Raw genomic sequence first — 57,671 nt, 5'->3', positions numbered from 1 at the left:
GCAAGCCCAACCAGGAGGTTCATCTGGAAGAGATCGAAGCACAAAGCGCCGCGATGAACGGCCACGTGCTGATCTGCGGCTACGGCCGCGTCGGCCAGTCGATCGGGCGCTTCCTGCGCCGCGAGGACATCCCCTTCATTGCCCTGGATGACGACCCGGTGCGGGTCCAGGAAGCCGCCGCCGGAGAAAACTGCGTGCACTACGGCGACTCACGCCGCGGCGAACTGCTCACCGCCATCGGCCTTGAGCGCGCGCGCTTGCTGGTGATTGCGGTGGACAAGACCGACATCGCCCTGAGCGTGTTGAAAGCCGCCCGCGAGCGTCATGCCCAGGTGCAGATCCTGGTACGCACCCGCGACGACAGCCAGCGCGACGAATTGCGTGCCGCTGGCGCCACTGCCGTGGTCCCGGAACTGCTGGAGTCGAGCCTGATGCTGGCCTCCCATGCCCTGGTGATGCTCGGCCTGCCACAGGATCAGGTGCAGCAACGGGTAGATGAAGTGCGCAAGACCCGCTACCGGCTGCTGCATGCCTTCTACCATGGCGCCCAGACCAGCCCGGTCGACAGCGAGGGCCTGCCCAAGGCGATGATGCACGCGGTCAACCTCGGCGCCGAAGCCTATGCCTGCGGCCGAACCCTGAGCGATCTGGGCCTGGAACAATTGGGTGTTGAACTGCAGGCTGTGCATCGCCAGGGCGAGGAGCTGAATGTAGACACCGGCACCTGTCTGCACGCGGGCGATGCTGTGCTGGTCAGCGGCCCGCTGAGCGCCGTGGAAGCCTGCGAGGCGCGCTTGCTCGCAGGGCGCTGAACCGTCAGTCCTGGCTGGTGGCGCCGATCTTGTGAATCGACAGGTCGGCGCCGTAGTACTCTTGCTCCTGGCTCAGGCGCAGGCCATGCAACAGCTTGATGCTGCCATACACGGCAAAGCCGCCGAGCAAGGCCACCAGCACCCCGGCCAGGCTGCCGATCAACTGGCTGATCAGGCTGACCCCACCCAGGCCGCCCAAGGCGCTCTGGCCGAAGATCCCGCAGGCAATCCCGCCCCACACTCCGCACAGGCCATGCAGCGGCCACACGCCCAACACGTCATCGATCTTCCAGGTGTTCTGCGCGGCAATAAAGCACCAGACAAACAAGGCTCCGGCAATCGCCCCGGTGGCCAGCGCGCCCACCGGGTGCATCAGGTCAGAACCTGCGCACACCGCCACCAGCCCGGCCAGCGGGCCGTTGTGCAGGAAGCCCGGGTCGTTGCGCCCGACCAGCAAGGCGGCCACGGTGCCGCCGACCATGGCCATCAAGGAGTTGACTGCCACCAGGCCACTGACCCCTTGCAGGGTTTGCGCGCTCATGACGTTGAAGCCGAACCAGCCGACGATCAGAATCCACGACCCCAGGGCCAGGAACGGAATGTTCGACGGCGCAAAAGCCACCAGCTTGCCGTCGCGGTAACGGCCGTTGCGCGGTCCCAGCAGCAATACTGCCGCCAGCGCCAGCCAGCCCCCCATGGCATGCACCACGACGGAGCCGGCAAAGTCATGAAAACCCGCGCCAAAACGCTCCGCCAGCCAGACCTGCATGCCAAAGTTGCCATTCCAGACGATACCTTCGAAAAACGGATAGACGAAGGCGACGATCAGCACCGTGGCGCACAATTGCGGGGCGAAGCGTGCACGCTCGGCGATGCCGCCGGAGATGATCGCTGGGATCGCCGCGGCAAAGGTCAGCAGGAAGAAGAACTTCACCAGGCTGTAGCCATGCTCCTGGCTCAACACCTGTGCCGGCTGTAGAAAACTGACACCGTAGGAAATCCAGTAGCCGATAAAGAAATAGGCCAGGGTCGACACGGCAAAATCGCTGAGAATCTTCGACAAGGCGTTGACCTGGTTCTTGTGCCGCACGGTGCCCACCTCAAGGAAGGCAAAACCTGCGTGCATGGCCAGAACCATCACCGCACCGAGCAGAATGAACAGCGTGTTGGAGCCGTGGACCAGGGTGTCCACTGCGCTTTGCAAATTTTCCATGGAGTAGGCAGGCCTGCAAAAAAGCACCAAGACAGCTCAAAAACACTCCTTCGTGCACCAGTCTGGATCGTCGTTGCGGCCACCTCCCTGGCCGATCCGGGTAGTACGGGAGTTTTTCCTTGGGTTTGTCGTGGATTGGGTTAAGGTTTACAGGTCCGGTATTCGCCCGCGCCCACAATCGGCGCAGGCACCGGCCCCGGCGCACCACGGCAAAGCAAAAGCTGTACCAGCAAATTGCACTTGAACCTTCGCCCGCGCCCACGACTCGAAATAGCCACACACACTGTTAGGGAGAGCCCCATGGCCAGCAAATCGGCAAAGACTGCTCAAGACATATTGATGGCTGACTTCCAGACCCTGGTACGCGATACCGAGAAGCTGCTGGAGCACACTGCAACCCTGGCTGGCGATCAGGCCGACGACCTGCGCGAACAGATCCATGACAGCCTGCTGCGCGCCCGGGAAACCCTGCAACTGACCCAGGATTCGGTCCGCGAACGCGGCCAGGCGGCCCTGAGCGCAACCGAAGACTACGTACAAGGCAACCCCTGGCAGTCGATCGGCATTGCCGCCGGCGTTGGCTTTCTGATCGGCCTCTTGGCCACCCGCCGCTGAGGACCGAGCATGGAAAGCGAACCACTCGCCGGTGCCGGCCCCTCCAGCAAGCGTCTCGGCGCTGCGGTGCTGGGCCTGCTGCATGGCCATGTCGAACTGTTCGGCATCGAACTGCAGGAGCAGAAAGCGCGGACCCTCAGCTTGCTGCTGTTCGCCGGGCTGGCCCTGGTATTTGCCCTGCTGTTGCTGACCGCCCTCTCCGGCCTGGTGCTGGTGATGCTCTGGGACAGTTATCGCCTGGCCGGCATCATTGGCCTGTGCGTGTTCTACGGGCTGGCGGCGCTGTTTTGCGGCCTGCGTCTGAAGGCGGCGGTGTTCGATGAATCGTCACCCTTCAGCTCGACCCTCGAAGAACTTGCCAAGGACCGGGAGCGCCTGTTGCCATGAGCCTGCCTGAACTACCGCAAACCACCAATCGCCGGGAACTGCGCAAGGCCTTGGTGCGCCTGCGCCTGGAGATGCACCGCCAGGAAATTCGCCATGAGTCCGGGCAACTGCTCAACCCCCTCACCCGTTTGCGCTCCATGGGCGACTCACTGCAAGGCGGCCTGGGCATCAAGCACGCGCCGCTGTGGGGCATTGGTGCCGTGGTGCTGCTGGGTTTCCTGACCGGCAAGGGCGCCCGCAGCGGCAGCGTCAGCCGCCTGGTGCGCCTGGGGACCAGCTTGATTCCGTTGTTGAAGCTGGCCATGCAAGGGGCTGGTAGCAAGCGTTAAGTGCAGCGCCTGAACTACGACCGCTGCGCGCTCGATCGCGGGTCAAGCCCGCTCCCACAGATCTGCGCGCTTAGCAAGAGCGAAGCGAATTGTGCTCTTGATCTGCTTTTGATCTTGATCCACCGGCCCCGTTAACCAGAAGGGCCGAGTGGAGGTGTTGCGAAGGGGCTAGTGCGCAGCACCTTCGGCGTTAGCCGAAGTTGCGAAACGTAGAGTTGCTTGCAACTCGTAGTTCGCAATGCCCCGTAGCGACACCGGAACGAGGGGACCCGAAGCGCAGCGTAGGGCCCCTGGTGGGGCAAGAATTTTTGCTTACTTTTTTTCGACTGAAAAAAGTAAGCCGCCGTAAAGGCGGAAGGGGCCCGCAACGCCCATACAGCAAACGGATAAGCTCACAAAGCCACTTGCACCCCCCGACCCAAACCACGAAGCTACCCCCCTGCCCCCCGCACCGGAGAAATGGCCTTGGATTGGCACACCCTGCTCACCCGCGAACGCCTCGGCAAACCCCTGCACAGCCCGGAAGAACTCGGCCGCAGCCCGTTCCACAAAGACCACGACCGGATCATCTTCTCCGGCGCCTTCCGCCGCCTGGGGCGCAAGACCCAGGTGCACCCGGTGTCGAGCAACGACCACATCCACACCCGCCTGACCCACTCCCTGGAAGTCAGCTGCGTCGGCCGCTCACTGGGCATGCGCGTCGGCGAAACCCTGCGCGCCAGCCTGCCGCAGTGGTGTGAACCCAGCGACCTGGGCATGGTCGTGCAGTCAGCGTGCCTGGCTCATGACATCGGCAACCCACCCTTCGGCCACTCCGGCGAGGATGCCATACGCCACTGGTTCCAACAGGCCGCCGGGCGCGGCTGGCTGGATGCGATGAGCGCCGCCGAACGCGGCGATTTTCTCAACTTCGAAGGTAACGCCCAGGGCTTTCGCGTCCTCACCCAACTGGAATACCACCAGTTCGACGGCGGCACGCGGCTGACTTACGCCACGCTGGGTACTTACCTCAAATACCCCTGGACTGCACGTCACGCCGACGCCCTGGGGTACAAGAAACACAAATTTGGCTGCTACCAGAGCGAACTGCCGTTGCTCGAACAGATCGCCCGCAAGCTCGGCCTGCCGCAACTGGAAGAGCAACGCTGGGCCCGTCACCCGTTGGTGTACCTGATGGAGGCGGCCGATGACATCTGCTACGCCCTGATCGACCTTGAAGACGGCCTGGAAATGGACCTGCTCGACTACGCCGAGGTCGAGTCGCTGCTGCTGAGCCTGGTGGGTGACGACCTGCCGGAAACCTACCGCCAGTTGGGCCCGGACGATTCGCGCCGGCGCAAACTGGCGATCCTGCGCGGCAAGGCCATTGAGCACCTGACCAATGCCGCGGCGCGCGCTTTCGTCGAACAACAGGACGCGTTGCTGGCCGGCACACTCAACGGTGACCTGGTCGAGCATATGCACGGCCCGGCCAAACGCTGTGTGCTGCAGGCCAAAGACATCGCACGCAAGAAGATTTTCCAGGACAAGCGCAAGACCCTGCATGAAATCGGCGCCTACACGACCCTGGAGATCCTGCTCAATTCGTTCTGTGGCGCCGCCCTGGAGCAACATGGCGGGCGTACACCCTCGTTCAAGAGCCGGCGGATTCTCGACCTGTTGGGCAAGAACGCGCCGAGCCCGGATGCCTCCCTACACACCTCGTTCCTGCGCATGATCGATTTCATTGCCGGGATGACCGACAGTTATGCCAGTGAAATGGCCCGTGAAATGACCGGCCGCTCGAGCCCGAGCTGATCAACCGCCTGTACTGCCCGGCAACCGGGCAGTACAGGAAATTACTGACACACTTGAAACAAATATAAACAACCCGAAACTTTCGCAACATAACCTTACCATCTATAGCATTGACACCCCTATCTAGCAGAAGCCTCTGTAATCCTATATTTCAAAGTTAGTAGGACTTTTCCTATATATCAATTAACTCACCTCAAGTTCATGTGCGACCTGTTCTTTCTGCGCTAAGGTGCCCCTACCCCTCTGGCACTTTTATGGAAAGTTCAACATGTATTCTGTCTTCATCGTCGACGATCACCCGGTCATCCGCCTGGCGGTGCGCATGCTTCTGGAGAATGAAGGCTATCGAGTGGTCGGTGAATCGGACAACGGCGTAGACGCCATGCAGATGGTCCGCGAATGCCTGCCGGACTTGATCATCCTCGACATCAGCATTCCGCGGCTGGACGGCCTGGAAGTGCTCTCGCGTTTCCATGCCATGGGCATCCCGCTGAAAATCCTGATACTGACCGCACAATCGCCAGCGCTTTTTGCCATTCGTTGCATGCATTCCGGCGCAGCAGGCTATGTGTGCAAACAGGAAGACCTCAGCGAGTTGCTTAGTGCGATAAAAGCGGTGTTATCGGGTTATAACTATTTCCCCAGCCAGGCCATCAATCCGGTACGCAAACACGATGATTCAGCCTCGGACCTGGATCTGTTCAAACAGGTCAATGATCGTGAGCTGATGGTACTGCAACTTTTTGCCCAAGGCAGAAGTAACAAGGAAATTGCCCAGGGCATGTTCCTCAGCAACAAGACGGTCAGCACCTACAAGAAACGACTGATGCAAAAGCTCAAAGCCAGTTCTCTGGTTGAACTGATTGAAATGGCGAAACGCAATGCCCTGGTTTGAGAGCGCCCATGCTCAGGCATAGCCTTACCCTCCTGCTGTGTGCTGTGCTGGCTTGCCTGAGCATTGCCACACGGGCGGACGACGTCGCGGCCACCCCGCTCACCCTGTTCAGCCGTGCCGAGCCAATCGCCATGAAACTGCCCCTGACCCCGGCTCAGCGACTGTGGATCAAAGGCAAGGGCGAGTTACTGCTGGGAACTTCGGCGCCGGATTACCCGCCCTTCGACATGACCGCCAGCGGGCGCGACTACGAAGGCTTGACCGCCGACTTCGCCGGCCTGATCGGCTCGGCCCTGGGCTTGCCGATCAGGGTGCAACGCTACGCCACCCGCCAGGAGGCGGTGAAAGCCCTGGCTCAAGGCCAGATCGACCTGCTGGGCAGCACCAACGGCTACGAGGCAGCCACGCCCGGCATCGCCCTGTCCATCCCCTATGCCGTGGATCAACCGGTACTGGTGACCCGCGAGAACGAAGTCCGCCCCCTGGACACCGGCCTGGCAGGCCTGCGCCTGAGCATGGTCTATCACTACCTGCCAATGGATGAGGTACTGGCCAATTACCCTGACGCCACCATCCAGTCCTACCCCTCCTACCAGAACGCACTGAACGCCGTGGCGTTCGATCAGGCCGACGTCTTTCTGGGCGACACCATCTCGACCCACTACCTGATCAATCAAGGCCACCTGCAGAACGTCAAGATGGCCAACTTCGGTAAACATGAGCCGGTCGGTTTCAGCTTCGCCGTGCAGCGCAGCAACCAGATGCTCCTGGAGCTGATCAACGCCACCCTCGACGCGGTGTCCAGCAGTACGCGGGAAAGCCTCTTCAAACGCTGGAGCGCCGGTAGCGATGTACTGCTGACCGACCGCAAACTGCAGCTGTCACAACGCGAAGAGCGCTGGCTGAGCGGCCATCCGGTGGTGCGGGTGGTGGTCAACGAAACCGCCGCGCCACTGACCTTCTTCGACAGCGCCGGCAACTTTCGCGGCATTGCCGCCGACCTGCTGGAACTGATCCGCCTGCGTACCGGCCTGCGTTTCGAAGTGCAGCGGGCCAGTGGAATCAGTGACATGATCGACCGCCTCAACCATGATCAGGCGGATGTCATCGCGGCGATCTCACCCAGCCCGCGTCGTGCCGGAACCCTGGCGATCAGTCGGCCTTATCTGGAAAACTCCTACGTACTGTTGACGCGCAAGGGCGCTGACCAGCCCGATTCCCTGGAGCAGATGACAGGCCGACGCCTGGCCCTCACTCGCGACAGCCCCTTGTTCGATGATTTGCGCCAGCGCTTCCCGGGCATCCAGCTGGTCGAGACGGAGAGCACCTTCTACTCCACCTCGCTGCTGGCCAGCGGGCACGTCGATGCGGCCATCACCGCCTTGATCAACGCCAATTTCAGCCTGGCTTCCCAGCGCGACCTGATGATCCGTTCCTCGGTCGGCGCCGAACCCGCCACCTTCGCCATGGCCACTGCCCGGGGCGCCCAGGAACTGGCGTCGATCCTCGACAAGGCATTGCTCAGCATCGCGCCGGAAGAGCTGGGCATCATCAACAGTCGCTGGCGTGGTTACAGCACAGAAACAGACGCCTACTGGCAAAAGTACCAGCGACTGATCCTCCAGGTGGTCCTGGGCACCAGCCTGTTGCTGCTGCTGTCACTGGCCTGGAATGCCTGGATGCGCCGCCAGATCAAGCAACGCGAGGCCGCCGAACGGGCCCTGAACGATCAGCTCGAATTCATGCGCGCCCTGCTCAACGGTACGCCGCATCCGATGTACGTGCGTGATCGCGGCGGCTTGTTGCAGAGTTGTAACGACAGTTATCTGGAAGCGGTAGAAGCGCAGCTTCACGATGTACTGGGTAAAAGCATCCAGGACAGCACCCTGGGCGACAGCTGCTATGCCAGCCAGATACAGGCCGATTACCAGAAGGTCATGCGCGAAGGGATCCCGTTGATCGTTGATCGGCCTTTGCTGCTCAAGGAACGTGAACTGACCATCTACCACTGGATCCTGCCTTACCGTGACTCACTCGGCGAGGTGCAGGGCATTATTGGCGGCTGGATCGACATCAGCGAGCGCCGCCAACTGATCCAGGACCTGCGCCTGGCCAAGCAGCGGGCCGATGACGCCAATCGCGCCAAGAGTGTCTTCCTGGCGACCATCAGCCACGAGATCCGCACACCGATGAACGCCATCATCGGCATGCTCGAACTTACCCTCACCCGCGGCGACCAGGGGCATATCGATCGTCCGGCCATTGAGGTTGCCTACAACTCGGCCAGAGAACTGCTGGCCTTGATCGGCGATATCCTCGACATGGCGCGCATCGAGACCGGGCACCTGAGCCTGGCGCCTGAACCGGTCAACCTGGCGGAACTGGTGGAATCGGTCGGCCGCGTGTTCGATGGCGTGGCCCGACAGAAGGATTTGCACCTGAGCCTCGAGATTGCCCCCCAGGCCCGCTGTGAGGTGCTGCTCGACCCTTTGCGCTTCAAGCAGATCCTGTCGAACCTGGTCAGCAACGCGATCAAGTTCACCGAGCAGGGCCAGGTCACCGTGCACCTGACCCTGGAACCGGGCCCCGCGCCCGACCAGCCCATCCTGCAGGTAACGGTTCAGGACAGTGGCATCGGTATTCGCGCAGATGACCAGCAGCGCCTGTTTCTGCCCTTTGCCCAGGCCAATCCGGACAGCAATCTGGCCCGTAGCGGCACTGGCCTTGGGCTGGCCATCAGCCATGACCTGTGCCAGTCAATGGGTGGCAACCTGACCTTGCACAGCGTGTTCGGCCAGGGCACCCGCGTGTGCATCAGCATGCCGTTGACCCTGCTGGCCGAAACCTCCAAGCCGGCCCCTGCGGCGCCGCTCCCCAATGCCGTGCTGCCGCCGTTGCGAGTGCTGGTCATCGATGACCATCCGGCCAACCTGCTGCTGATCGCCCAGCAACTGAACTTCCTGGGACTGGAACATGCCAGTGCCGAAAACGGTCTCAGCGGCCTCAGCGCCTGGCACCAGGGCCACTTCGACGTGGTGATCGTCGACTGCAACATGCCACAGATGAATGGCTACCAGTTTGCCGAAGCGGTGCGGGACCACGAGCGTCAGTATCAATGGCCAGCGTGCACCATCCTCGGCTACACCGCCAACGCCCAACCGGAAGTGCGCGAGCGCTGCCAACAGGTCGGTATGGATGACTGCCTGCTCAAACCCATCAGCCTCAACGCCTTGGGTCAGCGCCTGGCGCAAGCACCCCAGGTGCAGGCGCGCCGCCAGACAGCCGCGCCGATGCCGTTCGACCTGCAGGTTCTGGAGCCGGTGGTGGGTGACAGCGTGCACGATCTGCACCAGTTGCTCAAAGAGCTGTTGCGCAGTTTCAAACGCGACCGCGCCTTGCTCAAGGCTATCGATCCACTCAAGGACGCGCTGCAACTGAGGAACCAGGCGCACAAGATCCTCGGCCCGGCACGGATCATTCAGGCCAACGGCTTGATCAAGGCCTGCGAGCAACTGGAAGCCGATTGCCAGGCCAGCCAGGCGGCGCCTGTACTGGAGCGGCGCCAACGCCAGGTGGTCAGCGTCATGGGCGCCCTGGAAGAAGCGTTGCAGAAGTATCTACACGAACAACCAGCGCAACCGCTTGGATCCCGCGGGAATGCCTGAACAGGCGGCGGGGCTGAAACGAAAACGGCGGCCACTGGGGCCGCCGTTTCATCGGAATCAGGAAGCCGGGTTGATCGGCTTTTCCGGATACCAGGCATCCAGCAGCGGGCTGACTTCGATCTTGGTCAGCTCGTTACGGCCTTTGAGCCAGCTTTCAACAGCTGCGCGCTGCTCTGGAGTGACCGAGCCACGCTCGGCCTTGCAGACCAGACCGAAGTCGTCGCCGCCAACATAGTCCAGACCATTGGCATCCATGGCTTCTTCGAGGAAAGCATCGAGGAAGGCATCAATGGTTTCGTCGGACAGATCTTCCTTGAAACCCAGGTTCAGCTCAAAACCCAGCTCCTGGAATTCATCCACGCAGAGTTTTTTGCGCAGACGGCGGGAACGGTTAGTGGCCATGAAACAATCCTCTTGAGTATTAACGCGCGGCACTTTAGCAGTTTCGCCGGGCCCTTGCCGGAATAAAAGCCGATAAGCTGCAGTGTGATCCTGTATTCACAGGCCCATGGGCGTTCGGCTTGGGGCATAATGCGCGCTATATTTTTCCGTATCGGGGCCTTCACCTTTTTTCGCTCCGTTTTTTTCACCCCTCGCTCGCAGGGTTTTATCGCACATGATCAGATCTCTTCGCCCTCTTCTGCTTGCCGGCCTGCTGATGCCGCTGGCGCTTTCCAGCCACGCGGCTGCGGTCAACACCACGCTTTCGCCAAAAGTGCAGCAGGCATTGAAAACCAACAAACTGCAGGACTCGGCCCTGTCGCTGGTTATGCTGCCGCTCAACGGCCCGGGTACCCCGACCGTGTTCAATGCCGATGTCTCGGTCAACCCGGCCTCGACCATGAAGCTGGTCACCACCTACGCCGCCCTGGAAATGCTCGGCCCAACCCACCAGTGGAAAACCGAGTTCTACAGCGACGGCCCGCTGCGCAATGGCGTGTTGCAGGGCAACCTGTACCTCAAGGGCGGTGGCGACCCGAAACTGAACATGGAAAAGCTCTGGCTGCTGATGCGCGACCTGCGCGCCAACGGCGTGCAGACCATCAGCGGTGACCTGGTGCTCGATCGCAGCCATTTCGTCCAGCCGCAATTGCCGCAGTTCAACGACGACGGCGGTGATGAAAACAAGCCCTTTCTGGTCAAACCCGACTCGCTGCTGATCAACCTCAAGGCCTTGCGCTTCGTTGCCCGCAACGACGGTGGCAAAGTCCTGGTGTCGGTCGAGCCGCCGATCGCCAACATCCGCATCGACAACCAGGTCAAGGCAGTCAATTCCAAGCAGTGCAGCGGTGACGTGCGCTACAACCCGGTGGTACAGGCCGACGGCGTCAGCGTCGTGGTCAGCGGCCAGCTGGGCGATGGCTGCAACTCGCAGACCTACTTGTCGCTGCTCGATCACCCGTCCTACGCCGCCGGTGCCGTGCGCGCCATCTGGAACGAGCTGGGCGGCAGCATCCAGGGCCGCGACCGGGTCGACAACGTCCCGAAGAACGCCCGCCTGCTGGCCCGCGCCTTCTCCCCGGACCTGGTGGAGATCATCCGCGACATCAACAAATACAGTAACAACACCATGGCCCAGCAGCTGTTCCTGAGCCTGGGCGCGCAGTTCCGTACCGATGCCGATGGCGACGACGCCCGCGCCGCCCAGCGTGTGGTGCGCCAGTGGCTGGCGAAAAAAGGCATTACCGCGCCGCACCTGATCATGGAAAACGGCTCGGGCCTGTCCCGCGCCGAACGGGTCAGCACCCGGGAAATGGCCGCCCTGCTGCAGGCCGCCTGGAACAGCCCGTACGCCGCCGAGTTCATCAGCTCGATGCCGCTGGTGGGGATGGACGGCACCATGCGCAAGCGCCTCAAGCGCACTGCCATGACCGGTGAAGCGCACATCAAGACCGGCACCCTGAACACCGTCCGCGCCATCGCCGGTTTCAGCCGCGACAGCAACGGCAATACCTGGGCAGTAGCCGCGATCCTCAACGATCCGAAACCCTGGGGTGCCTCGGCAGTGCTCGACCAGGTCCTGCTCGACCTGTACCGCCAGCCGAAACTGGTCAACCGCACCGCCGCCGTTCAGCCCTGAGCCTGGCTCAGGGCAGTTCGCTCTCGACCCGGTCGCGGCCAGCCTGCTTGGCCGCGTAAACCCCCGAGTCGGCACGCAGCAGCAAGGCATCGGCGCCCTCCCCCGGGCGCCAGCCGGCCACACCGAAACTCGCCGTGACCACACCGACACCGTCCACCGCCACGCTGCGCAGGCCCTGCCAGAGCTCCATGGCCAGGGTGTAGGCCTGCCCGGCATTGCTGCCCGGGCACAAGACCATGAACTCCTCGCCGCCCAGACGGCAGAACACGTCGGTACGGCGCAGGCGATGATTGATGCGCTGGCACAGGCTGCGCAACACATGATCGCCCACAGCATGGCCGTAGAGGTCGTTGATCCGTTTGAAGTGGTCGATGTCCAGCATGATCACGGCCAGGTCCTGATTGTCGCGCTGGGCCCGCTCGAGCTCGGCTTTGAGCCGCTCCTGAAAGTAACGACGGTTGTGGATGCCGGTCAGCGCGTCGGTCACCGACAGTGCCCGCAGCTCCTCCTCGACGCGTTTCAGATCGGAGATATCCGTCAGGTAGCCATGCCACAAGGTACCGCCCTGATCGGCCGGCTCCGGTGTAGCTTCACCGCGTATCCAGCGCATCCCGGCCACCGGCAGCAGCACTCGGTACTCTTCACGCCAGGGCGTCAGGTGATCGGCGGAATAGCGGATCGAAGCACGCAACTGCGCCAGGTCGTCGGGGTGAATGCGCTCGAACACCGCCGTAGCGTCCTCGCGCAGGCGCTGCGGATCTATCTCGTAGATGTCGCGCAAGCCCTCGCTGGCGTAGCTGAAGCAGGAACTGCCGTCGGGATCGAGGCGAAACTGATAAATGCCGCCAGGCACCTCGGCGCTGAGTTTTTCCAGTAGCCGGTCACGGGCCGCCAGCGCCTCGTGCACGCGCTTGCGTTCAGTCACGTCGATACAAATGGCCAGGTGCCCGACCCACAGGCCGTGCTCGTCGAGCACCGCGGTAACCAGCATATTGGCCAGCAGGTGGCTGCCATCCTTGCGCAACAGGGTCCACTCGCCCGGTTCGCTCTCGCCCTCCTGGACCGTCTCGGCAAACATCGCCTGAGCCGGACTGACCTCACGGCCGTAGCGCTGGCTCAACGCCCGCGCACGCGTCTGCAGCTCCTGCGGCGATATCAGATCTTCAAGGGTCAGCTGGCCGATGACCTCAGCACTGTGATAGCCGAGCATGCGTTCGGCACCGGCGTTGAAGGTACTGATCACCCCGCGCAGACTGGTGGCAATGATCGCCACCTGGGTGGCGGCATCCAGCACGCTGCGCAGTTGGCTGTGGGTATCACGCAGGGACTGTTCGCTGACGCGCAACTCGGCGGTACGCTGCTCGACCAGGGTCAAGGCCCGCTGGCGCTGGCCGAACAGGCTGAACAGCAAGGCACTGAGCAACAGGCTGAGCAAGCCGCCGAGCAGCACCACGGCGTTGACCGCCGAGGAGCGGTTGGCGTCCATGAACGCCAGGCTGGGCTGGATATCCAGTTGATAGTCATGATCGGCCAGGCGCAACAGGTGGCTGGCGGCCAGATCAGTGTCGGCGCCTTCATTGCCGGACTGGAACAGCACTTCATGCTGGCCTTGCCCGGACAGGTCGAGAATGCGCACCATCAGGTTGTCCTGGCTCGGGCTGGGCAGACCTTCGGCCATCAACTGCTGCAAGCTGATCACCGCCAATACATAGCCGTCGGGGGACGTTGCAGCGTTGCCCGGGGCAAATACCGGTGCAACCATCAGCACCCCGCGCGCGTAGGCCGGGTCGACATTGGTCAGGTTAAGGGGCGCCGAGACGGCCATGCTGCCCGGTTGCCGGGCGCGATCGAGGGCAGCCTGACGCAGCGGCTGGGACAGCATATCCAGCCCCAACGGCTGGGCCTGGCGGCTCAGGGCCTGGGTGTAGAAAACCGGATAATAGAGCGCCCGTTGCGTAGCGACCTGCAAAGTGCCGGCGTCATCGAGTTCGTAGATTGCAAAGGGTTTGCCCAGGAGCTGCGCCGCACTTTGTTCGAATGCAGCACGCGTCTCGCCAGCCACCCGCGGCGCCCAGGCATAGGCCTGGGTGCGGTACAGCAAGGGCTGGGCATAGCCGTTGAACTCGGCGAGGGTAACGCTGGAGGAGAACACGAAAAAACGGCGCAGGCCATCAAGACGCTGCACCTGATCCTCGAAGCGTTCTTCGATACGGCTGTAACGCTCACTGGCCAGCAGTTCGAAACGTTGCCGCAACTGCTGGCGGTACAGGTCATGGGTCGCCAGCGCCAGCAGCGCTGTCAACAGGCTGCCGGCCACAAACGCCACCCCGGCCACCAGCCAGGCGGAAACCTCTTCGCTGACAAAGCCGAGCATCTTCGGACGAGCGGCGTGCATCGACATAGAAAGCACTCAAAACGCCAGCGTCCAGCGGATCGCAGGCTCTGATTGAGTTATAGCCATTAGCCATTAACGAAGCAATCATCGCCCGCGACAATCAGCCGATCAGCGCGCCTGAATTTTCCATGCCCGGTGAATCTTGCTGTTACGGGCAAAATCCGGGTCCAGGGTCTGGGCGGTGATCTCTTCCACGGCATAGCGTTCAGCCAGGTTTTCGTCGAGCTGGAACTTGCGGAAGTTGTTCGAGAAGTACAGCACACCGCCCGGCGCCAGACGCGCTACGGCCAGGTCGAGCAACTCGACATGATCGCGCTGCACGTCGAACACCCCTTCCATGCGCTTGGAGTTGGAGAAGGTCGGCGGGTCGATGAAGATCAGCTCGTACTCGTCGCGACAGGCTTGCAACCAGGCCATGACATCGCCCTGCTCCAGTCGGTTCTTGTCCGAGAAACCGTTGAGCGACAGGTTGCGCCGCGCCCAGTCCAGGTAGGTTTTCGACAGGTCGACGCTGGTGGTGCTGCGCGCGCCCCCCTTGGCCGCATGCACACTGGCGGTGGCGGTGTAGCAGAACAGGTTGAGGAAGCGCTTACCGGCCGCTTCACGCTGAATGCGCAAGCGCATCGGACGGTGATCGAGGAACAGGCCGGTGTCCAGGTAATCAGTGAGGTTGACCAACAGTTTGACGCCGCCCTCCTGCACCTCCAGGAACTGGCCCTGGGTGCTTTGGCGCTCGTATTGGCGGGTACCGGTCTGGCGCTCGCGGCGCTTGACCACCACCCGGCTCTGGTCGATGCCCAGGGCTTGCGGAATCGCTGCCAGGGCGTCGAACAGACGCGCCTGGGCTTTCTCCGGGTCGATCGAACGCGGCGCGGCGTATTCCTGCACGTGCACCCAATCCTGATACAGGTCGATGGCCAGGGCGTACTCGGGCATGTCGGCATCGTACAGGCGATAACAGCTGACGTTGTCGCGCTTGGCCCACTTGCCCAATTGCTTGAGGTTCTTTTGCAGGCGGTTGGCGAACATCTGCCCGCCTTCGCTCAAACGAGCCGGCTCGCTGGCCACGGCTGCGGGTGAACGCTGCTCGGCAGCTTCGCCGTTGCGCTCCGGCTGACGGCGCTCGCCGGTAACAAACTGGTCCGGCTGGACCTTGATCAGCAGCAGCTTGCACGGCAAGGCGCCGTTCCAGAAAGCGTATTGCTTGTGGCTACGGATACCCATGCGCTTGCCCAGGTCCGGCGCGCCAGTGAACACCGCCGCTTCCCAGTTCAGGCAGGCCTGGCGCAGACGCTCGCCAAGATTCTGGTAGAGGTACAACAGGCTGGCTTCATCGCCCAGGCGCTCGCCGTATGGCGGGTTGCAGATCACCAGGCCTTTCTGGTTCTGGTCCGGGCGCGGCTCGAAGCTGCCGACTTCGCCCTGGTAGATCTTCACCCAGTCGCTCAGGCCTGCGCGCTCAACGTTGTTGCGCCCCGGCTGGATCAAGCGCGGGTCGGCTTCATAACCACGGATCCACAACGGTGGACGGGCCAGGCCAGCTTCGGCGCGGGCCAGCGCTTCATCATGGAGTTTGCGCCACAGTGCTGGCACGTGGCCGAGCCAGGCGCTGAAACCCCAACGTTCGCGGCGCAGGTTCGGTGCGATATCGGCGGCGATCATTGCCGCTTCGACCAGGAAGGTCCCGACACCGCACATCGGGTCGGCCAGGGCACCGCCTTCGGCAGCAATACGTGGCCAGCCGGCACGGATCAATATCGCCGCCGCGAGGTTTTCCTTCAGTGGCGCGGCGCCTTGCTGCAGGCGGTAACCGCGCTGGTGCAGGCTGTGGCCGGACAGGTCCAGAGACAGGATCGCCTCACCGCGTTCCAGGCGCAGGTGCACGCGCAGGTCAGGGTTGAGCTTGTCCACCGACGGGCGTTCGCCGCTGCTGGTGCGCAGTTTGTCGACGATCGCGTCCTTGACCTTCAAGGCGCCGAAATGGGTGTTGTCGATACCCGAGCCGTGGCCGCTGAACTCAACTGCCAGCGAACCGCTGGCTTCCAGGTGATCCTGCCACTCGACTTCATTGACGCCGTCGTAGAGATCGTCGGCGTTTTTCATGTTGAAGCGCTTGAGCACCAGCAGCACGCGGTTGCCCAGGCGCGACCACAGGCACAGCCGGTAGGCGGTTTCCATGTCGGCGCTGCCGCGAATCGCCGAAGTGTGCTCGCGCACTTCTTCCAAGCCGAGGCCGCGGGCTTCTTCGGCAAGCAGGCCTTCAAGGCCTTTGGGACAGGTGAGGTAAAGTTCGAAACGGTCCGACATGGGGTATCCAGAGCCTTGAGCAATAAAGTGGAAAGGCAAGCGCATCGCCCTTCCGATGTTTAATCGAACGCCTTTCCACAGCGTTCGAGTGGCGCTCTTTTAGCGCCGGGCCGCCCGCCAATCTGACTTTTGCCATGGGCTGAAAAGTCTTTGATTGCCGGGCAGAATGAAAAATTCAGGCAAAAAACCGGGGAAAATGACCCTTCGTCGTTTTACCTTCGTTGTTACAAATTATCACATAGCGATGGCCAGATGACTTCGCTATAGAGCAAACCCTGATCATAGCGGGCTTTGCGTCAGATCCTAATCAGACGCATTTATTTACTTATCCTCTGACCCTATGAAAGGTTACGTCCTTATGACAAAACGATCATTCACACTGTGTCGTGCATTGGTTAGAACTGGTCTCAGGTTGTCACCGCAACGGGGCAACACTTCCGCTCGCGACGCCGGCAGCGAGCGCAAACCGGCAGAACGATTCTGCCCGACCTTCTAGAGGTCGACGGGACATTACAGTCAACAAGTGAGGGCAACACCCTATGAGAAGACTTAAGCGTGATCCGTTGGAACGAGCATTTTCACGTGGCTACCAATATGGGGTCACCGGCAAATCCCGCGAGCTTTGCCCTTTTACTCTACCGTCTGTACGCCAGGCATGGATCAATGGCTGGCGCGAAGGACGCGGCGACAACTGGGACGGTATGACCGGCACTGCGGGTATCCATAGACTCAACGAACTTCACGCCGTTGGCTGAACGAGGAACTGAATCCGATTACCATGCGCGCCCCATCCGGGCGGCGGGCTAAGGCCCAGGGGCCCCTTGAGGGGGCCCTTTTTTATGCCTGCGGTTTCAGCGCGGCATGGCAGCGATGGCGTCCACCGCCTCGCGGATCAGGGCCGGGCCCTTGTAGATGAACCCCGAGTAGATCTGTACCAGGCTGGCACCGGCGGCAATTTTCTGCGCCGCATGCTTGCCTTCGGTAATCCCGCCTGCGGCGATGATCGGCAACTTGCCGCCCAACTCGCCGGCCAGCACCTTGACGATATGCGTGCTCTTTTCCAGCACCGGCGCACCCGACAGGCCACCGGCCTCGTCGCCATGCAGCAGGCCCTCGACGCCTTCACGGCCGAGGGTGGTGTTGGTGGCGATCACCGCGTCCATGCCCGATTCGACCAGGGCCGAGGCGACCAGCGCGGTTTCTTCATCGCTCATGTCCGGGGCGATCTTGATTGCCAGCGGCACATGCTTGCCGCGTTCGGTCACCAATTGCGAGCGGCGCTCGGCCAGGGCATCGAGCAGTTGCTTGAGCGAGTCGCCGAACTGCAGGCTGCGCAGGCCCGGGGTGTTCGGCGAGCTGACGTTGACGGTGATGTAGCTGGCCTGGTCGTAGACCTTGTCGAGGCAGATCAGGTAGTCGTCTACCGCGCGCTCGACCGGGGTGTCGAAGTTCTTGCCGATGTTGATGCCGAGGATGCCGCGGTATTTGGCTGCACGCACACGGTTGAGCAGGTTGTCGACACCCAGGTTGTTGAAGCCCATGCGGTTGATGATCGCCTCGGCTTCCGGCAGGCGGAACAGGCGCGGCTTGGGGTTGCCTGGCTGCGGACGCGGGGTGACGGTACCGATCTCGACAAAACCGAAACCCAGCTGGGCGAAGCCGTCGATGGCCGCGCCGTTTTTGTCCAGACCCGCCGCCAGTCCGACCGGGTTGGCGAAGTTCAGGCCCATGACAGTGACCGGCAAGGAGGCCGGCGCCTTGGTCAGCAGCCCGTTGAGGCCCAGGCGGCCACCGGCGCCGATCAGGTCCAGGGACAGGTCATGGGAAGTCTCCGGGGAGAGCTTGAACAGCAACTGGCGGGCCAGGGTATACATGGGCGGCGTGAACTCGGGTGGCGGCGAAGGGTTGGCGATTATAGCCGGGTGACCACCACTTCGGCGAGTTCGCCGGGTTGCAGGGCGTGGCTTTGATAGAACGGAGTCAGGATATACGTGGCCAGCAGCGCTCCGGCGCCGTTGGCCAGCCAGTAGTTCTGGCTGTCATTCAGGCCCATCGCGCCGATGTGCTGGGCGGTGGCCACGCCGGTGGAGTTGATGGCAAAGGCGGTCATGCGTGGGATGCCAGTGTTTTCCAGACGGGTAACGATTTGCCGCCAGCCGGGAACCTGCACTTCGTAGTTGAGCCTGAACGACTGCTCGTCGACTGCCTCATCGCGCCCGTGCATCCACGCCGAAAGCTCTTCATTGAGGGCAGGCTCAACGCTTTCGATCAAGCCATTGATCAAGGCCCCCACCAGGCCCGAATCCGTCCACAGCGCCGCGGCCCCGGCGGCGAACTGCAGGGCGCCATAGGCGATGCCATCGACCAGGTTGACCGGCAGGCTCAGCCCGGTATTGCTGCCAAGCCCGTGAAACGGCTGCAACAGGTCGCGACTGAGGCAATACAGGGCTACCGCCGGCGCCGATCCGGCCAACCCGGCGAAGATCGTCGCCGGCCCAGTAGCCAGGGCGGCGCCAAGAATCAGTGCCGAAACAGCGAGAAACGCGCCTTGGGAGGCAAGGTATGCGGGGGTTGCCGTGCCGTTGTAGAGGTGGTGCCCGGCAGCGGCGAGAGTCAACAACAAGGGCAACGCCGAGCAGGCGGCACCGGTGATGACCGCTGCCGAGCCTGACACGCCTTCGGCGACTGCAGCACTGAGCGCACTGCGGGCCATGGTCAGGGCGCAGACCGATGGCAGGTTGAAAGCGGTGGATACCGCCAGGTTGCTGAGTGGTCGCGGCAGGGTGTCCAGGGTTTCACGAAGTTGCGTTTGCAGGTAATGCGCCACGGCACCGATGCGTTGTGGCACGGTTTCCAACGACTGCCCCTGCTGATGAGTGAACACACTACTTTGCGAAACAACGCCGTCTGCCACAAAGGACTGTACTGCCTGGGCATCCTCCGCAGACACGCTGATTTGCTGCTCAAAGGTTTCAAGTGTCTGGAGGATATCGATGCAGACATTTTTCTCTTCAAGACTCAAAGGCGCTTGCGGACCCAGCAAGTCAATCGGGTCGAAATCCGCTGGCATATCGATGACAACATACTCTGATGTCGTTGGCTGCTCTGGAGCCTCGACCGGCACAAAGCTGGTTTGACTGGCACTGCTGACTGAATCAACCATTGGCACTACCTCTTTGTTGTTGATAAATGCGCGTGTTTACCACTCAACCTCTTCGCGACTGTCCTCGTCCCACTGCGGATTCATCGCCTGTTGCAAAAACGCCTTCATCTGCAACTCGAGACCGAATACCCGGGTATGCACACCGCGCATCTCCTGATACAGCAGATCCTCTTCCAGCCCGTCAGCCTTGAGCTGTTGCAAGACTTGCAAGACCACCGCCAACTGCGCGGCGACAGTCCGATAAGCCGGCCCGCCGCCCTGGCCGTCCGGCCAGTCGCGGATGCACTGGTACAACGCCTGTGCGCCCTGCCCTCCCAGGGTGCGCAACTGCTGGTACAAAGCGTCGAACTGCAGCGGCGCCTGGGACATTCGCGACGCCAGGGATTGCACCGCCTCTGTTACATGCGGCGACGCTGCTGGGGCCCCCTCAACTCGCATCCTGGCTTGCCTCCTCGCTCTGTTCGGACGTTGCCAACCAGCGCTGCAGGCTATCCGCCAGGGTCACCCGTGCGGCGTGATCCAGCTGGGTGTCTAGCCGTGCCAGGCCGTCGCAGCGCATCAGCACCCGCTCGGCCAGCTGCACTTCAATCACCTCGGGATGAAACTCCAGGGCCAGTTCACCCAGGTGCAGGCGATAATGGCTTTGCTGCTGGTAGTCGACCTGCAGCTCGCCCTGCCACTGGCGGCCCATTGCCCTCACGATTCGGGCGTGCGCGCCCTTGCTGTGCAGGGGCGCCTGCAATTGCAAGGGCTGGCCGATGTCGACGGCCGCTGCCGGCCAACCATCGACAAGCGCCTCGAGCCACTCGACCTGCCCAAACACCTCGCGCAGCAGGCCGCGCGTCGTCTCGATCAGTTCACGGCGCACTTGCTCGGCCAAGCGTTGGCTTTGCAGCAAGGCGTCAGCCAGGTCCTGCGCGGCGTGCAACACGCCCTCGGCATAACCCTGCTGCCTGGCCGCCTCACGCACTGCATGAGCGTGCTTGTGTGCCTCGGCGACCTGTTGCTTGGCCGCTTGCCGGGCCTGCTGTTCAAGGGCCTGGCAGTGTCGCGCCAGGGCCCGCTCGGCTGCACGGACCTGCACCGGATCCAGGCCCGGAAGTGCGTTTTCACAGCGCAATGAATCGAGCATGCTGTACGGCCATCCGTAAAAGTCCGTGGTCCGCTTGCGCTGCCGGCAGCTCGGCTTGGCGGGCAACCACATCGGTTGAGAACTGCAGGGCCAACCGCGCCTTCTCCGCCCGTGGCGAAGCCACCAGGGCGTCGGCAGGAAACATTTGCGCCACCTGCATTCTTGCCCTTGACGGCAGGCCGTACTGGGTCAACAGGTCAACCGCAGCCGGGAAATCCATCTGCGCGACCAGTACGGTGTAACCGCTCTTGCCGGTATCGACTTTCTGCACGGCAATGTTGTTGCGCTGCAGCAAGGCCACCACTTCATTGGCCTGCTGCTGATCCAGCCCCTGCAACAGCAACGGCTGGCGGCAGCCGAGCAAGAACAGGCAAAGCAACAACCCGAGCAGCCACCTCATGACTGGCGCAACAAGGTTTCGGCAGTGCCGACGACTTTGCGTACCAGGGTGTTGAGCAGATTGATATCGACGTTGTACTGCCCGGTCTGCTCCTGCAACTGCGCCAACACCTGCGGGCTGGTGATGTCGGGACGCTGCAACAGTTGCTCGATACCGGCTACATGCAGGTCGCTAGCCTGGGCCGACTCAGCGAAGGCTTGCAGCAAGCGGTCCTGCAAGGACACCGGAGCACTGTCAGCACCTTGGTGCAGCGCGTGAATCTGGCGCGGTGCAAGGCCGGCAATGGAATCGATAGCCATTGATGCAAATACTCCTGAATGAGTGACCAGCCACCGGGACGATCAACGAGCTGCCTGGATGATCGCCATGTCGATGTCCTTGAAGCCCTTGACCGTATTGGTCTGCGCATTGCGAAATACGGTGTAGGAAGAGAATGCCGCCTGATACGCGGCCAGCAATGTCGGGTCGGAAGCATCGGCCTGCAAGTCTTCCAGCGCTTTATCCAGGGCTTCTTTCAACCCCTGCGCGCCCTGCTCGAAGGCATCTGCCTGACGCCCGAGAAAATCATCATGAAACTGGACCGGATCTGAAATGCTGCGCATGGTTCAACTGCCTGTATGGGAGGAATGAAATTGCCAGGAGGTAGACGAGGATTTGATGTACCCCTGCTCGCCCGCCTGGTATGAAAGACCCTTGAGCCGGTCGTCCTGAAGGACGATGGAAAAGTGCACAAAGCCCGAGCCCCATTGCTGCTCGAATCGGCGAATGAAGCGCCGGGTCGCTTCCAGCTGGCTGTCCTGCAAGTTGCCCTCGATGCGCAATACTGTATCAGTACGGCGTGACTCCACCTCGTTACCATCTTCGATGTTCAGCGACATCTCGATTTCATCGCCCAAGGCAAAGCGTGGTAGCACGCTGACCAGGGTGCCATAGGTGACATGCTGCAGATCGACACTGCGCTCGCCAACCAACGGCGCATAGAAGGTGCGGTTGTTATCGAAGATCGCCGGGACGTTTTCCTGGGTCAGGATTACCGGCCGTGCCACCACATTGGCCAGGTCGCCACGGGCCAGGGCCGAGACCCGGGCGATGAACGACAGACCATCGAGGGTGGTGGCCGAGCCACCGTTGAGCGAGATGGAGAACTGCGTTCCGATGTTGACCTGCCCCTGCCAATCGATACCCAGCTGCTCCAGCGCCTCTTTCTGCAGATCGATGATCCACAGCGACAGCTCGACATGGCGCTTGGGCGTATCCAGCGCCTCGACCAGGTTTTCGATGAAACGCACCTGCTCGGGCAAGCCCTTGACCAGCAAACTGTTGGTATCCGGGTAGGCGACCACACGAATGTTCGCCGCGGCCATTTGCTCCGCGGGCAGGCGCACGCCCTCCCAGGCGTCCTCGATCAACTGCTCGTTCAGCGTCGAGGTCAGCATGCCCGGCGCCTGCTCGACTGAGCCGGGCTCGCCTCGCAGATCGACCCGGGCTTTTTCGTCGCGCAGCAGGTTTTCGATGACGCTGGCAATGCCCGGGATGCTGACAGACTGATCGCGCAGCTCATAGCGGCGATCCCCCACAAAGGTATTAAGCAGGTGAATCACCCCGACCTGCTGGCGCCCCAGCAGGATCTGCGACGGCTCCTGATCAACCATGGCCGCCGAGCGCTGGACCAGCTCGACATAGATCGGCGGCCCCGAGACATAAAACGTGCGCCGGCCATCGCCACGCAGTGGGTAGCGGGCATCAAGCAGGCCGGAGCGGCGCAAGAAGGCGCGCAAGCTGTCAACGCTGGTGTTCTGCAACGAGACCACCGCGCTCTTGAGTTCGGCGCTGTCATACAGGTAGATCGCCTGGCCGTCGCTGTACCAGATCAGGCCCATCTGCCGCACCACGCGATCAAACACCTGTTGCGCCGAGGTCATGGCGAAATCACCGGAGATACGCTTGCCGGCAGCCGCCTTGCTGACGATGATCGGCTTGCCCAGCGGCTCGGAGAGGGCGACGAAGAAACTGCGCAGGCTTTCTTCCCGCGCCCGGTAGCTGTCCGCATGCGCCATGGCGCTGTGAAACAGGCACAGCAGCAGGGTGCAGCACCAGATCAGCCCACGGCTGTCGAAACGCGCCACCCCGGTCATGGACGCAGGGTCCCGATGATATCGCCCAACTGGCTGGGCGCCACCCCCAGCAGCTCACGCACCTCCCGCGAAAAGTGCGAGGACGAACAGTACCCCTGATTCTGCGCGACTTCAGTCAACGAGCGCCCTTCACGGATGCTTTCCAGCAATGCCCGCGCTACCCTCCAACCGCGCAGAGCCGGCTTGGTCGCCCCGCCCAATGCCTGATGGCACAAGCGGCGAAAGTGCGACACCGACACGCCATAACGCCGGGCCAGCATCTGCAGGCTGTCCTGGCCAGTACCTTGCTCGAGCAGATAGCGGACCAACCAGTATTCCTCGCTGTTGCGCAAGGCTGTGGCAAAGCGTTCGAAGCCGAGGCTCGCAGCCAGCGCTTGCTGGATGTACCAGGACTCAAGCAGCTGGGTATCCCGGATCACATCAAATGCCAACGGCAAGCAGGCAGCCGCGGAGCTGGTCACGGGCTGGTGCTGCGCGACCTCGCCCTGGTCAATGAACACCTGCAGCCTGGTCAGGGACTGGCAGCGGACGACTCGAAGATCTGCCGGCAGGCCATTGAACCGACTGTGAGCGGTAATCGCCAGCAACCCCTGCCAACCTGGCGCCACGCTCGATTGCGTTCCCCCCTGCTGCCAGCGCAGCGGATGACGGCCAACCGTTACGTGCCAGACCCCTTCGGCCAGGTACTCGTTCAGTTCAAGTGACAGGAGCGGCTGAGACACCATGGCCTCCTTGGGCATCGACAGGTGGAAAGCTCGCCACAGTGCGCCAGCGCAGCCCGGCAATCCTGATGGAAAGCTGATGGGCCCTGGCACAGGCCTTGCTCCAGAAGCACAACACACAGGAGAACTTCACAGATGCCGAGCGCCAATCCGCTGGCCTGGGTCCATGGCAGTGACGCACCGGAGAAACCGCTACTGGAGCTGGGCTTCATGGCGCTTACCGATTGCGCCCCGCTGGTGGTCGCCGCCACCCAGGGCTTCGCCCAAACCTACGGCCTGAGCCTGAACCTCAGGCGCCAGAGCTCCTGGGCCAGCCTGCGCGACAAACTGCTCAACGGCCAACTGGACGCCGCCCACAGCCTGTACGGCCTGATCTACGCCCTACAACTGGGCATCGACGCCAGCGGCGCCACCGACATGGCCGTGCTGATGGGCCTGAACCAGAACGGTCAGGCCATCAACCTGTCGCCGGCCCTGCTGCGCCATGGCGTGACCAGTGGTGAAGCACTGCGGCGCTTCGTGCACCAAAGCAGGACAAAACTCACCTTTGCCCAGACCTTTCCCACTGGCACTCATGCCATGTGGCTGTATTACTGGCTGGCCAGCCACGGTATCCATCCACTACACGACGTCCACAGCGTCGTGGTGCCACCCGCGCAGATGCTGGCTCACCTGCAGGCCGGACGCATCGATGGTTTCTGCGTCGGTGAGCCCTGGTCGGCGGGCGCCGTCGAACAGGCGCAGGGCTTTACCCTGGCCACCAGCCAATCGATCTGGCCCGATCATCCGGAAAAGGTCCTGGGCTGCACCCGGGCCTTCGTCGAGCAGCACCCGAACACTGCCAGGGCCTTGGTCATGGCGGTATTGGCCGCCAGTCGCTTTATCGAACAGAGCTGCGAGAATCGCCGCAACACCGCGCAACTGCTCAGCGGCAAGGCCTATCTCGACGCCCCGTTGACCCATATCGAGCCACGCCTGCTGGGCCACTATCAGGATGGGCTGGGTAACCAATGGCAGGATCCGCACGCCTTGCACGTGCACGATGACGGGCGGGCCAACCTGCCCTACCTGTCCGACGGCATGTGGTTCATGACCCAGTTCCGGCGCTGGGGCCTGCTGCGCGACGACCCCGACTACCTCGGCGTCGCCCGTGCGGTTCAGCAACGCGCGTTGTACCGCGATGCGGCCACAGCGATTGGCGTGCCCTGTGCCGATACGCAAATGCGCAGCAGCCAACTGATCGATGGCCGCCACTGGGACGGCAGCGATCCTGGCGCATATGCCCGCAGTTTCTCTTTGCATGCGCTGGCCGAAATGCCTGCTGCACTCACCCGCCCCTGAAGGAGACGCAAGCATGCTGCGAATCCTGTTGATCGACGACACCGCGAAAAAAGTCGGTCGCCTCAAGGCCGCCCTGGTCCAGGCCGGCTTCGAGGTGATCGAAGAGTCGGGCCTGACCATCGACCTGCCGGCGCGCGTCGAAACGGTGCATCCGGACGTGGTGCTGATCGATACCGAGTCACCGGGCCGTGATGTCATGGAGCAGGTGGTACTGGTCAGCCGCGACCGGCCGCGGCCGATCGTCATGTTCACTGACGAGCACGACCCCGGCGTGATGCGCCAGGCCATCCAGGCCGGGGTCAGCGCCTACATCGTCGAAGGCATCCAGGCCACGCGGCTGCAGCCAATCCTTGACGTGGCCATGGCCCGCTTTGAAAGCGACCAGGCGCTCAAGGCCCAGCTGCAGGCCCGCGACCAGCAACTGGTGGAGCGCAAGCGGATCGAACTGGCCAAGGGTCTGTTGATGAAAATGAAGGACTGCAACGAAGAACAGGCCTACACCCTGATGCGCCGCCAGGCCATGAGCAAGCAACAAAAGCTGATCCAGGTGGCCGAGCAGATCATTGCCATGAGCGATTTGCTCGGCTGAGAGATTGTGGCCCGGCTCTTGCTATCACCAGAGGACAGGTAGCCAACGGCGGTTGCCCCCTTCACGACAAAGACGTCGCACCCCCACTCGCGCAAGCGGGTCGGGTGGCGACGTCTTTTTCGTTTCCGTCCCTGTTCAACGAGGTGTTCGATGAATACGAGTTTCTGGAAGTCCGGGCATGTCCCCACCCTGTTCGCCGCCTTTCTGTATTTCGACCTGAGCTTCATGGTCTGGTACCTGCTTGGTCCGCTGGCGGTGCAGATCGCCGCCGACCTGCAACTGACCACCCAGCAGCGGGGGCTGATGGTGGCTACGCCGATCCTTGCCGGGGCGATCCTGCGCTTTGTCATGGGCCTGCTGGTGGACCGGCTGTCACCCAAGACTGCCGGGCTGATCGGCCAGGTGATTGTCATCGTCGCGCTGTTCTGTGCCTGGCGCCTGGGTATCCACAGCTACGAACAGGCCTTGTTGCTCGGGGTATTCCTCGGCGTTGCCGGGGCCTCGTTTGCCGTTTCGCTGCCGCTGGCCTCGCAGTGGTACCCGGCGCAGCACCAGGGCAAGGCCATGGGCATCGCCGGCGCCGGCAACTCCGGCACCGTGTTCGCCGCCCTGCTGGCCCCGGCCCTGGCCGCAGGTTTTGGCTGGAACAACGTGTTCGGCTTCGCCGTGATCCCGCTGCTGCTGACCCTGGTGCTGTTCAGCCTGCTGGCGCGCAATGCCCCCGAACGGCCCAAGCCCAAAGCCCTGGCCGATTACCTCAAGGCCCTGGGCGACCGTGACAGCTGGTGGTTCATGTTCTTCTACAGCGTCACCTTCGGCGGCTTCATTGGCCTGGCCAGTGCCCTGCCCGGCTACTTCAACGACCAGTACGGCCTGAGCCCGGTGACCGCCGGCTACTACACCGCCGCCTGCGTATTCGCCGGTAGCCTGATGCGCCCGTTGGGTGGCGCCCTGGCTGATCGCTTCGGCGGTATCCGCACCTTGCTGGCGATGTACAGCGTCGCCGCCATCTGCATTGCCGCCGTCGGCTTCAACCTGCCCAGCGCGGTGGCTGCCCTGGCCCTGTTCGTCAGCGCCATGCTCGGCCTGGGTGCCGGCAACGGCGCCGTGTTCCAGCTGGTGCCGCAGCGCTTTCGCCAGGAAATCGGCGTGATGACCGGATTGATCGGCATGGCCGGCGGCATCGGCGGTTTCCTGCTCGCCGCGGGCCTGGGGACGATCAAGCAACACACCGGCGACTATCAGTTGGGTCTATGGCTATTCGCCAGCCTCGGCATCCTTGCCTGGTTCGGTCTGCACGGCGTCAAGCAGCGCTGGCGCACCACCTGGGGTTCGGCGGCGGTGACCGCGGCGCGGGTCTGAGGATTACCCCATGAACCTGCAACTGAGCTTTGCCCAGGCCAGCGCCAGCGGCCCCCGGGAGGAAAACCAGGACGCCCTGCGCCTGGTGACCCCCAACCCGGAACTGGCCGCCAGCAAAGGCTACCTGTTCGCTCTCGCCGATGGTGTCAGCCAGTGCGCCGACGGTGGCCTGGCGGCGCGGGCGAGCCTGCAGGCGCTGGCCCTGGACTACTACGCCACGCCGCCCACCTGGGGCGTGGCCCAGGCCCTGGACCGCCTGCTGCTGGCGCAAAACCGCTGGTTGCGCGCTAACGGCGGCGGCCAGCCGTTGCTGACCACCCTCAGCGCCCTGGTGTTGCGCGGGCGACGCTTCACCCTGGCGCATGTCGGCGACTGCCGGATCTACCGCTGGGCGGCAGGGCAACTGCAACGCATCAGCGAAGATCACGTCTGGGACCAACCGGGCATGCAGCACGTGCTCAAGCGAGCTCTGGGCCTGGACCAGCACCTGCAGGTCGACTATCTGGAAGGCGACCTGCAGAGCGGCGAATGCTTCGTACTGCTCAGCGATGGCGTCTGGGCCAGCCTCAGCGAAGCGCAGATCAGGGCTGTGCTGCGTGAACAGATCGACCTGCAGGATGCCGCCCAGACCCTGGTGAGCTCAGCCCACCACAGCGGCAGCCAGGACAACGCCAGCGCGCTGCTGGTACGGGTCGAGCAACTGGGTGCCAGCAACCTTGGCGATTCCCTGGCGCAACTGCAACAGTGGCCGTTGCCGGTCGCCCTGCGCAGCGGGCAGTTGATTGACGGCTGGCGGGTCGAACAACAGTTGGGCCACAGCCGCCAATCCTTGCTGTACCGCGTACTGGACCATCAGCAACAGGCATGGCTGCTGAAAACCCTGCCTGCCGAGCGCAAGGACGAACCCGGTGCGCAGCAAGCCCTGCTGCTCGAAGAATGGTTCATGCGCAGGGTGGCCGGGCGCTATTTCCCCGAAGTGCACCCGGCCAGCCAGCGTCAGCACCTGTACTACCTGATGCGCGAATACCCGGGCCAGACCCTGGCGCAGCTTTTCGCCCGCAGCGGCCCTTTGCCGCTGGCCCAATGGCAGTCACTGGCCCAGCAACTGCTGCAGGCGGTGGGCCTGCTGCACCGGCGCAATATCCTCCATCGGGACATCAAGCCGGAGAACCTGCACCTGGGCGATGACGGTCAACTGCGCCTGCTGGATTTCGGCCTGGCCTTCTGCCCGGGGCTCTCCGAAGACCGCGCCCATGAGCTGCCAGGCACGCCATCGTTCATTGCCCCCGAAGCCTTCGAAGGCACGCCGCCCAGCGCGCAGCAAGACCTGTACAGCGTTGGCGTGACGCTGTTCTACCTGCTCACCGGCCACTACCCCTATGGCGAAATCGAGGCTTTCCAGCGCCCGCGCTTCACCCAGGCGGGCAGCGCCGCACGTTATCGCCCAGACCTGCCCGAATGGCTCGAACACAACCTCGCCCAGGCGCTGGTGGCCGATCCACAGCAACGCTTTGAAACCGCCGAGCAATGGCTGTTGCTGCTTGAACAAGGCGAACGCCAGCCGTTGAGTGTGCGCCCGCGGCCACTGCTTGAACGCGAACCGCTGAAGGTCTGGCGCGGCCTGGCGCTGCTGTCCTTGTTACTCAACCTGATCCTGCTGATCAGCCTGCTAAAAGGCTGACGGCACCCTTTGCCGATGAGGAAAATTCTATGCATGCGAAAGTCTGGCTGATTGGTGCCGGCCCCGGTGATCCGGAGCTTTTGACCCTCAAGGCGGTCCGCGCCCTGGCCGAAGCCGAAGTCGTGCTGATCGATGACCTGGTCAACCCGCAGATCCTTGAACACTGCCCGCAGGCGCGAGTAATTGCCGTGGGTAAACGCGGTGGTTGCCGCTCCACGCCGCAAGCCTTCATTCAGCGCCTGATGCTGCGTTACGCCCGCCAGGGCCGCTGCGTGGCCCGCCTCAAGGGCGGTGATCCGTGCATCTTTGGCCGCGGCGGCGAAGAGGCAGCCTGGCTGCAGGCCCATGGCATCGAAACCGAGCTGGTCAACGGCATTACCGCCGGCCTGGCCGGCGCGACCCAATGCGGCATCTCGCTGACCTTGCGCGGCGTCAGCCGTGGCGTGACCCTGGTCACCGCCCACACCCAGGATGACAGTCCGTTGAACTGGCAGGCGCTGGCCCAGGGCGGTACCACCCTGGTGGTGTACATGGGCGTGAGCAAACTGGAAGAGGTGCAGCAGGGCTTGCTGGCAGGTGGCCTGGCGGCGCAGACGCCGGTGGCCATGATCGAGAACGCCTCGCTCCCCCAACAGCGCGAGCAACGCAGCAGCCTGGCGCAGCTGTGCCTGGATGCCGCCCGCTTCAAGCTGAGCAGCCCGGCGATCCTGGTGATCGGTGAGGTGGCGGCAGCGGACAGTGCGGCGCTGATGCAACTGACAGCCTGAATCGCAGGCAAAGAAAAGCCCGGCCTAGGCCGGGCTTTTCAGTAGGGCTTGGACCAATTACTTGGCTTGGGCTTCTACTTGTGCTTCTACGCGACGGTTAACAGCGCGACCAGCGTCGGTGGCGTTGTCAGCAACCGGACGGGTTTCACCGTAGCCAACCGACTCAACGCGAGTCGACTCAACACCGTACTCGTTGGTCAGAACCTGTTTAACGGCGTTTGCACGACGCTCGGACAGCTTCTGGTTGTAAGCGTCAGGACCGACGGAGTCAGTGTGACCTTCAACAGTGGTGGTGGTCTGTGGGTACTGCTTCATGAAGTCAGCCAGGTTCTTGATGTCGCCGTAGCTGTTTTGCTTGACGACCGACTTGTCGAAGTCGAACTTGACGTCCAGCTCAACACGTACGACTTCAGCAACAGCTGGGCAGCCGTCAGCGTCAACGGTAACGTTGGCAGGGGTGTCAGGGCACTTGTCGACGTTGTCGCAGACGCCATCGTTGTCGCTGTCGGAGCAGACTTCAGCAACTGGAGCAGGAGCGGCTTCAACCTTGCCACCGCTACCACCGAAGTTCAGACCCAGACCAACGGTCGGACCCCACTCGGTGTTGCCGTTGTCGATGTTGTACATGGCTTCAACGCCGGCACGGGCGAAGAACATGTCGGTGATGTACCACTTGGCGCCAGCGCCAACGTTGGCGAAGGTGGAGTGGTCACGGCCGCCGCGCTCAGCCTGGCCCAGGCTCTCGTGAGCGAAACCAGCCGAAACGTAAGGACGCAGAGCGTCGCCGACGGTACCGAAGTGGTAGGTAGCGTCCAGCTTGGCCTTGGAACCTTTGATGTCTTTGTTGAAGACTTCGCCACGAGCGTTGTGAGTCTCGTTGTAGCCCAGGTCCAGGGACAGGTCGTCGGTCAGGAAGTAACCGAGGCGAACACCAGGATTGGTGCCAGTGTTCTTGAAATTGCGCTCGCTGTCGTAGTACTGCTTGGTAACGTTGCCTTCAATTTCGACTGCGCCTTGGCCTTGTGCCAGAGCGCCGAAGGAAGTTGCGGCTACAAGAGAACCAATGGCCAAGCCCAAGGTGTTTTTCAATTTCATCCGTTAAATCCCCATCTGGTGATAGTTAAGCAGTCCCACCAACATCCGGGGGACAACTCGACGGCAAGTCTAGCAGAACTTGCCGGTACGTTAGAGATATTTGCGCGCCACTAAGTTTCAGTGAGGCCCGCAAATTTCTCACGTAGCTTGTCAAGCGCACGCTTGTACCGCATTTTCGTTGCGCTCAGGCCCATATGCATGATATCGGCGATTTCCTGAAATTCCAGTTCTGCGACAAATCGAAGCACCAGAATCTCGCGGTCAATCGGATTGACATGCACTAGCCATTTGTCCAGCCCGCCTTTCTCTTCCGGTTTTGGCGCCTTCTCTTCCGAGGCCTCCTCGAGTGGATCAAGACTCAAGGCATCCATCAGTCGACGTTTGCGCCGCTCCTTGCGGTACTGGGTGATGCATTCGTTGTAGGTGATGCTGTAGAGCCATGTCTTGAACTTCGATTTGCCCTCGAAGTTCTTCAGCCCATAGAGCACCTTGAGCATCACCTCCTGACAGACATCGTCAGCGTCCCGATCGTTCCCTAAATAACGCGCACAGACGTTAAAAAGAGTTCGTTGGTAGCGGCGCATGAGCTCCTCATACGCGCGAGTAACATGAAACAGCTCCTCATGCGAACGCGCCACCAACTCCTCATCGGTGAGCTCGCGGGGGTCGTAACGCATGGGCAGCGAGTGAACTTTATTCAAAACGGATCTGGCCGACAGTCAGGTCAATGTCGCCGCATACCCCTGCCTGGGGTATTTTTGCGGCGGCATACATTAGCAGGATTTGCCCGGTTAGCGGCTATTGACTCGCTGCTCGAGCAAAATCCGGTTGGACAACGACACCAGCTCGCCGTCGTCGGTCAGCAGGGTCGTCTTGACCGTGCCGATCTCCTCGATCTGCCCTTCGACCTCTCCAATCCGCACTTGTTGGCCCACTTGATAAAGCTCACGCACGTAAATTCCGGCGAGAATCTGCCCGGCAATTTCCCGGCTGCCCAGGCCCATGGCCAGCGCCACGGCCAGACCAACGGTAATCAAACCGATGACGATCACGTGATTGAGCAAGTCGGTCTTGACCTCGAGCTGGCTGATTGCCACCGAGATACTGATAATAATGACCAGGCCCTGGGCGATCCGCCCTACGCCAGCGGCGTATTCCAGGCCGATGCCTTCGGCGGCGCCGCGCACCAGGCCGTTGACCAGTTGCGCCAGCAATACGCCCGCCAGCAGCACCAGCGCCGCGCCGAACACTTTCGGCAGGTACAGGGCAAGCATGTCGAGTGTGGCCGAGACGCGCTCAAGCCCCAGGGACTCAGCGGCGGAAACAAGGAAAATCAGCAGCACGAACCAGTAGACGATCTTGCCGATCAGGGTCGAGATCGGCACCTGGATGCCGACCCGGCTGAGCATCTTGGTCAGGCCGGTGCCGCCCATCAGGCGATCCAGGCCGAGCTTGGCCAGCAGTTTCGACAGCAGGGTGTCGAGCAGCTTGGCCACGACGAAACCCAGCAGCACCACAACCAGAGCGCCGAACAGGTTGGGGATAAAGTTCGCCACTTTGGTCCACAACGCTGTCATCGCGGTGACCAGGCTCTGGGTCCAGAGATCAAGTTCCATATTCAATCGGCCTTATCAGCTTTACGAACGGTAGCGTTACGGCGCACCGGCGCAACATGCGCCGAGCCATTGTTCACGGCAATCATCAGCGCCTGGCTCCAGCGGCCCAGCAGGCTGAACAGATCGCCCGCGCCAACCTGGCGGTTGGCGGTTTTCAGGACCCGGCCCAGGCAGGCATCGTCGTCGCGGTCCTGGCCGGACGGCGATGCCTTGAGCAGGTCTCGCAGGGATTCTTCAAACGGATCGTGCATGGGCACCTCGCGCAATATCTGTCAAAGACGAGGTCGCCACACAACGGGTCACATGAACCGGCCAGGCAGTTTGTGACTGCATGTTCACAAATTTCATCTTCACACCCAGCGCAGGCGGCGAAACAGCCACCATTGCCCCAACGCCAGGGTCAGCACCAGCAGGCTGGCGAAGAGAAAGCCGTACGGGCTGTCGGAGCCTGGAATGCCGCCGACGTTGATGCCCAACAGCCCGGTCACGAAGCTCATGGGCAGGAATATGCAAGTGATGATGCCGAAACGGTACATGGTCCGGTTCATCCGCTCGCTGCGGCGCCGGTCTTCGCTTTCGAGCACCAGAGCGGCGCGTTCGCGGGTCAGCTCGAGCTCTTCCAGGTAGCGGGTCAGGCTGTTGTTGAGTTCGTTCCAGTAGTCGGCGTCGTCTGCGGCGAACCAGCTCCACTTGTTGCGCGCCAGTTGCGCGTAGATTTCCCGCTGCGGATTGAGAAATCGCCGCAATCCGGCCGCCCGTCGGCGGATCTGCTGCAGGCTGCCCTGGTCCGGGGCATAGCGTTTGTCGGCTTCAAGCTTCTCTTCCTCGGCATCGACCACTTCCGACAGGTCGCTGATCAGCGCCTGGACCTTTTCGGTCAACAGTTGCGCCATGCTCAGCAGCAGCTCGGAAGCGGTTTTCGGCCCGCGGCCTTCGGCCAGTTGCTGCAGCAGTTCATCACTGGCGCGCAACGGCCGCAGGCGCAGCGAGATCACCCGCTGGGCCTCGGCGAAGATCCGCACCGAAACCATGTCTTCAGGCTCGGCACCGGGGTTGAGGTTGACCCCGCGCAAAAACAGCAGCATCTGCGCCTCCGGCAGTGGCAGCAGGCGCGGACGGGTGTTTTCCTCCAGCAGCAGGTCGCAGGCGAACTCGTTCAGGCCGCTGTCGTGACGCAGCCAGGTGCGGGTCTGCGGGTGACTGCGGTCCCAGTGCAGCCACAGGCTTTCCTGGGGCTGCAGGGCAAGGGCGTCCAGTTCAGTTCGGGCGATTGCACGGGCACCGCCTTTTCCATCCAGCACCAGGGCATGCACCAGCCCCCATTGCGCGTTTTCTTCCTCGAACATCCCTACCCCACCGACCGGTTTCAGAGCTTTACTCAGGCATTTTCAACGGGCTTGGCGAGACGATCACGCCGTTGTTGTCGGCGTAGATGTATTCGCCTGGACGAAAGGTCACACCGGCAAAGGTCACCGCCACGTTGACCTCGCCGATGCCACGGCGGACGGACTTCAGCGGGTGGCTGGCCAGGGCCTGCACGCCAACGTCGGTCTGCGCCAGGACATCGACATCACGCACGCAACCGTAGATCACCAGGCCTTCCCAGTGATTCTTCGCCGCCTTCTCGGCCAGCATGTCGCCGAGCAAGGCATGACGCAGCGAACCGCCGCCGTCGACCACCAGGACCTTGCCCTTGCCATCGAGCTCGACTTGCTCTTTGACCCGCGAGTTGTCTTCGAAGCACTTGATGGTAACGATCTCACCCCCGAAGGAGTCGCGGCCACCGAAGTTGCTGAACATCGGCTCCAGCACCTGCACCAGTTCCGGGTAGGCGTCGCACAGATCGGGGGTGATGTAATGCATGGGAAACTCCTGTCGATTATCGAGACGATGAATGTCGCAGTTTCACTCAGTGAACGAGGCCCAGCGATGCGGCTTTAGCCCCAAGGCTACACGTCGCTGCCGGTGCGGTCACCTTGGCAGCGCATTCAGCGAACAGATGCACACTGAAAAAACCAAAAAATGACCAAACCCTTCACAGTCGTCATATCTTAGCGGCATCAGCTCGCCGGCGAAACGGCCTGCGCCGCCTCGGGCAGCAAAGGCGCCAGCGGATTCTGCAACCAGCGCTCAACCAGTGGCCAGACCTGTGCCTGCGCCGGCTTGCTGACCAGCATGTCGACGTGCCCGAAGTTGTCGAACCCTGCCTCGCGGCCCAGGCGGACAAACTGCTTGTGCTCGCTGCCCAGTTGTTCGAACAGCTTGCGACAGGCCCATACCGGGTCCTGATGATCACCCGCGCCGGCCACGGCCAGCACCGGCACATTGACCTCGGCCAGGCCCGCCCACCAGTCGCGGTCCTTGTCGCCAAAGCGGCCAAACAGGCCGAACCAGCGCATGCTTTCCAGCGCCAGGCCAATCGGCTCGTCTTCCGGCCCGCGCTTGAGCCGCGAACCGGAGATTTGCGCAAAGCGCTTGAGCAGCAGGCGCCCGCCCCACTCCACCGGCGGCAACTTCAGCGGCCAGTAAGTACGGCTGACCTGGGTGCCGAAAAACGCCACGCTGGCCACCTGTTCGGCCCCCAGGTACTGGCCGCCCAGGGCTGCCGCCAGGGTAGTACCGCCCAGCGAGTGGCCGACCCAGTGCGCCGGCTGGCCGGCCTGCTCGCAGACGAATGCGGCAATCACCGGCAGGTCGTAACGGGCGTAGTCGGCCACGCGGTTGTGCCGGTAGCCATGATTGCGCGGCGACAGGCCGTGGCCGCGCATCTCCGGGATCCACACATCGAAACCGGCGCGTGCCAGATAGGCGCCCAGGCCAATGCCCCGGGGCGAATACCAGAAGCGCCGGTTGGAAAAGCTGCCGTGCAGCAGGATGACCGGGGTGCCACGCACCTCGGTTTGATCGGCCATGCCCAGGCGGGTGAGCGCCAGCTCCACGCTGCGATCCGGGCTGTTACCGGCTTTGATCCGGTACACGTCCTCGCTCAGGTCGCCACGGCGCTCGGCACTGAGCAAGGCCACGGGAAAAAGGGTACTGCTGCTTTGCATAGGGTTCTTGCACAAAAAAGGGCGAGATCCATCACTGGAACACGCCCTGGAATACGGTCGGAACCTTCACTGGCGCCAGGGCCGGGTGAAGGTTCCGGTTCAGCGCATCAGTTCGCGGCCTGGCCTTCAGCCAGGAAGAACCAGGTCTCGAGTACCGAGTCCGGGTTCAGCGAGACGCTTTCGATGCCCTGTTCCATCAGCCACTTGGCCAGGTCCGGGTGGTCGGATGGGCCCTGGCCGCAGATGCCGATGTACTTGCCCGCCTTGTTGCAGGCCTGGATGGCGTTGGCCAGCAGCTTCTTGACAGCAGGGTTACGCTCGTCGAACAAGTGCGCAATGATCCCCGAGTCGCGGTCCAGGCCCAGGGTCAGCTGGGTCAGGTCGTTGGAACCGATGGAGAAGCCGTCGAAGAACTCGAGGAACTCTTCGGCGAGGATGGCGTTGGACGGCAGCTCGCACATCATGATCACGCGCAGGCCGTTGTCGCCACGGGCCAGGCCGTTTTCAGCGAGCAGGTCGACGACCTGGCTGGCTTCGCCCAGGGTGCGCACGAACGGCACCATGATCTCGACGTTGGTCAGGCCCATCTCGTTGCGCACGCGCTTGAGGGCGCGGCACTCGAGCTCGAAGCAGTCACGGAAGGTTTCGCTGATGTAGCGCGAAGCACCGCGGAAGCCCAGCATCGGGTTTTCTTCTTCCGGCTCGTAGAGCTTGCCGCCGATCAGGTTGGCGTACTCGTTGGACTTGAAGTCCGACAGGCGCACGATGACCTTTTTCGGCCAGAACGCCGCGGCCAGGGTGCTGATGCCTTCGACCAGTTTCTCGACGTAGAAGCCGACCGGGTCGTTGTAGCCGGCAATGCGCTTGTCGACGCTCTCTTTGAGCTCGGCAGGCAGGCCGGCGTAATTGAGCAGCGCCTTGGGGTGCACGCCGATCATGCGGTTGATGATGAATTCCAGGCGCGCCAGGCCGACACCGGCGTTGGGCAGCTGGGCAAAATCAAAGGCGCGATCCGGGTTGCCAACGTTCATCATGATCTTGAACGGCAGCTCCGGCATGGCGTCGACGGAGTTCTTGCGCACGTCGAAGCCCAGCTCACCTTCGAAGATGAAGCCGGTATCGCCTTCGGCGCAGGACACGGTCACGCCCTGGCCATCCTTGAGCAGCTGGGTGGCGTTGCCGCAACCGACCACCGCCGGGATCCCCAGCTCACGGGCGATGATCGCCGCGTGGCAGGTACGCCCGCCACGGTTGGTAACGATGGCACTGGCACGCTTCATCACCGGTTCCCAGTCCGGGTCGGTCATGTCCGAAACCAGTACGTCGCCGGGCTGGACCTTGTCCATCTCCGAGACGTCCTTGATGATCCGCACCTTGCCGGCGCCGATGCGCTGGCCAATGGCACGGCCTTCGACCAGCACGGTGCCGGTTTCCTTGAGCAGGTAACGCTCCATGACGTTGGCCTGGGCGCGGCTCTTCACGGTTTCAGGGCGGGCCTGAACGATGTACAGCTTGCCGTCGTCACCGTCCTTGGCCCATTCGATGTCCATCGGGCACTTGTAGTGCTTCTCGATGATCATCGCCTGCTTGGCCAGCTCGCTGACTTCGGCGTCGGTCAGGCAGAAACGGGTGCGGTCGGCCTTGTCGACATCGACGGTCTTGACCGAGCGACCGGCCTTGGCTTCTTCGCCGTAGACCATCTTGATCGCCTTGCTGCCCAGGTTGCGACGCAGGATCGCCGGGCGGCCGGCTTCCAGGGTGCCTTTGTGCACGTAGAATTCGTCGGGGTTGACCGCACCCTGAACGACGGTTTCACCCAGGCCGTAGGCGCCGGTGATAAACACCACGTCACGGAAGCCCGACTCGGTGTCGAGGGTGAACATCACGCCGGCGGTGCCGGTTTCAGAGCGGACCATGCGCTGCACGCCGGCCGACAGGGCCACCAGCTTGTGGTCGAAGCCCTGGTGCACGCGGTAGGAAATGGCGCGGTCGTTGAACAGCGAGGCGAACACTTCCTTGGCGGCGCGGATGACATTGTCGACGCCGCGGATGTTCAGGAAGGTTTCCTGCTGGCCGGCAAACGAGGCATCCGGCAGGTCTTCGGCGGTGGCCGAGGAGCGCACGGCCACGGCCATGTTCGGGTTGCCCTGGGACATTGCGGCGAAGGCGGTGCGGATTTCGGCGTTCAGGCGCTCGGGGAACTCGGCTTCCATGATCCACTGGCGGATCTGCGCACCGGTCTTGGCCAGGGCGTTGACGTCGTCAACGTCCAGCGCGTCGAGGGCGGCGTGGATCTGGGTGTTCAGGCCGCTCTGCTCGAGAAAGTCACGATACGCCTGAGCCGTAGTGGCAAAGCCGCCGGGGACCGAGACACCGGCGCCCGCGAGGTTACTGATCATCTCGCCGAGGGATGCGTTCTTGCCCCCCACATGCTCTACATCATGGACGCCGAGCTTATCGAGGGAAACTACGTACTCTACCAAGGTGATCTCTCCACTAACTGTGTTGGAAAAGCTCAGGTCGCCCGCCTGCCAGCTCTGGCTTGGCCGGGCGCTTGTGGCCTGGACCTGGAAAATAAGTGAGAATGCCGAACGCAGTGTTCGGTAAACCGAACCTATCATATCCAAGATTCGTCACCAGCTTAAGGCCCAAGGCGCAAATGAAACGATCTGCTTTCTTTATCTCCGATGGCACCGGCATTACCGCCGAGACGCTGGGACAAAGTCTTCTAGCGCAGTTCGATACCATTCCGTTCAATAAATTCACGCGTCCGTACATCGACAGCGTAGAAAAAGCGCGGACGATGGTACAACAAATCAATAGCGCCGCTGAAAAGGACGGTGTCCGTCCGATCATCTTCGACACCATCGTCAACCAGGATATCCGCGAGGTGCTGGCCACCTCCAACGGTTTCATGATCGACATCTTCTCGACCTTCCTGGCCCCGCTGGAGCAGGAACTGACCGCCCATTCCTCGTATTCGGTGGGCAAATCCCACTCGATCGGCGGCAACTCCAACTATATGGAGCGCATCGAGGCGGTCAACTTTGCCCTCGACAACGACGACGGCGCGCGCACCCACTACTACGACAAGGCCGATCTTATCCTGGTCGGCGTGTCGCGCTGCGGCAAGACTCCGACCTGCCTGTACATGGCCATGCAATTCGGTATCCGCGCGGCCAACTACCCGTTGACCGAAGACGACATGGAGCGCCTGCAACTGCCCCAGGCCCTGAAAAACCACCAGCACAAGCTGTTCGGCCTGACCATCGACCCCGACCGCCTGACCGCCATCCGCCACGAGCGCAAGCCCAACAGCCGCTACGCAAGCTTTGCCCAGTGCGAGTTCGAGGTGCGTGAAGTGGAGAACCTGTTCCGCCGCGAGAACATTGCGCACATCAACTCCACGCATTTCTCCGTGGAAGAGATTGCGGCGAAGATTCTGGTCGAGAAAGGCGTAGAGCGCCGATTCAAGTAGGCTGGGCGCCTCAAGCTGCAAGCTGCAAGCTGCAAGCTGCAAGCTGCAAGCGACAAGAAAAAGCAGGCGGCGCTGTTGGTGAGAAAGTTGCTAGCTTGCACGAGTAGCAAGCTGAAAGCTGCAAGCGGAAACAACGCATTCCACTTGCAGCTTGTAGCTTAAAGCTAGCCGCTTAAGACGGCACCACCATCGCCTGGCCACTCAGGGCCAGGTCCACCAGCTCGCGGTTGGCCACCGCGTACATGGCGTAGTCGGTACCGATGGCGGCACGCAGCTCGTCGAGCATGGCGCGCCAGCGCACGACCATGACCCGGTGCTGATCCAGCCACAGGGCCACCCGGGCGTCCATGTCCTCCGGTGCATCGTCCATCTGCAGCACCGAGATGGTGATCGCCCGCTGCTGCAGGTCGATGTCATCGCGGAAGGCTTCGCGGGCCAGGGCCTGCCAGTTGTTTTCCACCGGCAGGTTGCTGATTTCCTGCAGGTACCAGGTCAGGTCCAGGGCGCTGCCAACGGCGAAGAAGGCCTTGGCCACTTCGGCCGGGTCCTGGCCGGTGACGTCGGAGGCTTCGATGATCGGCAACAGGGTGTACAGGTGCGTGGTACCGGCCACCATGCGCGCCAGCAGCTCCGGCACACCAGCTTCGACGAAGCCCTGGTAACGGCTCATCCAGCGCTCGCGGGTCGGCCCTTCGAGCAGTTCATCGAGCTTCAGCCCCAGCGCGGCGATCTTCGGACCGAAGTGCGCCACGTCGCGGCCAGCATCCTGCTCGTTGCGACGGCTGCGCAGGAACCAGCGGGTCGCGCGGCGGCCCAGGCGCATCAGCTCGTCCATCAGGGTCAGCTGGATTTCAGCCGGGACCTGATAGTCCAGCGCCTCGATCTGACGGAACCAGTGCGGCAGGTGGAAGATATCGCGCACGATCACGTAGGCGCCGGCGACGTTCGCCGGGCTCATGCCGGTGGACTCTTTCAGGCGCTGAACGAAGGTGATGCCCATGTTGTTGACCAGATCGTTGGCGATCTGGGTGCTGACGATCTCGCGTTTCAGGCGATGGCGACGCATGGCCTCGGCGAACTTGCTCACCAGCGACGGCGGGAACGCGGTTTCCATGTCGCGGGTCAGGTAGTCGTCGTCCGGCACCAGCGACTTGAGCAGTTGCTCCTTGAGGTCGATCTTGCTGTAGGAGATCAGCACCGACAGCTCGGCACGGGTCAGGCCCTGGCCAGCGGCCAGGCGCTCGGCCAGTTGCTCTTCGGTCGGCAGGAACTCGATGGCGCGGTCCAGCTTGCCACGGCCTTCGAGGTCGGCCATCAACCGCTTGTACTCGGCGATGCGTTCCTTGGCCCGACGCGCAGCCAGGGACAATGCCTGGGTCTGCTTGTAGTTGTTGCCCAGCACCAGGCCGGCCACTTCGTCGGTCATGCTGCCCAGCAGCTGGTTGCGCTGCTTCTCGGTCATGTCGCCAGCCTGCACCACTTCGTTGAGCAGGATCTTGATGTTGACCTCGTGGTCGGAGCAGTCCACGCCACCGGCGTTGTCGATGAAGTCGGTGTTGGTGGCGCCGCCGTTCAAGCCGAACTCGACCCGGCCCAGCTGGGTCATGCCGAGGTTGCCGCCCTCGCCCACCACCTTGCAACGCAGCTCGTTGCCGTCGACGCGCAGGGCGTCGTTGGCCTTGTCGCCGACGTCGGCGTGGCTTTCTTCACTGGACTTGACGTAGGTGCCGATACCGCCGTTCCACAGCAGGTCGACCGGCGCCTTGAGCAGTGCGTTGAGCAGCTCGGTCGGGGTCAGCTTGTCGGCTTCGATGGCGAAGCGCTCTTTCATCTGCGGGGTGATCGCAATGCTTTTCGCGCTGCGCGGGAAGATCCCGCCGCCTTCGGACATGATGCTGGTGTCGTAGTCGCTCCAGGCCGAACGCGGCAGATCGAACAGGCGCTGGCGCTCGGCGAAGCTGCTGGCCGGCTCCGGGTTCGGGTCGATGAAGATGTGCAGGTGGTTGAACGCCGCCACCAGTTGCAGCTTGTCGGACATCAGCAGGCCGTTGCCGAACACGTCACCGGCCATGTCGCCGACGCCGACCACGGTGATCGGGTCTTCCTGGACGTTGATGCCGCGCTCACGGAAGTGACGCTGCACGCCGACCCAGGCGCCACGGGCGGTAATGCCCATTTTCTTGTGGTCGTAACCGGCCGAACCACCGGAAGCGAACGCATCGCCGAGCCAGAAGCCGTAGTCGATGGCAATGCCGTTGGCGATGTCGGAGAAGGTCGCGGTGCCTTTGTCGGCAGCCACCACCAGGTATGGGTCATCGTCGTCATGACGCACGACGTTGGCCGGCGGCACCAGGGCGCCATCCTTGAGGTTGTCGGTGATGTCCAGCAGGCCGGAAATGAAGATCCGGTAGCAGGCGATGCCTTCGGCCTGGATATCGTCACGGCTACCACCCAGCGGCAGGCGGCGAGGCAGGAAACCGCCCTTGGCGCCAACCGGCACGATCACCGAGTTCTTCACCTGCTGGGCTTTTACCAGGCCCAGCACTTCGGTACGGAAGTCTTCCTCGCGGTCCGACCAGCGCAGGCCGCCGCGGGCGACGTTGCCAAAGCGCAGGTGCACGCCCTCGACCCGTGGCGAGTAGACGAAGATTTCGAACTTCGGCACCGGCTTGGGCAACTCGGGGATCAGCTTGGGGTTGAACTTGAAGCTGAAGTACGACTTGTTATGGCCCAGGGCGTCGGTCTGGTAGAAGTTGGTGCGCAGGGTGGCCTTGATCAGGTCCAGGTAGCGACGCAGGATGCGGTCTTCGTTGAGCACCTGGACGTCGTCCAGAGCGGTCAGGATGGCCTGTTCCAGACGCTGTTGCTTGTCGTCGAGGTCGTCGCTGGTGAGCTTGCGCGCCAGGTAGAAGCGGGTTTTGAACAACCGGGTCAGCTCGCGGGCGATGTCGGTGTGGTTGTTCAGGGTACTGGCGATGTAACCCAGGTCGAAGCCCAGGCGGATCTGCTTGAGGTAGCGGGCGTAGGCACGCAGCAGCGCCACGTCGCGCCACGGCAGGCCGGCGGTCAGCACCAGGCGGTTGAAGGCGTCGTTCTCGGCATCGCCATTGACGATGTGCACGAAGGCATCCTGCAGGGTGTCATTGAGCTGCTGGATGTCGAGGTTCAGGCCTTCGGCGGCGGTGAAGGCAAAGTCATGAATCCAGTACTCGCGGCCGTTGGCATGGCGCAGGCGGTACGGGAACTCGCCGAGCACACGCAGGCCGAGGTTTTCCAGGATCGGCAGCACGTCCGACAGCGCCAGCGGCGTATCGGCGTGGTACAGCTTGCAGTGCAACTGCTGTTTACCAGCCTGGGTCAGCGGCTGGTAGAAGCTCATCACCAGCGGCTTGCGCTCGGACAGGGTCATCAGGTGCTGCATGTCGACCACCGCCGAATGGGCGGCGAAACGCTCGCGGTAACCGGCCGGGAAGCCTTTCGGGAAGTCGGCCAGGACGTTGGTGCCCTGGGCTTCGCCGAAGCTTTCGACGGTCAGGCTGGCGTAGTCGTCCTGCCACGAACGGCAGGCCTGGATCACTTCGTTTTCCAGCTGCTGCGGGTCGATGTCGATGCGGTTTTTCGGATCGACGCGCAGGATCAGTTGCACGCGGGCCAGCACCGACTCGGAGAAGAAGGTCCAGAACTCGCAGTCGCTGGCCTTCAGGCGCTCCATCAGCACCTGCTGGATCTTCTGCCGTACCTCGGTGGAGTAGATATCGCGCGGCACGTAGGCCAGGCAGTAGCAGAAACGGCCGTACGGGTCCTTGCGCAGGAACACGCGAATCTTGTTGCGCTCCTGGATCTGCACGATCGACATGACGGTGCTGAACAGCTCGTCGACCGGCGTCTGGAACAGGTCGTCACGCGGCAGCACTTCCAGGACCTGGGCCAGTTCCTTGCCCAGGTGGGCTTTGGGGTCGAAGTGCGAGCGGCGCTCGACTTCGGCGACCTTGCCACGGATGTACGGAATCGCGCGCACGCTCTCGCCATACACCGAGGAGGTGTACAGGCCCATGAAGCGGCATTCCTTGATGACCTTGCCGTCGGCATCCAGCTGGCGGATCGACACGTAGTCCGGGTAGGCCGGACGGTGCACGCGGCTTGGGTGCGCGGCCTTGGCGAAGGACAGCAGCAGCGGCTCGTTGAGGTAATTGACGGCGTAGTCTTCGATGCGCAGGTCTTCAGCGGTGAGACCGGCTCGCAGCATACGGGTCAGGCCGAGGAACGACTGCTCGTCGTATTGCAACTGGCCGCCCTGGGCGTCGCCATGGACAACGAATTCTTCGTAGCCGAGGAAGGTGAAGTGGTTGCCCAGCAGCCACTCGAGGAATGCCTTGACCTCGGCCTTTTCGTTTTGCGCCGGGGCGTAGGCGGTCTGCTCGACCAGCGCCACGACCTCGCGCAGCTTGACCTTCATCGGTTCGAAGTCGGCGACGGCAACGCGCACTTCAGCCAGCACCTGCTCAAGCTCACGGGTCAGCACGTTGAGCTCGGCGGTATTGGCGCAGCGGTCGATCTCCAGGTACATCAGCGATTCTTGCAGCACGCCCTCGCCCTGGGTGCCTTTGGGCAGGATTTCCAGCAGCTCGCCTTTCGCCCCGCGACGCACGCTCAGTACGGTGGTCTGCAGGGTATGGATGCTGTAGCCGCGGCGGTTGAGCTCGGTGCGCACCGAGTCGACCAGAAATGGCAGGTCATGGTGCAGGACTTCGACCGCGGTGTGGGTCGACTGCCAGCCATGACGCTCGTAATCGGGGTTGTAGACGCGAACCTCGGGCTGGGTGTGATCGAAGCGTTCGATGATGCGCCAGGCAGAGAGGGTGCAACCGGCCAGGTCCGACATACGGCGCTGGGTGAGTTCGTCCAGAGAGATGATGCCGAAGAACTGTTCGGCGAACAGCGCCACTTGTGGCAGTGCCTGTTCGCTGATGTGCTGCGCCAGGGCCGCTTGCAGTTGATGCTGGAAGTCGGCTTTGCTGGCTGCGGTGAAAAACGCCATCTGTGGTACTCCGCTTGGGCTTTATTATTGAGTGAAGCGTCGCGCGCGTCCGCCGTGTACGGATCAACGATAGCCAACCCGTAGCAGGAGGACGGTAAAACCATAGAAACAGGCGCTCGAGGTGACCTGTAAGTCACATCTTCCCGCTCCACGGATGGGCATCTGCAAAAACGACTGCCGAACGGGCTGTGTCTTTACGGGTGTCCATCGACAGCGCAGCTTAACGAGTGCCCGCCCGCCCCTGCTTGCGGTGCTGCGACATATTCGGTCATTGAGGTGAAACCGCACGTTTATCCAGCGGCCGAAGACTGGCAGAATCGTGTTTCAACTTATTGATCGAGCTGCTCATGCAATTCAAGACCGCCCTGCTCTTCGCCACCCCCTGCGATGATGAAGAAGACAACATGGCTACCCTGTGCTGCCACAGCGACAAGGGCCAGATGTTCCTCATGACGCGCTATCCGGACGAAGAGCGAGTGGACATTACCCTCGACGAGCATTACGCACCCGTCGAAGGTTTGAAGGTTACGTTCAGTGCCGAAAGGTTGCTGATTGAAGTTGCACCACTGGATGCCGACGCCCTCGGTGGTGACGACCATCTGGAAATCATCCTGACGTCAAAAGGCACCGACGTTGCCGAAGTCGAAGAAACCCTGCAGAACATTCTCAAGGGCACCGGCACCTACGTCAGCGAGCTGTAATCGCCCACGCGGTTTCTTGACAAGGAACCGCTGCAAAAGGCATTGTCTGACAACCTGATTAATGAGCCACCCCTCATGCTTGAGCTTCAGCGCCCCGACACCCTGGTTGAACGGGTTGTCGGCGCCATCCGCGCCGAAATCGATTCCGGTCGCCTGGCAGCCGAATCGCGCCTGCCCACCGAACAGCAACTGGCCGAGCAATTGAACGTCAGCCGCTCGGTGGTGCGCGAGGCCGTGGCCCAGCTCAAGGCTGACGGAGTGCTGATCGCCCGCCGCGGCCTGGGTTCGTACATTTCACAAACCCCGACCGGCACGGTATTCCGCTTCCCTTCTGCGCAAGGCCGCAGCCCGGACCTGGTGCAGATGTTCGAAGTGCGCCTGTGGATCGAGACCCAGGCCGCCTCGGTGGCCGCCCAGCGCCGTGACGCCGCCGACCTTGCGCGCATGAGCAAGGCCCTGCAGGAGATGCTCGACAAGCGCAGCGACTTTGCCGTGGCAGCCGCCGCCGATGTCGAGTTTCACCGCGCCATCACCGAAGCCAGCAAGAACGATTATTTCGTCGCCTTCCATGATTTTCTGCGTGGACAACTGGCCGCCGCTCGTCGCACCGCCTGGGAAAACTCCGCGGCGCATTCGGTGGGCGGTTCGGCCGATGCCCACCGCGAGCACCAGGCGCTGTACCAGGCCATCGCCGATGGCGACGGGCTTGCCGCCGCAGCCTGCGCCGAAGCACACCTGCGGGCCTCGGCCAAACGCCTGAAACTGGACCTGCCGAGTATCGACTGACCCCCCTATAAGCGGGCGCTGCTGCATGGCGCCCTTTTGTTTGACCTACTTAGTCTGACAACCTGATAAGCAGACTCTCTGATAAGAACACGCCAAGGTGACACCTGCATGATCTACGACTACTGCATCATCGGCGGCGGCATCGTCGGCCTCGCCACCGCCATGGCCCTGCTGGAGCGCCAACCGGGCGCATCCTTGCTGATTCTCGAAAAAGAAAGCAGCCTGGCCAAACACCAGACTGGGCATAACAGTGGCGTGATCCACGCGGGGATCTACTACGCCCCGGGCAGCCTCAAGGCCGACCTGTGCAAGCGCGGTGCCCAGGCCACCAAGGAGTTCTGCACCGAGCACCAGATCAAGTTCGACGTCTGCGGCAAGCTGCTGGTGGCATCCACGCCGCTGGAAGTCGAGCGCATGCACGCCCTCTATGAGCGTTCGCAGCAGAACGGTCTGAAGGTCGAGCAGCTGGATGCCAAGGAACTGCAACGGCGCGAGCCGAACATCGTCGGCCTCGGCGGCCTGTTCCTCGATGCCACCGGTATCGTCGACTACAAGCAGGTCTGCGAAGCCATGGCCCGGGTCATCCAGAGGTTCGGCGGCGAAGTACAGCTGCAGACCACCGTGCGGGCCATCGTCGAGACCGCCGACAAGGTCACCATCAGCAGCGACGACAAGGTCTGGAGCGCCCGCCAGCTGGTGGCCTGCGCCGGCCTGCAATCGGACCGCCTGGCAGCCCTGGCCGGGGTCAAGATCGACCACCAGATCATCCCCTTTCGCGGCGAATACTTCCGCCTGCCAGCGACCAAGAACGACATCGTCAACCACCTGATCTACCCGATCCCCGACCCGGAGCTGCCGTTTCTTGGCGTGCACCTGACGCGGATGATCGACGGCAGCGTTACCGTCGGGCCCAACGCCGTACTGGGCCTGGGCCGGGAAAACTACCGCAAGTTCTCGGTGAACTGGCGCGACGTGGCCGAATACGCGCGCTTCCCGGGGTTCTGGAAAACCATCTGGAACAACCTCGGCTCCGGCACTGCCGAGATGAAGAACTCGCTGTTCAAAAGCGGCTACCTGGAGCAATGCCGCAAATACTGCCCATCGCTGAATGTTGAAGACCTGCAGCCCTATGAAGCCGGCATCCGCGCCCAGGCGGTGATGCGCGACGGCACCCTGGTGCATGACTTCCTGTTCGCCGAGACCCCGCGCATGGTGCACGTCTGCAATGCACCGTCGCCGGCGGCCACCTCGGCCATCCCGATCGGCCAGATGATCGCCGAAAGAATTTTCAAGGCCCGCTGAATCCTGCTGCACACCTAACTACAAAGACAAAAAAGGAAACCTCACATGTCGGTACATGAGGCGGCCACGGCCGCGACCGAAACCCCGGAACAGAAACGCAAACGCCTGCGCAAGGTCGCCGCCGCGACCATCTTCGGCTCGATGCTGGAGTGGTACGATTTCTACCTGTACGCGACCATGGCAGCAATCGTCTTCTCGAAGATCTTCTTCGACCCGAGCAACCCGGCGGTGGCCTCGCTGCTGGCGTTTTCCACCTTCGCCATTGGCTTTATCGCCCGGCCCTTCGGCGGCGTGCTGTTCGGCTACCTGGGCGACCGTTTCGGGCGCAAGCAGGTGCTGGTCATCACCTTCTGCATGATGGGCGTGTGCACCACCCTGATCGGCCTGATCCCCAGCTACGCCTCGATCGGCATCTGGGCGCCGATCATCCTCGTGCTGGTGCGCATCATCCAGGGCCTGGGCGCCGGCGCCGAGCTGTCTGGCGCAGCGGTGACCTCCTATGAACACGCCAGCGAAGGCAAGCGCGGCAGCCAGGGCGCCTGGCCGGCGCTGGGGCTGAACCTGGGCCTGCTGCTGTCGTCGCTGACCGTCTACCTGCTGACCATGAACGGCAACGAGTTCCTGCTTTCCGGCGGCTGGCGCATCCCGTTCATCTGCAGCATCGTGCTGGTCGGCGTCGGCCTCTGGGTGCGCAAAAGCATCCCGGAAACCCCGGACTTCAAAGAGCTCGACAAAACCCCGGCCAAGGAGCAGGTATCGCCGCTCAAGCTGCTGTTTCGCAACGACCTCAAGGGCCTGGCCGTGGTGTTCTTCGTGGCCATCGGCTACAACGCCCTGAGCTACATCTTCAAGACCTTCTCGCTGGCCTACCTGACCCAGTACAAGGGCGTCGAAGCCCATGTCACCTCGCTGTCGGTGACCATCGCCAGCCTGGTGGCCATCATTGCCGTGCCATTCTTCGGCTGGCTGTGCGACAAATGGAGCAGCAAGACCGTGTTGATGTTCGGCGGGCTGTTCTCGGTGCTGTTCGCCTACCCGTTCCTGGCCCTGCTCAACACTGGCGAGCCGATGATGATCTACCTGGCGATTGCCATCGGTACCGGCATCCTCGCACCGATGATGTTCGCCCCTCAGGGCTCGTTCCTCAGCCGCCAGTTCCCGACCCAGACCCGCTCTTCGGGCTTTGGCACCGGGCGCGAGATCGGCACGGCCGTGGCTGGCGGCCTGGCACCGCTGGGTGGCCTGGCGCTGGTGGCCAACTCGGCGACCCACTCCACTGATGGCGTGGCGCTGATCCTGGTGGTGGCAGCGGTATTGGTGGTGGTGTTTGCCCTGTGTGACCAGGGGCGCAAGCATTCCAGCTTCAAGAACTGAGTGACCGGCAAGGCTCTGCCTTGCATCGCTGGCAACGCCAGCTCCCACAGGGTCAGCGCGATCCCTGTGGGAGTTGGCGTTGCCGACGATGGGCTGCGCAGCAGCCCCTGACTTTGCGATTTGAACAAATTTCCCTGCTGCCGTTAGTCGCCAGCCCTCCGGATGCATTAAAGTATCAGCCCCCGCCTGGGTGCTTTTACGCCGCACGCCCTGGCTTTTTCCCAGGAACCTTCAACGATGGAACACCGTGAGGCGCTGATCGCGCTGCGCACCTTTCTTTCAACCCAGATCCTGGGCCAGGAAAAACTCGTCGAGCGCTTGCTCATCGTGCTTCTCGCCGACGGCCACATGCTGGTCGAAGGCGCCCCGGGCCTGGCCAAGACCAAGGCCATCAAGGAACTGGCCGAAGGTGTCGAAGCCGAGTTCCATCGTATCCAGTTCACCCCCGACCTGCTCCCGGCCGACATCACCGGCACCGAAATCTACCGCCCGGAAACCGGCAGCTTCGTGTTCCAGCAGGGACCGATCTTCCACAACCTGGTGCTGGCCGATGAAATCAACCGCGCCCCGGCCAAGGTCCAGTCGGCGCTGCTCGAAGCCATGGCCGAGCGCCAGGTCAGCGTCGGGCGCAGTACCTACGAGCTGTCGCCGTTGTTCCTGGTAATGGCCACGCAAAACCCGATCGAGCAGGAAGGCACCTACCCACTGCCCGAAGCCCAGCTCGATCGCTTCCTCATGCACGTCAAGATCGGCTTCCCGGACGCCGCCGTGGAGCGCCGCATCCTCCTGCAGGCCCGCGGCGAGGCCCTGAACGGCGAGACCAAGCCGGAGCGCCGGGTCAGCCAGCAAGCGATTTTTGCCGCGCGCAAGGAAATCCTCGGCCTGTACATGGCCGATGCGGTGGAGGAGTACCTGGTGCAACTGGTCATGGCCACCCGCACCCCGGCCAAGTACGACCTGGAGCTGGCCGACTGGATCGCATACGGCGCCAGCCCCCGTGGCTCGATTGCCCTCGACCGCTGCGCGCGGGCCCATGCCTGGCTGGCCGGGCGCGACTTCGTCAGCCCCGAAGACATCCAGGCGGTGCTGTTCGACGTGCTGCGCCACCGCATCATTCTTTCCTTCGAGGCCGAGGCCGCCGGGATTGACCAGGACCGGGTGATCCAGCGCATCCTCGACGTCGTCGCCGTCGCCTGAACCCATGCCCAATCGCCTGCTGGCCGCGCCCGGAATCCGCATCAGCCTCGCCGAGTTGATCGAGATGCGTCATCGCGTGCGCGAAGTGCAGCTGTTCTCCCGGCCCGGCCAGCGCAGCCCTCTGGTAGGACTGCACCACTCGAAACTGCGCGGGCGCGGGGTCGATTTCGATCAGGTGCGGGTCTACCAGGCCGGCGACGATGTGCGCAACATCGACTGGCGGGTGACCGCGCGCACCCAGGAGCCGCACACCAAGCTGTTCCATGAGGAACGCGAACGGCCGATCTTCATCCTCGTCGAACAGAGCCAGCGCCTGTTCTTCGGCTCCGGGCTGATGTTCAAGTCGGTGCTCGCCGCCCAGGCCGCCGCCTTGATCGGCTGGGCCGCCCTGGGCCATAACGACCGCATAGGCGGCCTGGTGTTCGGCGACAACGAGCACTACGAGATCAAGCCACGGCGCAGCAAGCAGAGCCTGCTGCAACTGCTCAACCGCCTGGCACGGGTCAACCAGTCGCTGCATACCGAAGCCGTACCCCAGGCCGACAGCCTTGGCATCGCCCTGCGCCGCGCCCGCGAAGTGCTGCGCCCGGGCAGCCTGGCGATCATCATCTGCGACGAGCGGGCGCTGACGCCTGCGGTCGAACAACAGCTGAGCCTGCTTTCGCGCCATTGCGACCTGCTGCTGTTGCCGCTGTCCGACCCGCTCGACCACGCCCTGCCCGCCGCCGGCCTGCTGCGCTTTGCCCAGCGCGGTGCGCAACTGGAGCTCGACACCCTCGACCCGACCCTGCGCAAGAGCTACCGCCAGCAAAGCGAAGCGCGTATCGAGCGCTGGGAACTGCTGGCGCAAAAGCTGCGGGTGGTGCTGATGCCACTGAGCACCCAGAGCGAGATGATCGAGCAACTGCGCGAGTACCTCAACGCGCAACGTCCGGGGAAAACCTCGTGAACCCGCTCGATCAGTTGCAGCCGTTGATCACCCCGGCGCCGATCGGCTGGTGGCCGCTGGCCCCGGGCTGGTGGGCGCTGCTGTTGCTGCTGCCGCTGCTGGGCTGGGGCCTGTGGCGCCTGCGCCATTGGCGCCCGGGCAAGAAGCCCATCGTGCGTGCCGAACTGCCCCTGGACCCGGTGCGCATCGAGGCCCTGGCCGAGCTCGCGCGCCTGCCCAAACCCTACGACGGCGCCCCGGCCGGCGCCTGGCTGCAGCAGATCAACGCCCTGCTCAAGCGCCTGTGTCGCAACCATTACCCGGGCAGCCACAGCCATACCCTCAACGGCCGCCAATGGCTGGCGTTTCTGGATAACCGCTGCCCGGCCGCCGGCCTGACGCGCTGGATGGTGCTGGTCGAAGGCGCCTACAAGCCCGAATGCAAACTCGACGACAAAGCCATCAACGGGCTTAACCAGTCGGTCGAAACCTGGATCCGCAAACATGTTTGAACTGGCCTGGCCGTGGATCTTCGTACTGTTGCCGCTGCCCTGGCTGGCGCGCCTGCTGCTGCCTGCCGCCGACAGCGGTGAGCCGGTGCTCAAGGTCAGCTTTCTCGATGAGCTCGAAGGCCTGGCCGGCCGCCGTGCGCGCCTGAACCTGCCGACCTGGCGCCAGCAGGCACCGTTCGTGCTGGTCTGGCTGTTATTGCTGTTCGCCGCCGCCCGCCCGCAATGGCTGGGCGAGCCGTTGCCGGTGGCCGCCAGTGGCCGCGACCTGCTGGTGGCGGTGGATGTATCCGGCTCCATGGACTTTCCCGACATGCAGTGGCAAGGCGACGACGTCAGCCGCCTGACCCTGGTCAAGGCCCTGCTCGGCGACTTTCTCGAACAGCGCCAGGGCGACCGTGTCGGCCTGATCCTGTTCGGCAGCCAGGCCTACCTGCAAGCGCCACTGACCTTCGACCGGCGTACCGTGCGCACCTTCCTCGACGAAGCGCAAATCGGCATTGCCGGCAAGAACACCGCCATCGGCGACGCCATCGGCCTGGGCCTCAAGCGCCTGCGCCAGCGCCCGGCGCAGAGCCGGGTGCTGGTGCTGGTCACCGACGGCGCCAACAATGGCGGGCAGATCCATCCGCTGACTGCGGCGCGTCTGGCCGCCCAGGAAAACGTGCGTATCTACACCATCGGCATCGGTGCTGATCCGGAGCAAACCGGTACCGCCGGGCTATTGGGCATCAACCCGAGCCTGGACCTGGACGAAGCCTCGCTCAAGGAAATCGCCGAGCTGACCGGCGGCAGCTACTTCCGCGCCCACGACGGCGAAGAACTCCATGCCATCGGCGAAGCCCTCGACCGCCTGGAGCCGGTGGCCCAGCAGCCGACCCAGGCGCGCACCGCCCAGCCGCTGTACGGCTGGCCGCTGGCCCTGGCCCTGTTGCTGAGCGTGCTGCTGGTGATCGAGCAGCAATGGCCTGACAACCTGCTACAGCGCCTGCTGCGCCGCCCGCGCTTTTTGCAGCCGCACCCGGAATGGCGCCAGCGCTTGCAGCGGCTGCGCCTGAGGAGGCGGCGATGAGCGAACTGTGGCCGCAATGGCTGCGCCCGCTGTGGCTGATCATCCTGCCGCTGCTGGCCTGGCTGCTCTGGAAGCTCTGGCACCGACAGAAACGCGCCGGGCGCTGGCAGATGATCCTGCCGCCGGCCTTTCATGCCGTGCTGCTGGGTGGCGGCAGCGGCCGCGACAGCAAACTGCCGTGGATCGCCCTTGGCCTGGCCTGGTTGATCACCGTACTGGCCCTGATCGGGCCAAGCTGGCAGCGCCTGGAAGACACCCGCCAGCGCCCGGCCGACCCGCTGGTGATCCTGCTTGAGCTGACCCCGCAGATGCTCGCCGACGATGCCGCGCCAACCCGCCTGGAGCAAGCCCGGCGCAAGATCCTCGACCTGCTCGAGCACCGCCGCGACAGCCAGACCGCAATCATCGTCTATGCCGGCAGCGCCCACACTCTGGTGCCGCTGTCCGACGACCTGGCCACCAGCCGCAACCTGCTCGAAGCCCTGGAACCCTCGATCATGCCGCAAGCCGGCCAGCGCGCCGATCTGGCCGTGCGCAAGGGCCTGGCCCTGCTCGCCCAGGCCGGATTGGGCCAGGGTCGGCTGCTGTTGATCGGCTCCGCGCTCGAGGCCCAGGAGCGTCAGGGCATCGTCCAGGCGCTCGGCCGCCAAGGCCCGAGCCTGCTGATGCTCGGCGTCGGTAGCGCCGAGGGTGCGCCGGTCAGACAGGCCAATGGCGAGTACCTCAAGGACGATCAGGGCGGGATCCTCCTGCCGCGGCTCGACAGCGCCAGCCTCAAGGCCTTTATCAACAGCACCGGTGGCCGCTACCGCAGTGCCCGCATCGACGACCTCGACCTGCGTGGCCTGCGCCTGTTCGACAACCCGCACGGCCTGCGTGACGATGGCCAGACCGTGCAGCTCGACAGCTGGGCCGACCAGGGCTACTGGCTGTTGCTGCCACTGTTGCTACTGGCCGCTTGCGCCGGCCGCCGCGGCTGGTTGTTCTGCTTGCCGTTGCTGCTGGCCGTGCCGCAGCCCAGCTACGCGCTCGAGTTCAACGACCTGTGGCTGCGCCCCGACCAGCAAGGCCAGCGCCTGCTTGAACAGCAGCGTCCGGCCGAGGCTGCGCGGCACTTCGAAGACCCGCAGTGGAAAGGCCTGGCGCTGTATGAGGCCGGCGATTTCAACGGCGCCGCCCGCCAGTTCGCCCAGGGCAACCGCGCCGCCGACCATTACAATCGCGGCAATGCCCTGGCCCGTAGCGGTGAACTGGAAGCGGCGCTGGATGCCTACGAGCAGGCCCTGGAGCGCCAACCGGAACTGCAACCGGCGCTGGCCAACAAGGTACTGGTCGAACAGTTGCTGCAACAACGCCAGGGCGAACAAGCGCCCGAGCAGCCGCCTGAAGATGACCAGCAGAGCAATCCCGACAGCAGCAGCGACACTGCCAGCAGCTCGCAGAACGCCCAGGACCAGGCCGCGGCAAAACCAGCGGACGCGGCCGACGAAGCTGGCAAACCTGAGGACAACGCCAACGAGCAGGCACAGAACCAGGCCAGCGGCGCTGACGACGATGACACCACCCGGCCGCCCCAGCGCCCGGCCGACAGCAGCCTCGACGCCGAACAGCGCCAGGCCCTGGAACAATGGCTGCGACAGATCCCGGACAACCCGGCCGAGCTGTTACGGCGTAAATTCTGGTATGAACAGCAACAACATCAGGAAACCCATCGATGAGTCGCGTCTGCGTCCTGGTCTTCAGCCTCTTTCTCGCCTTGCAGGTACAGGCTGCGGCGCTGCTCGCCAGTGTCGACCGCACACGCCTGAATGCCGGCGAAACCCTTGAGCTGACCCTCGAGACCCAAGACGTGACTCAGTTCGGCAAACCCGACCTGACGCCACTGGAGGCCAATTTCGAGGTCCGTGGCACACGCCAGGTCAACAGCCTCAACAGCCTTGACGAGAACAGCGCCAACACCCGCTGGATCATCACCCTGCTGCCGCGCCAGAGCGGCAGCGTGGAGATTCCCGCCCTGCAGCTGGGCGAAGTGCGCAGCCAGCCGATCAGCCTGCAGATCCAGGCCAACGAGGTCAGCAGCGAAAACCATGGCCCGGTGTTCATCGACGCCAGCCTCGACCAGCCGGAGGTCTACGTGCAGGCCCAGGCGGTGCTGACCTTGAGCATCTATCACTCGGTGCCACTGTACGACGACAGCAGCCTCAGCCCGCTGCAGCTGGACAACGCCAAGGTCGAGCCGCTGGGCGAATCGCGCACCTTCGAGAAAGTCATCGACGGCGTGCGCCACGGCGTGATCGAGATGCGCTACGCGATCTACCCCCAGCAAAGCGGCGACCTGAAAATCCCCGCCCTGACCTTCAGCGCCACCGCCGCGCAGAGCGACGCCGAGCAGGAGCCCAACAGCCCGCGCGCCGGCAAGCAGGTGCAGGTCGGCTCCACGCCGCTGGTGCTGACGGTCGACCCGATCCCGGCCGACTACCCGGCCAACGCGCCCTGGCTGCCGGCCAACAGCCTGACCCTGGAAGAACACTGGAGCCCGGACCCGGCGCAGCAGCAGACACAAATCGGCGACTCGCTGACCCGCACCGTGATCCTTCAGGCCGAGGGCTTGTCCAGCGCCCAACTGCCGCCGCTGCCCGGCACCGAAGTGACCGGCCTGCGCCGCTACCCGGACCAGCCGCAACTGCGCAACCAGGTCAACGACCGCGGCCTGCTCGGCGTGCGTGAAGAGCGCGAAGCGCTGGTGCCGACCCACAGCGGCAGGCTGGAACTGCCGAGCCAGGAAGTGGTCTGGTGGAACACCCGCGAAGATCACCTGGAACGCAGCAACCTGCCGGCCCGTAGCCTGCAGATCGAGGACAACCCGGCGCTGAGCGCCGACAAGCCGGCCAGCGTCGACCCGGTTACGGTGCAAACCTACCTGCTCTGGCCCTGGCAGCTGAGTACCCTGGTACTGGCCCTGACCACCCTGCTGGGTTTTGCCCTGTGGTGGCGGGCGCGCTCGCAACCGGCGGTGCTGCGAGCGGCGCAAACCGGGCCGAGCCCGCGCACCTTGCTTGATGACCTCAAGCGCGCGTGCCAGGCCAACGACCCCCAAGCCACGCGCCAGGCCCTGGATGCCTGGGCCCGCCAGCAACCGGAAACCCTGGCCGAAATGGCCGCGCGTTTCGTGCCGTTGTCCGATGCCCTCGATGGCCTCAACGGCGCGCTGTACAGCGAAAGCGGGCAATATTGGCAAGGTGAAGAATTATGGCGGGCCATTGGCACCATCCCGGCCGCCGAGCAGGTTCAGCCTGCGCAAAGCGAGAACGGCAGCTTGCCGCCGCTGTACCCCAAATAACCTCCAGGCGTGGCACCCCGAGCGCCACGCCGGCACATTGCGGAACCCTTCATGCGTCTGTTTCACACCTCCGACTGGCACCTGGGTCAAACCCTGCACGGCCAGGAACGCGATTTCGAACACGCCTGTTTTCTCGATTGGCTGCTCGGCCAGCTCAAGCTGCGCCAGCCCGATGCCCTGCTGATTGCCGGCGACATCTTCGACACCGTCAATCCGCCGGTCAAAGCCCAGGAGCGGCTCTACGACTTCATCGTCCAGGCCCACGAACAGCAGCCCAAGCTGAACATCGTGATGATCGCCGGCAACCACGACTCCGGCTCGCGCATCGAACTGCCGGCGCCGCTGATGCGCCGCCTGCGCACCTACGCCCTGGGCCGCGTGCAATGGCTGGATGAAGGTGAACTGGACAGCGAACGCCTGTTGATTCCGCTGACCAACGCCAAGGGCAAGGTCGCCGCCTGGTGCCTGGCGCTGCCGTTCCTGCGCCCGGCGGAAGTCACCGGCGCACACCTGGGCGATGACTACCTGCGGGGCATCGCCCAGGTCCACGAAAAACTCATCGCCGCCGCCCTGCAACGGCGCAAGGCCGGTCAGGCGCTGATTGCCGTGAGCCACGCGCACATGGCCGGTGGCTCGGTCTCGGAAGACTCCGAACGCAGCCTGATCATCGGCAACGCCGAAGCCCTGCCGGCACGCCTGTTCGCTCCGCAGATCAGCTACGTCGCCCTCGGCCACCTGCACAAGCCGCAGAAGGTCAACCGGGAGGAGCGCATCCGCTACAGCGGTTCGCCAATCCCGCTGTCGTTCTCGGAAATCGGCTATCAACACCAGATCCTCGAAATCGAACTCGACGGCGCCAACCTGGCCAGCGTCGAATCGCGCCTGGTGCCGCGCGCCGTGCACCTGCAACGGCTGGGCCCGGCACCGCTGGCCGAAGTACTTGAGCAACTGGCCGAGCTGCCGGTAGTCGACCTGCTGGACGATCCGCAGCGCCAACCCTGGCTGGAGATCCGCGTACGCCTGGACGAGCCCCTGCCCGACCTGCGCGCCCAGCTCGAAGGCGCCCTGCACGGCAAGGCCGTGCGCCTGGTGCGCATCGCTGCCGAATATGCCGGCAACGGCCGCAGCGAAGATGACGGCAGCGCCGACTTGCTGGAACTGGGCCAACTGACCCCGCACGAGCTGTTCAGCCGCGCCTGGGAGCAGGCCTATGGCAATGTTGTCGATGAACAGACCCTGGCCGACTTTGCCTTGTTGCTGCAGGACGTCCAGCAGGAGGAAGAACAGCCATGAAGATTCTCGCCATCCGCCTGAAGAACCTGGCCTCCCTGGAAGGCCCGATCGAAATCGACTTCACCGCCGAGCCGCTGGCCAGCGCCGGCCTGTTCGCCATCACCGGGCCCACCGGCGCCGGCAAGAGCACCCTGCTCGACGCCCTGTGCCTGGCGCTGTTCGGCGCCGTGCCGCGGCTGAACAACATCGGCCGCGAGACCAAGCTGCCGGAGGTCGACAGCGACATCCTCACCAGCGACCCGCGCACCTTGCTGCGTCGGGGTTCGGGCAGCGGCTTTGCCGAGGTGGATTTCGTCGGCATTGACGGCCGGCGCTACCGCGCCCGCTGGGAAACCAACCGCGCCCGCGACAAGGCCAACGGCAAGCTGCAAGGCAGCCGTCAGAGCCTGCATGACCTGGACAGCGACCAGCTGCTGAGCAACCAGAGCAAGGCCGAATACAAGCAACTGATCGAGTCGCGCCTGGGCCTGAACTTCGAACAGTTCACCCGTGCGGTGATGCTGGCCCAGAGCGAGTTCAGCGCCTTCCTCAAGGCCGATGACAAAGAGCGCAGCGAGCTGCTGGAAAAGCTTACCAACACGGCGATCTACAGCCAGCTGGGCCGCCGCGCCTACAGCAAGAGCAAGGAAGCCGAAGAGGCGCACAAGGCCCTGCAGGACCAGGCCAGCGGCGTGATGCCCATGGCCGCCGAGGCCCGCGCCGAACTAGACCAGCGCTACAGCGGGGCCCTCGATCGGTTCAAGGCCGAACAGGCGCAACTGCGCCAGCTTGAACAGCAGCGCAGCTGGCTCACCGAGCTGTTGCAACTGCAGGAACAGGTGCAGACCAGCACGGCGCAACTGCACAGTGCCCAGCAGCACAACGACAGCCTGCACAGCGAGCGGCTGAAACTCGCGCGTCTGGAACAGCTGGCGCCGCAGCGTCACCAGTTTGCCCGCCAGCAGGCGCTCAATGCCCAGCTCAGCCCGCTGGCCGAGAGCATAGCCGCGCAGCGCCAGCAGCATGACCTGTTGCATGGCCACCAGCAGCAACTGCAGGACGACCTGGGCAAGGCCCACGCAGCCCTCGCCCAGGCCCTGGCACAACAAACCGAAAGCGCGCCGTT

48 protein-coding genes and 1 pseudogene (2 of these 49 cut by a window edge) are annotated in these 57,671 nt (G+C 63.3%); 27 read left to right on the top strand and 22 right to left on the bottom strand.

All coding sequences use genetic code 11. The features are described from left to right. On the top strand, window positions 1-812 hold the 3' end of the coding sequence (locus CCOS864_RS09345) for a monovalent cation:proton antiporter family protein (protein ID WP_115086051.1). The gene continues 1,147 nt to the left of window position 1, outside the view; the window shows 812 of its 1,959 coding nt (coding positions 1,148-1,959); the start codon falls outside the window, past its left edge; the stop codon is at window positions 810-812. A 4-nt stretch (window positions 813-816) separates the two neighbouring features. Here the strand turns inward: CCOS864_RS09345 and CCOS864_RS09340 are convergent, their stop codons facing one another. Continuing rightward, window positions 817-2,025, bottom strand: coding sequence for an ammonium transporter (locus CCOS864_RS09340; RefSeq protein ID WP_115086050.1), 1,209 nt, complete (start codon window positions 2,023-2,025; stop codon window positions 817-819). A gap of 300 nt (window positions 2,026-2,325) precedes the next feature. On the opposite strand from CCOS864_RS09340, the gene CCOS864_RS09335 reads away from it, so the two are divergent. The 6 genes from CCOS864_RS09335 to CCOS864_RS09310 all read left to right on the top strand — a co-directional run bounded on the left by CCOS864_RS09335 (window position 2,326) and on the right by CCOS864_RS09310 (window position 9,713). Beyond that, window positions 2,326-2,640: an ElaB/YgaM/YqjD family protein gene (locus CCOS864_RS09335; RefSeq protein WP_115086049.1), complete on the top strand. Its 315-nt coding sequence runs from the start codon at window positions 2,326-2,328 to the stop codon at window positions 2,638-2,640. Window positions 2,641-2,649: 9 nt separating this feature from the next. Then, window positions 2,650-3,027, top strand: coding sequence for a phage holin family protein (locus tag CCOS864_RS09330; protein WP_115086048.1), 378 nt, complete (start codon window positions 2,650-2,652; stop codon window positions 3,025-3,027). Then, window positions 3,024-3,356 (top strand): hypothetical protein, encoded by a 333-nt coding sequence (locus tag CCOS864_RS09325; protein ID WP_115086047.1) that lies wholly within the window; start codon window positions 3,024-3,026, stop codon window positions 3,354-3,356. The genes CCOS864_RS09330 and CCOS864_RS09325 overlap by 4 nt, the downstream gene beginning before the upstream one ends. A 465-nt stretch (window positions 3,357-3,821) precedes the next feature. Further along, complete coding sequence (locus CCOS864_RS09320) at window positions 3,822-5,153, top strand: deoxyguanosinetriphosphate triphosphohydrolase (RefSeq protein ID WP_115086347.1); 1,332 nt, start codon at window positions 3,822-3,824, stop codon at window positions 5,151-5,153. 268 nt (window positions 5,154-5,421) lie between these two features. Beyond that, entirely contained in the window at window positions 5,422-6,048 is a 627-nt protein-coding gene (locus CCOS864_RS09315) for a response regulator transcription factor (protein WP_115086046.1), read from the top strand. Window positions 6,049-6,056: 8 nt separating this feature from the next. Further along, on the top strand, window positions 6,057-9,713 hold the full coding sequence (locus CCOS864_RS09310; protein ID WP_115086045.1) for a transporter substrate-binding domain-containing protein: 3,657 nt from the start codon (window positions 6,057-6,059) through the stop codon (window positions 9,711-9,713). A 57-nt stretch (window positions 9,714-9,770) separates the two neighbouring features. On the opposite strand, the gene CCOS864_RS09305 is transcribed toward CCOS864_RS09310, so the two are convergent. Next, entirely contained in the window at window positions 9,771-10,115 is a 345-nt protein-coding gene (locus CCOS864_RS09305; RefSeq protein ID WP_115086044.1) for a YggL family protein, read from the bottom strand. Between the two features lie 214 nt (window positions 10,116-10,329). Here CCOS864_RS09305 and dacB point away from each other — a divergent pair, with 214 nt between their 5' ends. Beyond that, window positions 10,330-11,793 carry a D-alanyl-D-alanine carboxypeptidase/D-alanyl-D-alanine endopeptidase gene (gene dacB, locus CCOS864_RS09300; RefSeq protein WP_115086043.1) on the top strand — a complete coding sequence of 488 codons (1,464 nt, stop codon included), beginning with the start codon at window positions 10,330-10,332 and terminating at the stop codon, window positions 11,791-11,793. A 7-nt stretch (window positions 11,794-11,800) separates the two neighbouring features. Here the strand turns inward: dacB and CCOS864_RS09295 are convergent, their stop codons facing one another. Both CCOS864_RS09295 and rlmKL read right to left on the bottom strand, forming a co-directional pair. After that, window positions 11,801-14,194 carry a sensor domain-containing diguanylate cyclase gene (locus tag CCOS864_RS09295; protein ID WP_115086042.1) on the bottom strand — a complete coding sequence of 798 codons (2,394 nt, stop codon included), beginning with the start codon at window positions 14,192-14,194 and terminating at the stop codon, window positions 11,801-11,803. 102 nt (window positions 14,195-14,296) lie between these two features. Then, on the bottom strand, window positions 14,297-16,495 hold the full coding sequence (gene rlmKL / locus CCOS864_RS09290) for a bifunctional 23S rRNA (guanine(2069)-N(7))-methyltransferase RlmK/23S rRNA (guanine(2445)-N(2))-methyltransferase RlmL (RefSeq protein ID WP_115086041.1): 2,199 nt from the start codon (window positions 16,493-16,495) through the stop codon (window positions 14,297-14,299). A gap of 539 nt (window positions 16,496-17,034) precedes the next feature. On the opposite strand from rlmKL, the gene rmf reads away from it, so the two are divergent. Next, window positions 17,035-17,250 carry a ribosome modulation factor gene (rmf, locus tag CCOS864_RS09285; RefSeq protein WP_010223328.1) on the top strand — a complete coding sequence of 72 codons (216 nt, stop codon included), beginning with the start codon at window positions 17,035-17,037 and terminating at the stop codon, window positions 17,248-17,250. Between the two features lie 96 nt (window positions 17,251-17,346). Here the strand turns inward: rmf and CCOS864_RS09280 are convergent, their stop codons facing one another. The 9 genes and pseudogenes from CCOS864_RS09280 to CCOS864_RS09240 all read right to left on the bottom strand — a co-directional run bounded on the left by CCOS864_RS09280 (window position 17,347) and on the right by CCOS864_RS09240 (window position 24,047). Then, window positions 17,347-18,369, bottom strand: a complete 1,023-nt coding sequence (locus tag CCOS864_RS09280; RefSeq protein WP_115086040.1) for a quinone-dependent dihydroorotate dehydrogenase — start codon at window positions 18,367-18,369, stop codon at window positions 17,347-17,349. Window positions 18,370-18,407: 38 nt separating this feature from the next. Continuing rightward, entirely contained in the window at window positions 18,408-19,565 is a 1,158-nt protein-coding gene (locus CCOS864_RS09275; protein WP_208644365.1) for a hypothetical protein, read from the bottom strand. 129 nt (window positions 19,566-19,694) lie between these two features. Continuing rightward, complete coding sequence (locus tag CCOS864_RS09270; RefSeq protein ID WP_115086038.1) at window positions 19,695-20,027, bottom strand: hypothetical protein; 333 nt, start codon at window positions 20,025-20,027, stop codon at window positions 19,695-19,697. 58 nt (window positions 20,028-20,085) lie between these two features. Then, on the bottom strand, window positions 20,086-20,790 hold the full coding sequence (locus CCOS864_RS09265) for a hypothetical protein (RefSeq protein WP_115086037.1): 705 nt from the start codon (window positions 20,788-20,790) through the stop codon (window positions 20,086-20,088). A gap of 91 nt (window positions 20,791-20,881) precedes the next feature. Beyond that, window positions 20,882-21,190: pseudogene (locus tag CCOS864_RS09260) on the bottom strand (EscJ/YscJ/HrcJ family type III secretion inner membrane ring protein); the annotation flags it as partial. Then, window positions 21,187-21,489: a type III secretion system inner rod subunit SctI gene (gene sctI, locus CCOS864_RS09255; protein ID WP_115086035.1), complete on the bottom strand. Its 303-nt coding sequence runs from the start codon at window positions 21,487-21,489 to the stop codon at window positions 21,187-21,189. The pseudogene CCOS864_RS09260 and the gene sctI, both read right to left, overlap by 4 nt. Before the next feature lie 42 nt (window positions 21,490-21,531). Beyond that, window positions 21,532-21,792, bottom strand: a complete 261-nt coding sequence (gene sctF, locus CCOS864_RS09250; RefSeq protein WP_115086034.1) for a type III secretion system needle filament subunit SctF — start codon at window positions 21,790-21,792, stop codon at window positions 21,532-21,534. 3 nt (window positions 21,793-21,795) lie between these two features. Further along, the gene (gene sctC, locus CCOS864_RS09245) at window positions 21,796-23,325 is read right to left on the bottom strand and encodes a type III secretion system outer membrane ring subunit SctC (RefSeq protein ID WP_115086033.1); all 1,530 of its coding nucleotides are present in this window, start codon (window positions 23,323-23,325) and stop codon (window positions 21,796-21,798) included. Further along, on the bottom strand, window positions 23,322-24,047 hold the full coding sequence (locus tag CCOS864_RS09240) for a helix-turn-helix domain-containing protein (RefSeq protein ID WP_244211891.1): 726 nt from the start codon (window positions 24,045-24,047) through the stop codon (window positions 23,322-23,324). Before CCOS864_RS09240 ends, sctC begins: the two co-directional genes overlap by 4 nt. Window positions 24,048-24,182: 135 nt before the next feature. On the opposite strand from CCOS864_RS09240, the gene CCOS864_RS09235 reads away from it, so the two are divergent. The 5 genes from CCOS864_RS09235 (at window position 24,183) to cobA (ending at window position 29,787) form a co-directional block, all read left to right on the top strand. Next, window positions 24,183-25,388: a CmpA/NrtA family ABC transporter substrate-binding protein gene (locus CCOS864_RS09235; protein ID WP_115086031.1), complete on the top strand. Its 1,206-nt coding sequence runs from the start codon at window positions 24,183-24,185 to the stop codon at window positions 25,386-25,388. Between the two features lie 13 nt (window positions 25,389-25,401). After that, the gene (locus CCOS864_RS09230) at window positions 25,402-25,977 is read left to right on the top strand and encodes an ANTAR domain-containing response regulator (RefSeq protein ID WP_115086030.1); all 576 of its coding nucleotides are present in this window, start codon (window positions 25,402-25,404) and stop codon (window positions 25,975-25,977) included. Between the two features lie 150 nt (window positions 25,978-26,127). Beyond that, window positions 26,128-27,339, top strand: coding sequence for a nitrate/nitrite transporter (locus CCOS864_RS09225; RefSeq protein ID WP_115086029.1), 1,212 nt, complete (start codon window positions 26,128-26,130; stop codon window positions 27,337-27,339). A 10-nt stretch (window positions 27,340-27,349) separates the two neighbouring features. Beyond that, entirely contained in the window at window positions 27,350-29,020 is a 1,671-nt protein-coding gene (locus CCOS864_RS09220; protein WP_115086028.1) for a bifunctional protein-serine/threonine kinase/phosphatase, read from the top strand. A 29-nt stretch (window positions 29,021-29,049) separates the two neighbouring features. Beyond that, a complete protein-coding gene (gene cobA / locus CCOS864_RS09215) occupies window positions 29,050-29,787 on the top strand; it encodes a uroporphyrinogen-III C-methyltransferase (RefSeq protein WP_115086027.1) in 738 nt (245 codons plus the stop codon). A gap of 57 nt (window positions 29,788-29,844) precedes the next feature. Here cobA and CCOS864_RS09210 read toward each other — a convergent pair whose 3' ends face one another. The 8 genes from CCOS864_RS09210 to ppsA all read right to left on the bottom strand — a co-directional run bounded on the left by CCOS864_RS09210 (window position 29,845) and on the right by ppsA (window position 38,031). Next, the gene (locus tag CCOS864_RS09210; protein ID WP_115086026.1) at window positions 29,845-30,882 is read right to left on the bottom strand and encodes an OmpA family protein; all 1,038 of its coding nucleotides are present in this window, start codon (window positions 30,880-30,882) and stop codon (window positions 29,845-29,847) included. Window positions 30,883-30,992: 110 nt separating this feature from the next. After that, window positions 30,993-31,559 (bottom strand): RNA polymerase sigma factor SigX, encoded by a 567-nt coding sequence (gene sigX, locus CCOS864_RS09205; RefSeq protein WP_010223317.1) that lies wholly within the window; start codon window positions 31,557-31,559, stop codon window positions 30,993-30,995. A 114-nt stretch (window positions 31,560-31,673) separates the two neighbouring features. Next, a complete protein-coding gene (locus CCOS864_RS09200) occupies window positions 31,674-32,498 on the bottom strand; it encodes a mechanosensitive ion channel family protein (protein ID WP_038994250.1) in 825 nt (274 codons plus the stop codon). 2 nt (window positions 32,499-32,500) lie between these two features. After that, window positions 32,501-32,749 carry a CrfX protein gene (locus CCOS864_RS09195; protein WP_115086025.1) on the bottom strand — a complete coding sequence of 83 codons (249 nt, stop codon included), beginning with the start codon at window positions 32,747-32,749 and terminating at the stop codon, window positions 32,501-32,503. A 99-nt stretch (window positions 32,750-32,848) separates the two neighbouring features. Continuing rightward, a complete protein-coding gene (locus CCOS864_RS09190; protein ID WP_115086024.1) occupies window positions 32,849-33,844 on the bottom strand; it encodes a zinc transporter ZntB in 996 nt (331 codons plus the stop codon). Between the two features lie 28 nt (window positions 33,845-33,872). Further along, the gene (gene rraA, locus CCOS864_RS09185; RefSeq protein WP_115086023.1) at window positions 33,873-34,361 is read right to left on the bottom strand and encodes a ribonuclease E activity regulator RraA; all 489 of its coding nucleotides are present in this window, start codon (window positions 34,359-34,361) and stop codon (window positions 33,873-33,875) included. A 197-nt stretch (window positions 34,362-34,558) separates the two neighbouring features. Next, window positions 34,559-35,548: an alpha/beta fold hydrolase gene (locus CCOS864_RS09180; RefSeq protein ID WP_115086022.1), complete on the bottom strand. Its 990-nt coding sequence runs from the start codon at window positions 35,546-35,548 to the stop codon at window positions 34,559-34,561. Between the two features lie 107 nt (window positions 35,549-35,655). Then, a complete protein-coding gene (gene ppsA, locus CCOS864_RS09175) occupies window positions 35,656-38,031 on the bottom strand; it encodes a phosphoenolpyruvate synthase (protein WP_115086021.1) in 2,376 nt (791 codons plus the stop codon). 176 nt (window positions 38,032-38,207) lie between these two features. On the opposite strand from ppsA, the gene ppsR reads away from it, so the two are divergent. Then, on the top strand, window positions 38,208-39,026 hold the full coding sequence (gene ppsR, locus CCOS864_RS09165; RefSeq protein WP_115086020.1) for a posphoenolpyruvate synthetase regulatory kinase/phosphorylase PpsR: 819 nt from the start codon (window positions 38,208-38,210) through the stop codon (window positions 39,024-39,026). A gap of 172 nt (window positions 39,027-39,198) precedes the next feature. Here ppsR and CCOS864_RS09160 read toward each other — a convergent pair whose 3' ends face one another. Further along, complete coding sequence (locus CCOS864_RS09160) at window positions 39,199-44,064, bottom strand: NAD-glutamate dehydrogenase (protein ID WP_115086019.1); 4,866 nt, start codon at window positions 44,062-44,064, stop codon at window positions 39,199-39,201. A gap of 347 nt (window positions 44,065-44,411) precedes the next feature. Here CCOS864_RS09160 and CCOS864_RS09155 point away from each other — a divergent pair, with 347 nt between their 5' ends. The 12 genes from CCOS864_RS09155 to CCOS864_RS09100 form a co-directional block, all read left to right on the top strand. Then, the gene (locus CCOS864_RS09155; protein ID WP_115086346.1) at window positions 44,412-44,765 is read left to right on the top strand and encodes a hypothetical protein; all 354 of its coding nucleotides are present in this window, start codon (window positions 44,412-44,414) and stop codon (window positions 44,763-44,765) included. A 75-nt stretch (window positions 44,766-44,840) separates the two neighbouring features. Next, window positions 44,841-45,551, top strand: coding sequence for a FadR/GntR family transcriptional regulator (locus CCOS864_RS09150; RefSeq protein WP_115086018.1), 711 nt, complete (start codon window positions 44,841-44,843; stop codon window positions 45,549-45,551). A 108-nt stretch (window positions 45,552-45,659) separates the two neighbouring features. Then, a complete protein-coding gene (lhgO, locus tag CCOS864_RS09145) occupies window positions 45,660-46,853 on the top strand; it encodes an L-2-hydroxyglutarate oxidase (protein ID WP_115086017.1) in 1,194 nt (397 codons plus the stop codon). Between the two features lie 45 nt (window positions 46,854-46,898). Then, the gene (locus CCOS864_RS09140) at window positions 46,899-48,227 is read left to right on the top strand and encodes an MFS transporter (RefSeq protein WP_115086016.1); all 1,329 of its coding nucleotides are present in this window, start codon (window positions 46,899-46,901) and stop codon (window positions 48,225-48,227) included. A 237-nt stretch (window positions 48,228-48,464) separates the two neighbouring features. Continuing rightward, entirely contained in the window at window positions 48,465-49,424 is a 960-nt protein-coding gene (locus tag CCOS864_RS09135; protein WP_115086015.1) for an AAA family ATPase, read from the top strand. Window positions 49,425-49,428: 4 nt separating this feature from the next. After that, window positions 49,429-50,373, top strand: a complete 945-nt coding sequence (locus CCOS864_RS09130; protein WP_115086014.1) for a DUF58 domain-containing protein — start codon at window positions 49,429-49,431, stop codon at window positions 50,371-50,373. Continuing rightward, a complete protein-coding gene (locus tag CCOS864_RS09125) occupies window positions 50,370-50,864 on the top strand; it encodes a DUF4381 domain-containing protein (RefSeq protein WP_115086013.1) in 495 nt (164 codons plus the stop codon). Before CCOS864_RS09130 ends, CCOS864_RS09125 begins: the two co-directional genes overlap by 4 nt. After that, on the top strand, window positions 50,857-51,933 hold the full coding sequence (locus tag CCOS864_RS09120; protein WP_115086012.1) for a vWA domain-containing protein: 1,077 nt from the start codon (window positions 50,857-50,859) through the stop codon (window positions 51,931-51,933). Before CCOS864_RS09125 ends, CCOS864_RS09120 begins: the two co-directional genes overlap by 8 nt. Next, window positions 51,930-53,651: a VWA domain-containing protein gene (locus CCOS864_RS09115; RefSeq protein ID WP_115086011.1), complete on the top strand. Its 1,722-nt coding sequence runs from the start codon at window positions 51,930-51,932 to the stop codon at window positions 53,649-53,651. Before CCOS864_RS09120 ends, CCOS864_RS09115 begins: the two co-directional genes overlap by 4 nt. Beyond that, window positions 53,648-55,273, top strand: coding sequence for a BatD family protein (locus CCOS864_RS09110; RefSeq protein ID WP_115086010.1), 1,626 nt, complete (start codon window positions 53,648-53,650; stop codon window positions 55,271-55,273). The genes CCOS864_RS09115 and CCOS864_RS09110 overlap by 4 nt, the downstream gene beginning before the upstream one ends. A gap of 51 nt (window positions 55,274-55,324) precedes the next feature. After that, window positions 55,325-56,566, top strand: a complete 1,242-nt coding sequence (locus tag CCOS864_RS09105) for an exonuclease SbcCD subunit D C-terminal domain-containing protein (RefSeq protein WP_115086009.1) — start codon at window positions 55,325-55,327, stop codon at window positions 56,564-56,566. Then, window positions 56,563-57,671, top strand: partial view of an AAA family ATPase gene (locus CCOS864_RS09100; RefSeq protein WP_115086008.1) — the start only. Its footprint extends 2,539 nt past the window's final position; the window shows 1,109 of its 3,648 coding nt (coding positions 1-1,109); it begins with the start codon at window positions 56,563-56,565; its stop codon lies beyond the right edge, outside the window. The genes CCOS864_RS09105 and CCOS864_RS09100 overlap by 4 nt, the downstream gene beginning before the upstream one ends.

Source organism: Pseudomonas wadenswilerensis (genome assembly GCF_900497695.1).
GTDB lineage: Bacteria > Pseudomonadota > Gammaproteobacteria > Pseudomonadales > Pseudomonadaceae > Aquipseudomonas > Aquipseudomonas wadenswilerensis.
The sequence above is the reverse complement of the archived record's forward strand: the minus strand, read 5'-3'. Positions and strand labels throughout refer to the sequence as shown.

Excerpts from the sequence above, each read along its gene's own strand:
- CCOS864_RS09340 (WP_115086050.1), bottom strand. The coding sequence starts at position 2,025 with ATGGAAAATTTGCAAAGCGCAGTGGACACCCTGGTCCACGGCTCCAAC.
- CCOS864_RS09335 (WP_115086049.1), top strand. The coding sequence starts at position 2,326 with ATGGCCAGCAAATCGGCAAAGACTGCTCAAGACATATTGATGGCTGAC.
- CCOS864_RS09330 (WP_115086048.1), top strand. The coding sequence starts at position 2,650 with ATGGAAAGCGAACCACTCGCCGGTGCCGGCCCCTCCAGCAAGCGTCTC.
- CCOS864_RS09325 (WP_115086047.1), top strand. The coding sequence starts at position 3,024 with ATGAGCCTGCCTGAACTACCGCAAACCACCAATCGCCGGGAACTGCGC.
- CCOS864_RS09315 (WP_115086046.1), top strand. The coding sequence starts at position 5,422 with ATGTATTCTGTCTTCATCGTCGACGATCACCCGGTCATCCGCCTGGCG.
- CCOS864_RS09310 (WP_115086045.1), top strand. The coding sequence starts at position 6,057 with ATGCTCAGGCATAGCCTTACCCTCCTGCTGTGTGCTGTGCTGGCTTGC.
- CCOS864_RS09305 (WP_115086044.1), bottom strand. The coding sequence starts at position 10,115 with ATGGCCACTAACCGTTCCCGCCGTCTGCGCAAAAAACTCTGCGTGGAT.
- dacB (WP_115086043.1), top strand. The coding sequence starts at position 10,330 with ATGATCAGATCTCTTCGCCCTCTTCTGCTTGCCGGCCTGCTGATGCCG.
- CCOS864_RS09295 (WP_115086042.1), bottom strand. The coding sequence starts at position 14,194 with ATGTCGATGCACGCCGCTCGTCCGAAGATGCTCGGCTTTGTCAGCGAA.
- rlmKL (WP_115086041.1), bottom strand. The coding sequence starts at position 16,495 with ATGTCGGACCGTTTCGAACTTTACCTCACCTGTCCCAAAGGCCTTGAA.
- rmf (WP_010223328.1), top strand. The coding sequence starts at position 17,035 with ATGAGAAGACTTAAGCGTGATCCGTTGGAACGAGCATTTTCACGTGGC.
- CCOS864_RS09280 (WP_115086040.1), bottom strand. The coding sequence starts at position 18,369 with ATGTATACCCTGGCCCGCCAGTTGCTGTTCAAGCTCTCCCCGGAGACT.
- CCOS864_RS09275 (WP_208644365.1), bottom strand. The coding sequence starts at position 19,565 with ATGCCAGCGGATTTCGACCCGATTGACTTGCTGGGTCCGCAAGCGCCT.
- CCOS864_RS09270 (WP_115086038.1), bottom strand. The coding sequence starts at position 20,027 with ATGTCCCAGGCGCCGCTGCAGTTCGACGCTTTGTACCAGCAGTTGCGC.
- CCOS864_RS09265 (WP_115086037.1), bottom strand. The coding sequence starts at position 20,790 with ATGCTCGATTCATTGCGCTGTGAAAACGCACTTCCGGGCCTGGATCCG.
- sctI (WP_115086035.1), bottom strand. The coding sequence starts at position 21,489 with ATGGCTATCGATTCCATTGCCGGCCTTGCACCGCGCCAGATTCACGCG.
- sctF (WP_115086034.1), bottom strand. The coding sequence starts at position 21,792 with ATGCGCAGCATTTCAGATCCGGTCCAGTTTCATGATGATTTTCTCGGG.
- sctC (WP_115086033.1), bottom strand. The coding sequence starts at position 23,325 with ATGACCGGGGTGGCGCGTTTCGACAGCCGTGGGCTGATCTGGTGCTGC.
- CCOS864_RS09235 (WP_115086031.1), top strand. The coding sequence starts at position 24,183 with ATGCCGAGCGCCAATCCGCTGGCCTGGGTCCATGGCAGTGACGCACCG.
- CCOS864_RS09230 (WP_115086030.1), top strand. The coding sequence starts at position 25,402 with ATGCTGCGAATCCTGTTGATCGACGACACCGCGAAAAAAGTCGGTCGC.
- CCOS864_RS09225 (WP_115086029.1), top strand. The coding sequence starts at position 26,128 with ATGAATACGAGTTTCTGGAAGTCCGGGCATGTCCCCACCCTGTTCGCC.
- CCOS864_RS09220 (WP_115086028.1), top strand. The coding sequence starts at position 27,350 with ATGAACCTGCAACTGAGCTTTGCCCAGGCCAGCGCCAGCGGCCCCCGG.
- cobA (WP_115086027.1), top strand. The coding sequence starts at position 29,050 with ATGCATGCGAAAGTCTGGCTGATTGGTGCCGGCCCCGGTGATCCGGAG.
- CCOS864_RS09210 (WP_115086026.1), bottom strand. The coding sequence starts at position 30,882 with ATGAAATTGAAAAACACCTTGGGCTTGGCCATTGGTTCTCTTGTAGCC.
- sigX (WP_010223317.1), bottom strand. The coding sequence starts at position 31,559 with ATGCGTTACGACCCCCGCGAGCTCACCGATGAGGAGTTGGTGGCGCGT.
- CCOS864_RS09200 (WP_038994250.1), bottom strand. The coding sequence starts at position 32,498 with ATGGAACTTGATCTCTGGACCCAGAGCCTGGTCACCGCGATGACAGCG.
- CCOS864_RS09195 (WP_115086025.1), bottom strand. The coding sequence starts at position 32,749 with ATGCACGATCCGTTTGAAGAATCCCTGCGAGACCTGCTCAAGGCATCG.
- CCOS864_RS09190 (WP_115086024.1), bottom strand. The coding sequence starts at position 33,844 with ATGTTCGAGGAAGAAAACGCGCAATGGGGGCTGGTGCATGCCCTGGTG.
- rraA (WP_115086023.1), bottom strand. The coding sequence starts at position 34,361 with ATGCATTACATCACCCCCGATCTGTGCGACGCCTACCCGGAACTGGTG.
- CCOS864_RS09180 (WP_115086022.1), bottom strand. The coding sequence starts at position 35,548 with ATGCAAAGCAGCAGTACCCTTTTTCCCGTGGCCTTGCTCAGTGCCGAG.
- ppsR (WP_115086020.1), top strand. The coding sequence starts at position 38,208 with ATGAAACGATCTGCTTTCTTTATCTCCGATGGCACCGGCATTACCGCC.
- CCOS864_RS09160 (WP_115086019.1), bottom strand. The coding sequence starts at position 44,064 with ATGGCGTTTTTCACCGCAGCCAGCAAAGCCGACTTCCAGCATCAACTG.
- CCOS864_RS09155 (WP_115086346.1), top strand. The coding sequence starts at position 44,412 with ATGCAATTCAAGACCGCCCTGCTCTTCGCCACCCCCTGCGATGATGAA.
- CCOS864_RS09150 (WP_115086018.1), top strand. The coding sequence starts at position 44,841 with ATGCTTGAGCTTCAGCGCCCCGACACCCTGGTTGAACGGGTTGTCGGC.
- lhgO (WP_115086017.1), top strand. The coding sequence starts at position 45,660 with ATGATCTACGACTACTGCATCATCGGCGGCGGCATCGTCGGCCTCGCC.
- CCOS864_RS09140 (WP_115086016.1), top strand. The coding sequence starts at position 46,899 with ATGTCGGTACATGAGGCGGCCACGGCCGCGACCGAAACCCCGGAACAG.
- CCOS864_RS09135 (WP_115086015.1), top strand. The coding sequence starts at position 48,465 with ATGGAACACCGTGAGGCGCTGATCGCGCTGCGCACCTTTCTTTCAACC.
- CCOS864_RS09130 (WP_115086014.1), top strand. The coding sequence starts at position 49,429 with ATGCCCAATCGCCTGCTGGCCGCGCCCGGAATCCGCATCAGCCTCGCC.
- CCOS864_RS09120 (WP_115086012.1), top strand. The coding sequence starts at position 50,857 with ATGTTTGAACTGGCCTGGCCGTGGATCTTCGTACTGTTGCCGCTGCCC.
- CCOS864_RS09115 (WP_115086011.1), top strand. The coding sequence starts at position 51,930 with ATGAGCGAACTGTGGCCGCAATGGCTGCGCCCGCTGTGGCTGATCATC.
- CCOS864_RS09110 (WP_115086010.1), top strand. The coding sequence starts at position 53,648 with ATGAGTCGCGTCTGCGTCCTGGTCTTCAGCCTCTTTCTCGCCTTGCAG.
- CCOS864_RS09105 (WP_115086009.1), top strand. The coding sequence starts at position 55,325 with ATGCGTCTGTTTCACACCTCCGACTGGCACCTGGGTCAAACCCTGCAC.